The sequence below is a fragment of the Marivirga sp. genome, from assembly GCF_051117495.1.
Taxonomy (GTDB): Bacteria; Bacteroidota; Bacteroidia; order Cytophagales; family Cyclobacteriaceae; genus Marivirga.
The window spans coordinates 32,004-89,674 of sequence record NZ_JBNPEF010000028.1; the positions used below are offsets into that span (position 1 = coordinate 32,004).

The following is a 57,671-nucleotide window of genomic DNA, read 5'->3' on the forward strand; positions in this document are numbered from 1 at the left end:
CAATATTGCTAGTCATATCGGTTAGACGGTTCCAGCCGTCAAACCGTATATGGTCAATGAAAAAGCTTAACTCCCCAGTTTTGGTGTTTTCACCAAAACAACTGCTGATTAGATTATTCCTCTTATGTATTATTTCAGGTGAAAACACCTGAAATCGGGGTTGATGCTGGATTGAAGTGTAATGTCCGACATTGCAAATGTATGACATGAAGCACAGATTTTAAAGTACCACATGTCGGACATTTTTATGTCAGACATTGATTATCCATGAAAAGCTATCCGCCCTTGTTGTGATGTTTTCACCTCAAAAATTGCTACTTAGCCTCTTTTATCCCACGGATCCTTTCAGGTGAAAACACCTGAAAGCGGGATTGATATTGAATTGAAGTGTAATGTCCTTTGAAAAGCTTCGATATCAATATTGCTAGTCATATCGGTTAGACGGTTCCAGCCGTCAAACCGTATATGGTCAATGAAAAAGCTTAACTCCCCAGTTTTGGTGTTTTCACCAAAACAACTGCTGATTAGATTATTCCTCTTATGCATTATTTCAGGTGAAAACACCTGAAAGCGGGCTTGTAATTAGATTTAATTGTAATGTCCGACATTGCAAATGTCTGACAAATAGCACAGATTTTAAAGTACCACATGTCGGACATTTTTATGTCAGACATTGATTGCCCATGAAAAGCTATCCGCCCTTGTTGTGGTGTTTTCACCTCAACAATTGCTACTTAGCCTCTTTTATCTCACGGATCCTTTCAGGTGAAAACACCTGAAAGCGGGATTGATATTGGATTGAAGTGTAATGTCCTTTGAAAAGCTTCGATATCAATATTTCTAGTCATATCGGTTAGATGGTTCCAGCCGTCAAACCGTATATGGTCAATGAAAAAGCTTAACTCCCCAGTTTTGGTGTTTTCACCAAAACAACTGCTGATTAGATTATTCCTCTTATGCATTATTTCAGGTGAAAACACCTGAAATTGGGCTTGATGCTGGATTGAAGTGTAATGTCCGACATTTTTAATGTCTGACATGAAGCACAGATTTTAAAGCCCCACATGTCGGACATTTTTATGTCAGACATTGATTGCCCATGAAAAGCTATACGCCCTTGTTGTGATGTTTTCACCTCAACAATTGCTACTTAGCCTCTTTTATCCCACGGATCCTTTCAGGTGAAAACACCTGAAAGCGGGATTGATATTGGATTGAAGTGTTATGTCCGACATTGCAAATGTCTGACATGAAGCACAGATTTTAAAGCCCCACATGTCGGACATTTTTATGTCAGACATTGATTGCCCATGAAAAGCTATACGCCCTTGTTGTGGTGTTTTCACCTCAACAATTGCTACTTAGCCTCTTTTATCCCACGGATCCTTTCAGGTGAAAACACCTGAAAGCGGGATTGATATTGGATTGAAGTGTTATGTCCTTTGAAAAGCTTCGATATCAATATTTCTAGTCATATCGGTTAGACGGTTCTAACCGTCAAACCTTGAATATTCATTGAAAAAGCTTAACTCCCCAGTTTTGGTGTTTTCACCAAAACAACTGCTGATTAGGTTATTCCTCTTATGCATTATTTCAGGTGAAAACACCTGAAATCGGGGTTGATGCTGGATTGAAGTGTAATGTCCGACATTTTTAATGTCTGACATTGTGCAAAGATTGAAAATTTGAAATTTAAAGGATTAAATTCAAAAGATATGCCATTTTCAAACTTGTGGTGGTTATTTTTGTATCTGATTTTGAACATTATAGATTAATAGTTTGGATACGCCACTAAAACGAATCAATAAATATTTAAGCGAAGCAGGTTATTGCTCTAGGCGCGAGGCTGATAAGCTGATCGAAGAAGGTGCAGTGACCATCAATGGGAAAATACCTGAAATGGGGACTAAAGTAGCAGCTAGTGATGAGGTCAGGGTAAAAGGAAAACTCATTTCGGAACCAAAATCCAACTTTGTTTATTTAGCTTTCCATAAACCCAGGGGCATTGTATGCACCACTGATACGAGGAGAGAGAAAGACAATATCATTGATTTCATCAATTACCCGGAAAGAATTTTTCCTATTGGGAGACTTGATAAATATAGCGAAGGCTTGATTTTTTTGACCAATGATGGGGATATTGTTAATAAAATACTAAGAGCCAGAAACAATCACGAGAAAGAATATATCGTTCGCCTGAATAAGCCCATTAAAGGTGATTTCATTCAAAAAATGGGCAGTGGCGTTCCAATTTTAGATACGGTTACCAAAAAATGTCATGTAGAGCAACTGGGGAAAGATACTTTCAAAATTATACTGACCCAAGGCTTGAACAGACAAATTAGACGTATGTGTGAACATTTTGACTATAAGGTAGCCAGTTTAAAGCGCATAAGGATCATGAACGTTCAATTGGATGTCGAAAAAGGAAAATGGAGACATTTAAGCGAGAAAGAACTAAATGAAATTAATCGGTTGGTTAGTAACTCTTCCAAAACTTATGATGATTAAGGGTATCATAATTTCATTAATACTCAGTCTGAGCATACTTCACCTAAATTTCTCCCAGAAACAAGCCACCCTATACCTATTTCCCGGTCAAGGCTCTGATGAGCGATTATTCGATAGTTTAACATTCGAAGCAACATTCAAAATTGTCCATATTAAATATCCAATTCCTGAGAAAGGCATTACAATGTCTGAATATGCCAAAATAATATCTAATCAGATTGATACTACTGAAAATTATTCTTTCATAGGCGTTTCTTTAGGGGGCATGATTATTTCTGAATTGACTGAGTTTCTAAATCCCCAACAATCCATCATTATTTCCAGTGCGAAGTCACGTCATGAGCTCCCCTTTAGATACCGCTTTCAAAGCATAATTCCTATATATAAAATAATACCCCCTAAATTAATGTTGGGCGGGGCTAAATTCTTGCAGCCCATAGTAGAACCCGATAGAAATACCAATAAGGACACCTTCAAAAATATGTTGTCGGCAAAAGATCCAATCTATATGAAGCGCACAGTGTCCATGATTATCAATTGGGAAAGGGAGAATCCACAAGATAACTTAATCCACATCCATGGAACGAAAGATCATACGATTCCAATTAGAAATGTAGAAGCCAATCATATAATCAAAAATGGTTCACACATGATGACTTTAACGCAGCCTGCTCCTATTAATGAAATTATATCTGGTTATTTGAACCTATAATTACTCGGCACTCCCATAAAAATGATTTATTTTTGGGCTTTGAAAATAAAAATTGCATCGATGAAGTACCTTATAGTAGGTTTGGGCAATATTGGCCCTGAATATGAAATCACGCGCCATAATATAGGTTTTTTAACTTTGGATAGATTGGCTGACCAGCAAAAAGTGGAATTTGAAACCTTAAAATTGGCCATGAAAAGCGAGTTCAAATATAAAGGCAGGCAAATCCATTTGATTAAGCCTACAACCTATATGAACCTTTCAGGAAAGGCCGTGAACTATTGGATGCAGGAACTCAAAATCCCTAAAGAAAATGTACTGGTCATCACGGATGATATCGCACTTCCTTTTGGAAAATTAAGGTTGAGAGCTAAAGGATCATCAGCCGGTCATAACGGATTGAAGAATATTGAAGATCTGACCGGTGGACAAAATTATGCTCGTCTAAAATTTGGTATAGGAGATAATTTTCACAAAGGTCAGCAAGTGGATTATGTTTTAAGTCCATTCACTCAGCAAGAGTTTGATGAATTGCCTTTTATAATGGACAAAGCCTGCGATATGGTATTAGGATTTTCTACTATTGGAGTTAATAGAACGATGAGCGAATTTAATGATTGATTCTATGGTCACCTACAATTAGAGCCTTTATCAAATTTAGTGAGTTACACTTTGTCATTTTAAGAAATGAGCCCAAACCTGTCAGGTTTCTAGAAATTATAGAACAAAAATAGAAGCGAACTTCACCTTTGATATCAAATACACACCTGACAGCTTTCTTTCCGCTATTTAATTCCAGTAAATTCAAAACCCTAGAGATTAAAGAATTTTCCCTTTTAATTTCTCGAATTTTGAGTGTTCAGTTTCAATTTCTTTTACCTGCTCCAAAATGGTTTGATCTGTTTCTAGTTTAAGCCTGATTTCCTTGATAGTGATATCCAGAATTTTTACTTCGCTTTTTAATTTATGAATGATAATTTCTTTCTCCTCCAATTCATTAGTATAATCCAATAGGTTACATAATCCCAACATGCTGGCAACTGGGGCTCTTAACTGATGACCATTGATAAAAGTGTATTCGGCCAATTTTTCATTTTTAAGTTGAAGTTCTTGGGTACGCTCCATCACTTTATCTTCCAAGTGATTGTTCAAGGTCTTCAAAGATTCATTTAAGGATTGTAATTCCTCAGACTGTGTAATGATTTCCTTTTGTTGCAAAATTACTTTCCTATTGACCAATTGAACACTTTTTGAGAATCGATAACTTATATACGCAATCGTAATAAAATGAACTAATCCATAGGCTAAAGATAAGTGAAGCATTAAATCTGGTAAGCTTGATTTTATTTGAATACCATAAATAGGCAAAGTCATAAGATAGCCTATTGGAACTAGTAGTATTCTATAAAATTTATGAAACCCCCTAGAGGCCACATAGTTGCTGACCAAACCTAAAATAAAAATGAAAGTTGGGATATAGAGCAATTGAATGAGTCCCACAAACCAGCCAACCACCATGAAGTCGATCATATTTTGTCGAATTCCTACTCCTTTATCATTATCATGTTGAACGTAATATATAAAAATGGCATAGGGTAAAGTAAAGGCGAGAAGAAATGAAAAATAATGCCAAACATCCAATTGGATTTGGTAAATATCCAAAAATATCAATAAGTAAATAGAATTGAATATATAAGCGGCATACCGGAATAATAGGGACGCCCGTCCAAAAAAATCACTTTTCTGCCAATGATATCTGATATTTAAAAAATGCACAACCCAAAGTATAAAGTGAAAGTAAATAGCACAATTAAAATTTGTAATTTTTTGAAAAAAATTTAGCTAAAAAGTACCTATTAATTTTAAAATATAATTTTCCCAATATTTTACGAATTTCTACTTGAACAATTTAGACTATACATAAGTTATTGCAGCTATATTAATTTAAAATAAATTCTTAACTTATTTAATACTTTTAATTAACAAAGGTAGGACTAGATTAAAATCAATGCCTAAAATAGATAAAGAACAAAAGTTTTTCGACTTCTCAGATTACGGAAGAGGCCCGGCAATTTACCTCTCTAACTTATTAAAAAACACTAGCATTTCTCCTATACAAGTTACCTATGGCTTTGGAATAGTTGGATTATTATCTGCCTATGCAATCATATCAGAATACTACTGGATTGCTGGATTGGGTTTGATACTAAAATCCATAATTGATGCAATGGACGGTGAATTGGCCAGGATTAAAGATAGCCCCTCCTACTCTGGCAGATATTTAGATTCCATCTTTGACAGTCTTTTGAATTTGATTTTAATCATGACCATAAGTTATAAAGGCAATAATCCGTATTGGTTGGGCTTTATTTCCTATCTGTGCATTCAATTGCAAGGAACTTTGTATAATTACTATTACGTAATTCTAAGACATAGAACAAACGGTGGAGACACTACCAGCAAGATATCTGAAAATAAGGCTCCTACTGCATTTCCAATTGAAAGACAAGCCACTGTAAATGTATTGTACCACACATTTAGAGTTTTGTATTTACCATTCGACTGGATTATATATAAACTGGATCAAGAGGCATTTAAAATCCGTCAAATCCCTAATTGGTTTATGACCTTAATTTCTACTTATGGATTAGGTTTTCAATTAATGATCATGGCCATTATGCTTTCAATGGGATTCATAAAGTTTATAGTACCATTTTTTATAGCATATACAGTCTTAGGCTTCCTTTTTATTTTAATAAGAAAATTGAATGTGAAAAATTAAGCATTAAAAAAGCCTCACAGCAATTAGCTATGAGGCTTGTATATCAATGGTAAAAAGTATTTTATTTCACTGAATCTACCACGCTTTTGAAAGCTTCTGGATGATTCATAGCTAAATCAGCTAATACTTTTCTGTTCAATTCTATTCCTTTTTTGTTTACAGCACCCATAAATTGAGAATAAGACATCCCATGCTCTCTGGCACCTGCATTAATTCTTTGAATCCACAATTTTCTGAATTCTCTTTTCTTTTGTTTCCTATCTCTGTAGGCGTACAACCAACCTTTTTCAACGGCATTTTTAGCTACCGTCCAAACGTTTTTCTTTCTACCCCAGTAGCCTTTCGCATACTTAAGGATTTTTTTTCTTCTAGCTCTTGAAGCTACATGATTTACTGATCTTGGCATAAATTTTAATTTTTTGGAAATTGGTGACCAATCTTAAGACTGATACTTGACAAACCATATATCCCGGTTAAACATTGAACCTTCGTTCGTTTTAAATTTGCGAATTATTAAAGATTAAGCATGTCTTTCACTCTTCCCATATCGGTCTTGTGAACAAGTCCCATATCGGTTAAGCGTCTTTTTTGCTTGGTTTCTTTTTTGGTCAAAATATGACTTTTATAAGCGTGCTTTCTTTTAATCTTACCGCTTCCAGTCAATTTAAACCTTTTTTTCGCGCCTGATTTTGTTTTTACTTTAGGCATTTATCTATTTATTTAAATTGGTTACTTATTTAGCTTGTTTAGGAGTTATGAAAAGCGTCATTCTCTTGCCTTCCAATTTAGGCATTTGTTCTACTTTCCCATATTCTTCCAATTCAGAAGCAAAACGCAATAATAAAAGTTCTCCTCTATCTTTGAATACAATAGTTCTTCCCACAAAATGTACATAAGCTTTCACTTTTGCACCATCTTTTAAGAATTTCTTACCGTGGTTTAATTTGAATTCAAAGTCATGATCATCAGTATTGGGCCCAAACCGTATTTCTTTGATAACGGTTTTTTGAGCTTTGGCTTTAATCTCTTTTTGCTTCTTCTTCTGTTCGTATTTAAACTTAGAGTAATCAATAATTTTACAAACAGGAGGATCTGCTTTAGGAGAAATTTCAACCAAATCAAGATTTTGCTCTTCAGCCATCCTGAGTGCTTCACCAATGGTATAAACGTCAACTTTTACATTTTCACCAACTACACGGACCTCTCTAGCTCTAATTTTACTATTTACCTTGTAAGGTTCTTCTTCCCTACCCCTAGGTCGGTAGCTGCCTTTTTTTCGCATTTTACTAATATTAACCTCCTTTTTTTGTTTAACAATGTGCAAATATCGTGATAAATATTGGATTACAAAACTACAATCCAAAATCTAATATTCAATATTATTTATTTTCTATACTATCTGTTACTTTTTGATTGAAAAATGATTTAAAATCTTCCAAGCTCATGCTTCCTACATCCCCTTCTCCATGTTTTCTTATGGATACTTTGCCTTCCGCTTGCTCTTGTTCTCCAACAATTAGCATATAAGGGATTTTCTTTATTTCCGCATCTCTAATCTTTCGGCCTATTTTCTCATCTCTGTGGTCTATAAAGCCTGTAATATCCTCAGCTTCTAATTCACTATAAACCTTATTGGCAAATTCTGCATATTTTTCAGATATAGGCAGAACTGCAACTTGTTCTGGCGATAACCATAATGGGAAATTACCGGCACAATGCTCAATTAGCACGGCCACAAATCGCTCCATGCTACCAAATGGTGCTCTGTGAATCATTACTGGCCTGTGCTTACTGTTGTCAGCTCCAACGTATTCCAGTTTAAAGCGTTCAGGTAAATTGTAATCTACTTGAATAGTCCCTAATTGCCAGCTTCTTCCAAGGGCATCCTTTACCATGAAATCCAGTTTTGGACCATAGAAAGCCGCTTCTCCCAGTTCAATTACGGTTTTTAAACCTTTCTCCTCTGCCGCTTCTATAATCGCTTTTTCGGCCTTGTCCCAAACTTCATCTCCACCAATGTATTTCTCCTTATTCTCAGGATCTCTTAGAGATACTTGTGTTACGAAATCTTCAAAACCCAATGAGTTAAAAACAAATAGAACAAGGTCAATTACCTTGATAAATTCCTCTTTTACTTGGTCGGGGCGACAGAAAATGTGAGCATCATCTTGTGTGAAACTTCTTACCCTAGTTAGGCCATGCAACTCACCACTTTGCTCATATCTATAAACGGTACCAAATTCTGCCAACCTGAGTGGAAGATCTTTATAGCTTCTAGGCTTGGTTTTATATATTTCACAGTGATGAGGGCAGTTCATTGGTTTTAATAAATACTCTTCATCACTTTTCGAATCATCATCAGATGGTGCAGCTATGGGTTGAAAAGAATCCTTTCCGTATTTCTCATAATGACCAGAAGTAATATACAATTCCTTATTTCCAATATGAGGAGTAATAACCGCTTGATACCCAGCTTTGACCTGAGCTTTTTTCAAGAAAGTTTCCAAGCGATCTCTCAACATAGTGCCCTTTGGCAACCACAATGGCAATCCTAGTCCCACTTTTTCAGAGAAAGCAAATAATTCCATTTCCTTACCCAGCTTCCTATGATCACGTTTTTTGGCTTCTTCTAAAAGCTCTAAATATTCCTTTAACTCTTTCTGCTTAGGAAAAGTAATGCCATAAATCCTAGTTAGCTGTTTACGTTTTTCATCTCCTCTCCAGTAAGCACCGGCAATATTCAAAAGTTTTACAGCTTTGATATAACCAGTATGTGGAATATGAGGGCCTCTACATAAATCAGTGAAATTACCTTGCTGATAAAAAGTAATTTCCCCATCATTTAATCCGTCAATTAATTCCAGCTTGTATTCATCCCCTTTTTTCTGATAATAATCTAGGGCATCCTTTTTAGAAATTTCAGAACGCTTGAACTCATTTTTGTTTCGAGCCAAATCGAGCATTTTCTGTTCGATTTTCTCCAATTCCTCTCCTTGCAATTCCCTTTCCCCAAAATCAACATCATAGTAGAATCCGTTTTCAATGGGTGGTCCAATACCGAACTTAACGCCCGGATAAAGCGCTTCCAAAGCCTCCGCTAACAAGTGGGCAGAAGAATGCCAAAATGTATTTTGACCTTCCGGATCATTCCAAGTAAGTAATTGAACATGAGCATCATCATTGATTGGCCTAGTAGAATCCCAGACTTGACCATTCACTTTAGTGGATAATACGTTTCTAGCCAATCCTTCACTTATGCTCATGGCTATATCATGACCAGTTACGCCCTTTTCAAATTCTTTTACAGTACCATCAGGTAAAGTGATATTGATTTTATTACTCATATTGTTATGTAATTCTTACTTAAAATGCCGTATTTATTACTGAAAATGCTTTCAGACCACAAATATGCAATTTTTGCTTTAATAAGTGTAATAGGAAAGCAGGTAAAATATTAATTACCTATTATTTCACCTTGAGAATTTAGAGTCTTAAGTACATTGCCATCTTGATCATAGATGAAAAATATGCCTGCCTCAACTTTTGCATCACCTAAAGTGGCTTCATTTTCATATTCCAAAGACCAAAGTTCTTCCAAGTTTGGCGTAAAATATTTTAAATATCGATTTTGTTCAGCATTGTCAACTGGTTCTAAATTGACCAAAAGATTTTTATTAAGTAAAATCATATTGTTGATGGTATAAGCGCTATCCAATATTGTAGTAAATGATTTTACTTGCATATTGAATCCAGCCGATGCAAGAAAAGGTTGAGTTCCCATCTGACCACTTACTAATAGCATGGAATCAAGCTCTATGGTCTTCAATACAAAGTTTTTACTTTCATGAGTGGCGGCAATAAGCGGTGTGAGGAAGATAGAATCCTTTTCATGACTAAAATACTCAATTTGCCTTGCCATCATTGTAGATTTTTGGCTTACTGAATCTAATTTTTGCTTAACTATAGTTCTTTCAGTTTTGATGTAGGCCTCTATTGAAGGCTTAAATCCATCCAAAAAATATTGAAAATCTTCTTTTGTCCTTTCGGAAATACTTGAAGCTATGGTCTCAATTAAATCCAACTGATCCGATAAATTGGCTTCATATTCTTCCACTAAATTTGCTCTTTGATAAATATTGGAAGAATCTGCTAATACGGGATGTAGGTTCACATTTGTCAGCAATGCAGTTTGACTCTTTTGTTTTTTATATTTTAATAAATTTAGAATAACCTCATCCTGATTATATTTTTTAAGCCCCTCATTCAATTCTTCTGGAATGTTCATTTTTTGAATTTCCGAAGAATCATTAACCTTTAAATTATTGGAAATAGCCTGATTGAATTCAGAATCAGTTTTATAAAGTAGGCCCTTCAGAGGTTTTACTTCCTTTTCAATTTTTTCATTAAGTTTATTGAGATAATCCTCATAATCCTGTATGGTAATTGAGAAATCCGAAAAGTCTGATTTAAGTAACTTTAAACCATTCCAATTTACAATATGAATGGTTTTTAATTCAGGCTTATAGGAAGGATGATTTAAAGATTTAAGTTTATCAGTAAAGTCTTTATAGATTTCAATAAACTTTTTGTAATTGACTATTATATTTTTGGAAGCTTCAAGGTCATCAGAATTCGACCTTAAAAGATAAGCTGACTCATCAGAAAAGCGTGATTGAAAGTCTTCGACTAATTGAGCAAAACTTTCATATTCCTGAATTGATTGGTCTTTTAATTCATGTAATTCCGTTATTAATTCTTTCTTTTTTACGACTTCTTTAATTTTATTCTCATAGTCCAAATGAATATCTGATTTTTTAATGGTAAACTTCCCTGTTCTCAGATCTCTCCTATTGTAGGCCGCATAGTAATCATCATTTTTCCTTACTTCTCTATCATCAACCAGTTCAATTGATTTTTTATAGGCTTCAATGGCTTTATTGGCCATAGAGTCAAATTTTACGGTAGAAGGAAATATTTCAATAGAATCTAGTTTGGAAACGATTATCTCACCCAAATAAAAATAGGCATTAGCTTCATCGTCATTTTCTTCCAGGAATTTCAGAAGTTGGGGTTCGGCAGTCTTATAATCTTTACTTTGAAGAATGGGAAAAAGATTTTTATATCTGATACGTTGTGCATCTGAATTTTGAGCAAATCCAATGATCAATAAAAACACAATTATAAAAACCCTCATTATTCAATCCTTTAAAGTTTTCGCAATATTGAAATAACTACAAAAGTAAATCATTCTAGGTAAACACCAAAACCTTCTTCCGACCAATTAAAATTAATGTGTTCTTGTATAGTAGTAGCGATTTCTATCCCAGTATAGTTAGCCGCAATAGGAAATGAACGATGAGCACGGTTTACCAAAAAAGCCGTTTCTATTTTTTTAAGGTTAAGGTCCAATAATGACCTCAGGGTATAGAAAATTGTTTTACCTGAGTTCAAAACATCATCTACAATAAGAATTACCGAATTTTCAGCAATTTTAACATCTACATTCAATAATACTTTAGAATTGGCAGGTGAAGATTTATCAATATCTACAGTTAAGTAAATGGGTTTTAAATCACTAATGCTTTTTAATTCTTCACTTATTTTTTTGGCTAAAATAGCTCCACCTCCTTGAATTCCTATGATGTATAGATTTTCCTCTTGATAGTTATTCTCTAAAATTTGAAAAGCTATCCTTTTGATTTTACTCAGGATAGCTTCTCTGTCTAAAATTTGGTTGCTCTTATTAAGCATAATTTTATTTATTTTCAGGTATTGGCATTTTTTTGCTATCCTTAAATGTAGATAAAATCACCATTGATTGCATGCTATCCACTACCTCAATCTCGCTAACCTTCTCCAACATTAGCTTTTGATAGGAAGGAATATCCTTTGCAATTACTTTTAAAATAAAATCACTTGAACCCGTAACATGGTTACATTCAATGATTTCATCCACATCATCGATGGCCGCAATGAATTTATCAATATTTGATTTATTATGTCCTTTCAGGGATACCATTACATAAGTACTAACCCCTAAATTTATCTTTTCGGTGTCAAGCTTTGCATGATAACTTTTGATAATTCCTGCATTCTCGAGTTTTTTAACCCGCTCTAAAGTTGGAGCAGGAGATAATCCGATATCTTTCGATAATTGTGCATTGGTAATCCTGCCATCTACTTGCAGAATATCCAATATTTTTTTGTCAATTTTATCCAGTTTGAATGGTAACATTATTATTATTTGGAGTTTTCAATTAGAAAGCAAAATTAGTATATATTATTGAGTAAATCCGCATAAAATTGCAATTTCACCAAATTTATTTTTGCTAATTAGATAAAAATATAACAATAATATTGAAATTTTAATATTGAACTTCTTTTTTTACAATATCGACTCAAATAAGTATTAAATTTACATCTTCAATTTAATTAATTTTTAATGCCCTCATCAATTCCTCAAGACATTTGGATTCATTACGAAGGTGAAAAATACAAGACGAATGACTTCATTTTTCATTTTCAACAAAATAAAAACGAACACATCCAGGCAATAATTGAATTTATAGAAAATTGGAACTCAAATTCTGATTATATAATACAAAAAACCTCTGGTTCTACCGGTAAACCCAAGAAAATCAAAATTCAAAAAAATCAAATCAAAGCAAGTGCCTTAGCGACTTTAAAAACGCTCAATATTGAAAAAGGTGATCATGCCTTATTATCCATTAATCCTGTCTTTATTGGAGGAAAAATGATGATTGCAAGGGCGATATTAGGTGGATTGGATTTGCATATTGCCCCGATAATAGCCAATCCGATTAAATACTTCAAAACCGAAACAGCAATTGATTTTTTCTCTTTTGTGCCGTATCAGATGGAAAAAATTATAGATGAAAGCCCTGAAAAAATCAATTTTCTTGAACAATCAAAAGTCATAATTTTAGGGGGCGCGCCAGTCTCAGAGGTTTTGGCTCAAAAAATTAAATCACATTTCAATCAGACCAAAGTCTATAGTACTTACGGCATGACGGAAACGGTCTCTCATGTAGCTTTGAAATTAATCAATTCAAAAAAGAAAGAATATTTTAATGCCCTTAGTGGAGTAAGCTTTTCAGTGGATAAAAGAAATTGCCTTAGTATTAATGCTCCAAAAATAAGTGGGCAAACATCACTGATAACAAATGATGTGGTGGAATTAATCTCCTCTACTCAATTTAATTGGCTAGGCAGATATGACTTTGTGATTAATTCGGGGGGCATCAAAATTCATCCAGAAATTATCGAAAAAGAAATCAGTACCCTATTTGCTGAATTCAATATTAAAAATCGATTTTTTGTTTTTGGTCTGCCTCATGAAAAATTTGGGGAATCTTTGAATTTAATGTTGGAAGGAGAAGGAGATATCAAAAAAATTAAGGAACTTTTAAAACTGAATTTAAAAGCTTTTTATGTACCCAAAAAAATATTTTTAAATCAACAATTTATAGAAACTGAAAACGGAAAAATTAATAGGGTTAAAACAATTGAAAGCATTTAAAATCCTTAACTTCATGTATGAAAAAATTGCTTAAATTTTTAGGAATCAGCATATTAGGTACAATAGGCATCATACTGATTCTATTGATCATTTTTTATAAATCTGATATTCCGATTGAAGAAAATCAGGAAAAATACTTCACAGAAGAATCCCAATATATTGAAATCAATAGCAATAAACTGCATATAAGACAAATGGGCGAAGGTTTTCCACTTTTGTTAATCCATGGTAGTTTTTCTTCATTGCATACTTGGCAAAGTTGGCAAAAAAATTTAGCTCAAGATTTTAGGACCATCTCTGTTGACTTACCGGGTCATGGGCTCACTGGCCCAAATCCTGAGGCACAATACAATACCGATTATTATGCCCACTTACTTTGGAAATTAATGAAAAAACTCAACTATGACAGTATTGCCATAGCAGGTAATTCCATGGGTGGACAGGTAGCCTATAAAATGGCTCTTTTGGAGCCTGAAAAAGTCAAAAAACTGATCCTTTTGAATTCATCCGGAGCAAGAATAGCCAATGATACAGCGAAATTTAAAGACCAAAACAATTTCTCGGTCTTTTCTTTAATCAATCATCCAGTATTCTCGAAACTCATGACCAGTATTACACCAAAATTCCTCTTTAAAATGAGCTTAGAGCAAGTTTATTATGATAAATCTAAAATTACAGAAGATAAAATTCAAATGTATTATGATTTAATGCTCCATGAAGGTAATCGAACCGCTACATTAAAAAGATTTAGCCAAAGGGCACCCTCTGAATTTGAGAAATTAGCAAAAATTAAAATTCCCTCATTGATTATGTGGGGCGAGTACGACAGTTGGATTCCAGTTGAACATGCGTACAGATTTGATAGTATCTTACCCAATAGCACCTTAAAAATTTACCCCAACGCAGGGCATGTCCCCATGGAGGAAATCCCAGAGGAAACTGCAAAAGATGCTGTGGAGTTTTTGAAAGCAACTGAAAACTAATCCAAATGCAATAAACTCCTAGCTCCCCACTGTGGTGTTTTCACCACAACTTTCTTATACTTCTAACTGATACAGTTCAAATATTTTAAGTAAAAACACCTAAAAGTGGGAGAAAAAGATGCTTTTGAATTCTTGAAAAATTCAGACTAATTATGAAAACCTTTCCCTTTTAAATCTTCAAAGACAGCATGAGCCGCATATCTTCCAGAGGCCATGGCAGCATTGATAGAACCATTCAATAAATAATCACCTGCCAGATAAATACCTTGCTGAATCTTGGATTGAGATGGTTTTATTTTGTTTTGAAAATCATCAATTTGAGGCAAAGCATTATCAATATAAAAAGTTTTGAGATGTTCTATTACTGCTTCAGATAGTTGAGGGAATACCTCAATCAGTTCTTTTAAAACTCTTTGTTTTAATTGCTTATCATTTTCTTCATAGTTTTGAGTAACCGAAACTGATAATAAATAACTCCCTTCAGGCGCATAAGAAGCGGAGGTATTATTCATAACCGTGATATTATTGATTAATTTATCCTCATCCGGAACAAGGGCAATTAAAGGTTTTCCAATCGGGTCGATATCAGAGCTGAAATATAAATTCGTTACAAATTGATCCTCAGAAAACTGGCCTTCAAGTTGAGGGAGTAATTGTTCAGCCTTGGTGGCAATGATCATTACATCAGCTTCTATCTCTTGTCCATTATCTAAAACCACCTTTTTTAAGCCAACTTTTTCCACTCTTTGATTGAATTTGATTTCAGTCTGGGATAAATGGCCGGCCAGCATTTCAGGTATTGCTTTCATTCCGGATTTAGGAATTGCCGCAAATCCTTCTCCAAACATTTTAAAGACGAATTCCAACATACGGGAAGAAGTGTTCAATTCATTTTCCAAAAAAATACCACCAAAAAAAGGTTTGAAGAATTGTTGGATTATGGTTTCACTAAATCCCTTTTTTCTCAAAAACTCTATGGAGGAAATTTCAGGCTTAGCAAAAATCTCGTCTATAGACAATTTTCTTAAAGCCCTATTCCATTGAAAAATTTTCAGTTTGTCCGAGAAACTCCCAACAGGAGAAAATAACATGCTAAAAAGTGAACTGGGTTGTCTTAAAGGATCCGATATAACATAATTTCCACTTTTAGGATCCAAAATTAAAGCTCCAGGACCAAACTTTTTCAAGTTAAGCTTTTCATAATCTAAATAGTGTTGGGCTTCAGGATAGGCCGTTAATAAAACTTGAAAGCCATGGTCCAATAAATAACCACCCATATTATCAGTTTTCACCCTCCCTCCTATGCTGTCGGATGCTTCTAATATAGTGGGTTTAAATCCCGCTTTTTCTAATTCTATAGCGGCTGTCAACCCGGCTATGCCCGCTCCTATTATGATAACTTTTTCTTCTTGCATGTAATTAATAATGCTTTTTCAATTGTTATAAATATTACTCAAAGATGAATAAATAAATGAATTCTAGGAAACGGAAAAGAAGGAAGTTTTGATATGGTTTTTCAATTTTAAATAACAAAGGTATTTTACAAATCATATTCTAAAACGAGACTTCCTATTATAATATAAGAATCTTTGCATTTTAAATAATTTTAGTCGATATTAAATAAGATTATTCAAATAAATATATGATTATGGAAAGATATTTAAAAATCGCTCTTTTTTCGCTTTTCTGTGGGTTAATCAGTATAAAGCTACAAGCTCAAGATACCATGGAAAATCGTTTGGAAAATTCACCCCGTCATCATGAATGGGTAGAGATTTCTGCAGGTGATAAAACTTTAAAGGGATTTTTAGTATATCCTGAAACATCTGAAAAAGCCAAAACAGTAATAGTAATTCATGAAAACAGAGGCCTCACCACTTGGGTTCGAAATTTTGCGGACCAATTAGCTGAAAAAGGATTTATCGCTTTTGCACCTGATTTACTATCAGATTTTAGTGAAGAATATGAGCAAACTTTGGATTTCCCAAGCTCTGACGATGCGAGAAACGCCATCTATAAATTAGATGAAAAGTTAGTAACCTCTTATTTAAATAATTCATTTAATTATTTAGAAAAACTACCCGCAGGAAATGGAGAAGTAGCCGTTGTAGGTTTCTGCTGGGGAGGTTCGCAATCTTTTCGATATGCAACCAATAATCAGGATTTAAGTGAGGCACTGGTGTTTTATGGAACTGGTCCTAAAGAGGCTATAGACTATGCCAAAATTGAAGTTCCAGTATATGGCTTTTATGGAGGTAATGATCAAAGAGTAAATGCTACTATTGAAGCTTCTAAGGAAGCCATGAAAGAATACCAGTTAATTTATGACGTACAAATTTATGAAGGCGCAGGTCATGCCTATATGCGTGCCGGAGACGATCCAAATGGTGATAAAACCAATATTGAAGCTCGTAATAAATCATGGGATAGGTTAGTGAGGATTTTAGAGAAGTAGAATGGAGTGTTTTTGGTTTCTTATGAAAGGCAATTGAAATTTTGTTTTAATAGGACAAGATTCCTCTGTCCCTTGGAATAATTCCAAGAACATATAAAATGCGATAATTACTAAAAATATAACACAGGGAACTCATGTAAAATACCTCTTAATCTGCAAACCAAATAAAATTTTGATCGAAGAATGCGGGGAGGAGGACAAACCTGCCTGCCGGCAGGCAGGAATGCGGGCCAGACGAGGACATGGGATGTCCACCGGGTAGCGGATTGTCTTGAATTTTTGTTTCTTTTTGCTACTATAAACAAGATTGACCGCAGGCGTCTAAAGACGCTAAAAAAGCTCGCAGAGTCGCGGAGACGCAGAGTTTTCGCAGAGAATAATTTTGTTATATTTCTGGATGTTCAGTTTCAAGACTGCGATGACTTGAACAAAATGAAAAAGTAGAAACTACAAAATATAATCTGGCATATACTTTAATAAATACCATATAAAACCCCAAATATTGTCAATGCCCCTTGATTTTAGGTATTTGCACATGATTATAATCCGTAAAAACACTTTTTAAATTTGTTTAAAACCAATTTTAGAGATGTTATTTATTAATCAAGAGTAGCCTAACAAAAAAAGACTGGAATCAATATCCCAGCCTTTTAAACTTTAAAATGAATTAAATATTTACATCGCTTCAATTTTGTTGTCAACCGGATTTCCATCCTCATCTACTTTAACAACTTCTTTGATGTTTAAGGCCTTTACTCCTTCTAATTGAGTCTCAGCATCACCTACAATGATATAGTTCATTTCATTTACATTTATGTAGGTATCCATGATTTTCTTCATGTCTTCAACGGTATATCCTTTTAGTTCTTCTTGATTTTGTTTGATGAAATCTTTTGGTAAACCGTAAGAAGAAATTTGTTGCAAAACATTCAGTTTTTGGCCAAGGGTTTCGTAATCCCTAGCCTCTTTTCTGATTAAAGCAGTTCTCGCTTTTTCCAGTTCCTCTTCATTATAATTCGCTTTGTACTCCTCGATTACTTCCTTAAAGGTAGCGACTGATTGTGGAGTTGTATTCGTTTTTACACTAGAATACGCCGCAAATGGAGCCTTTTGAGTGCTTGAGCTAATATTGGAATAAGCGCCATAAGTATAACCCTTTTCTTCTCTTAATACTTGGAATAACTTTCCTCCGGAATTTCCGCCTAATCCATAATTAGCTACTGAAAGAGGGTAATAATCAGGATGATTTCTTTCCACAGCCAATCTTTGCATTCTGATTACAGACTGCTTAGCATTTGGGAAATTGGCAAAGTAAATTTTACCTTCTTCATCTACACCCTTCATTTCATAATCAGGAAATACCACTTCTTTTGATTCCCATTTTTCATTCAAGCCTGATAAAGCCTTTTCAACTTGATTCTCCGATACACTTCCTGCAATCTGCAAGCTAGCAACACTAGGCGAGAAATATTTTTCATAATATCCCTTTAAATCATCAAGACTGATGGATTCTACAGACTCTAAAGTACCGCTTAAAGGTTTTGCAAAAATATGATCTTCACCATAGGTGATTTTGTTGGCTACAGAACTTGCAATCGCATTAGGATTAGCATTTCTTTGTTTGATATTGTTGATTTGCGCATTCTTAAGCCTATCAAACTCTTCTGTATCCCAACGAGGCTCCAAAATCATTTCCTCTACAATGGCCATTGTTTCCTCGAAATAACGAGCAAGACAGTTACCGTAGATGACAATTTCCTCATTACCTGTGTACATGCCAATGTTGGCTCCTAGCTGGCCAATTGCATCCTCCAATTCTTCAGGAGTTTTGTTTTTAGTACCTTCTTGCATGATATCGGTTACTAAATTAGCAATACCTGGCTTGTTAGGATCATCCAATAACCCACCACCTTTTAGCCTAATACTGAAATTAACCAATGGCAATTCATCATTTTGAATACCCAATACTTCAATTCCATTAGCCAATTTTGTCTCGTAAATAGTAGGAGGAGTAATTAATGGCATTTCACCCAACTCAGGTTGTTTACTTCTATCGATTTCACTCGGAGTTTTTTCATATTCAGCATCTTGATCTAAATCAGCCATGGTGGACTCATCCATAGGCTTTACTTCTTCGATTTTAACAGTTGCTTTTTCTGAACCTTCTACTATTAATTCCAACTGCCCTTGAGGCACAAAACTAGTGATAACAGCAGGCTTCCCTTTGATGTATTGATTATAAACGCGCATTACGTCTTCTTTCTCTACAGCTAAAATATTATCGATAGCTTCTGTAATATAACCCGGGTCTCCTTTAAATTCATTATAAGTGCTTAACTGAAATGCTTTTCCTAAAATACTGGAAATACCGTTGTAGAAATTTGTTTCCTGACTTGCTTTAATTCTTTGCAAATCTTTTTCAGAAAAGCCTTCTTTTTCGAATTCATCCATAGCTGCTTGAACTGCCGCATACACAGAATCTAAATCAATACCATCTTTTGCACGGATTCCAATATTAAATTCACCCGCTAATTCACTTGAATTATTGTAAGCGAAAACACTTGGCGCATACTCAGTTTCTTCCACTAATTTTTTATACAAAACTGCTCTTTTACCTTGGCTTAAGATTTCTGCTAATGCTGATAAGGCCCAAGAATCTGGGTGATATTGCTCTACGGTAGGAAATACTATTCTTAAATCAGGGACTTTAGCATAATCATCTTCATGAAATAGCTTTTTAGTTTCCTCTAAGGTTACAGGCTTAGGAGACATTACTTCGTCATTTCCTCTTGATTCAATTTCACCAAAGTATTTTTCGATCCACGCCTTTACTTGCTCTTTATCATAATCACCAGCCACAACTAGCGTTGCGTTATTGGGACCATACCAATTGTTGTAAAACTCTTTTACATCACCCAAGGTAGCGGCTTGTAAATCCTCCAATTCACCAATTACCTCCCAATTATAAGGGTGCCCTTCGGGATATAAAGCATTTTTAATCACATAACTTCTATGTCCATAAGGCTGATTATCTACTCTTTGTCTTTTTTCATTTTGAACAACTGGCTTTTCACCTTCCAAATCCCCTTTTGTGATAGCATTAATGAAAAATCCCATTCTATCAGATTCCATCCAAAGGATTCTTTCCAATGCATCCTTAGGAACAACCTCATAATATACTGTTCTATCAGAGGTAGTAAAACCATTGAAGGTACCTCCTAAATCATTGATGTTTTTGAAAAATGCTCCTTCTTCAACATTCTCTGATTTTTGAAATAACATATGTTCAAAGAAGTGGGCAAAACCTGTTCTTCCTGGCTTTTCACGGCTGGAACCCACATGCATTTGGATGGCTACTGCTGCAATGGGATCAGATTTATCCTCGTGAAGCACCACCTCCAATCCATTTGGAAGTACATATTTTTCATAATCAATGGACAATTCTGCTTTATTGTCCGAATTTTCGCTTGGTTGACAAGCGGCCATTATACCCATAAACAGGACTAATGACCATGCTGATAATTTTCTCATATTTGTTTAGTTTTAACCTAGATAGTAAATAGGATATTTTAACGCAGGAAAGCGAATATTAAGTATATCAACGGAAAAGAAAACGGTTAAATGGTACACGCATTTACTTTTGTTAATATTCACTATAGATCATATTAATTTAATGATAGATATGAAAAAAAAGCAGATGAGCTATAAATATTTAAAACTAATCTTAACACCGCCAATAGTTTAAGGCTTAGCTATTTTTTTAATTTCAATTAATGGATGGTCTTCGGCTAAATTAGAAAAAATCTTTTCCGCACATTCATAACCAATCTTATATATCTCTTGGGCTTTTGAAAGAGAGAATACCTTATAAGGAGAAAGCGCTTGAGGTTCAATAAATATATCACACAATTTTGCCTGCTCTTTAGTTTGATAATTAATAATCATCAACATTGTGCGTTCCAAAACTTCCTTCATATTTCCATTTTGGTTTGAATGCCCAACGGGATTAACATTTACTCCTATGGTAAAATCAACATGAGATTTTAAAACATTGACTGGTAAATTATTCGTGATTCCGCCATCCACATAAGACTCATTACCTATAATTATTGGTTTGAAAATAACGGGGATGCTGGCAGAGGCCAAAAGTGGTTTAATCAATTCTCCTGAATCAAAATTCACATTTTCACCTTTATTAAAGTTGGTGGTGGCAATTACCAAAGGAATTTTAAAGTCTTCAAAGGAGTTTTCAGGGAAATATTCTTTAAGAATATCTGATATTTTCTCCAAATTCACCAAGCCAGACCAAGACATAGCTGGCCTAAAGAATTTCAGGAAATTTATATCTGAAATGATTTCCATGGTTCTTTTGGGCTCGTAACCTGCCGCTAAAAATGCTCCCGCTATGGCACCGGCACTAGTCCCGGATATCATATAGGGACGAATATTTTGCTCATATAAGTATTGGGCAATACCCAAATGGGCAAATCCTCTTGCCCCGCCCCCGGAAAGTGCCAATCCTATTTTCATTTTATAATACTTCAGATAACTTAAATGTTTGATCTAAGCGCACCCCTTTTTCAGTATGCTTCACAGTACAACATTCGTTTTGTGCATCATGTTCTAAAAAGATGATATAATTATGATCTGCCGCCTCATTTAAGAATTTTTCTTTTTCATCTAAAGTTATCAGTGGCCTAACATCATAGCCCATAACGTAGGGCAAAGGAATATGACCAACAGAAGGCAATAAATCTGCCGCAAAAACGATGGTTTTATCTTTATATTTAATCTTAGGAACCATTTGTTTATCGGTGTGGCCATCGGCATACAAAATATCGAATTGAGAAAAAGGAGAAGGCTTTCCTTTATCTGCAAAATTCAAATGACCACTTTCTTGCATCGGCATAATATTTTCCTTCAAAAAACTTGCCTTTTCCCTTGCATTAGGTTCAGTAGCCCACATCCAATGATCTTGGTTACTCCAATACTTGGCATTTTTAAACTCAATATCCAATTTAGTATGCTCATCATCTTGCCATTTCACACCACCACCGCAATGGTCAAAATGTAAATGGGTTAAAAACATATCCGTTACATCATCTTTTGAAAAGCCTGCTTTTTTCAAGGATCCATCCAAGCTTGCATCTCCATGTAAGTAGAAGTGACTGAAGAATTTTTCACTTTGCTTATCTCCTATTCCGTTGTCGATGAGAATCAATTGATTTCCATCTTCTATGGCTAGGCATCTCATTGCCCAGGTACACATATTATTTTCGTCAGCCGGAGTAGTTCTTGACCATAAAGATTTAGGAACTACACCAAACATAGCCCCGCCATCCAACTTAAAAAAACCAGTTTCTATTATATGTAAATTCATAATTTGTTTATTTATAATTTCATTTTAAAAATGACTTATAATATCCAATTTAAAGCCTATTTCAATAAATTGTGAACTAGGCTAGCAAAAGTCACCTTCTTTGACTGAGTTGTGGAGACACAGGTCATAGCTGTATTTCATTAAAGTTTGAAGATATAAAAAAAATGGCTTTTAAAAATGCGAAAAGCTACATTCTTAAAAGCCATTTTTTCATTGGAAAAGGAAAAATTATTTTACAACTCCCATTCCATTGAACTTATCAATTCTCTCTTCAATTCGTTTTTCAACTGATTTTTTATCGAGTGCCTTGAAGTTTTTTAAGATCGTCTTTTTTACTTCATCAGCCACAGCTTTCAAATTGGTATGCGCACCACCTAAAGGTTCTGGAATGATGCCATCAATCAATTTATTTTTTAACATATCAGGAGCCGTTAATTTTAAGGCTTCCGCTGCTTGTTCTTTGTAATCCCAGCTTCTCCATAAAATAGAAGAACATGATTCTGGAGAGATTACGCTGTACCAGGTGTTTTCTAACATCAAGACTTTGTCTCCTATTGCAATACCTAAAGCACCACCAGAAGCACCTTCACCAATAATGATACAAATCACCGGAACCTTCAGCATGAACATCTCTTTCAAGTTTCTGGCAATGGCTTCCCCTTGACCTCTTTCTTCGGCCTCCAATCCAGGAAAAGCACCGGGAGTATCAATGAAAGTCACGATGGGCTTATTAAACTTCTCTGCCATTTTCATCAACCTCAAAGCTTTTCTATAGCCTTCAGGATTCGCCATTCCGAAATTACGGATTTGGCGCTGTTTGGTATTTCTACCCTTTTGCTGACCGATAAACATAAAGGTTTGTCCATCAACATTGCCAAAGCCACCTACCATGGCTTTATCATCTTTTACTGTTCTATCACCATGTAACTCTACAAAGTCGTCAGTGATTTCATAAATATAATCCAATGTATAAGGTCTGTCGGGATGACGGGACAGCTGCACTCTTTGCCATCGGGTTAGATTTTGAAAAGTCTCTTTCTTTAAGGACACAATTTTATCTTCAAGTTTTTTGATGGCATCTGATATATCAACATCGCTTTCTTCAGCAAGTGATTTCATTCCCGCCAATTTATTTTCTAATTCAACTATAGGTTGTTCGAATTCCAAAAGCATTATTTTAGTGTTTAATCAAATGTAAAATTAATATTTATTCTGGAAGCTTCATGAAATTTAATCAATTTCCCTTCATCTTTCCAAAAGAACAAAGATAATAACAAAGAAGGAATACCAACTGAAAAGAATGTAAACAAAAAAAGCCCACTTAAAAAGTGAGTTTTTAGCTCAGAGATTAACAATGCTAAATTTTAACCACGACTTGTCCAGTATTTTATGGAATAGAAAAAGGAGAAAACAAAAAAATTAAATTTAATAAAAGTAAGATTATTGTTATCAAGTATAAAAGTATTTAAATATGTAAAGCGAACGATTGAAAGCGCCATCTATAAATCTAAGCTAACTTTTTCATACTTTTTACTCGCTCAAAATGTTTTCCTCTATATAATAATTTAATAAATTGTAATGATGATCATTCAATATCAATGAAGGACAATATCGTGGGTCTTCTTCAGCACTTTGTTGAAAGCTATGAACATTGATTCCGGTATGCATCTGTTTTACGGTAATTTTCCAATTATTAGCTTCGAACCTATCAATCAATTTCTCTAGTTTCCTAGTGGAAGAATGAAAACCTGTGCAATATTCCGCAACAAGTGTTACATTGAATTGGCTAGCAACATCTTTAATTTCTTGAAGAATTTTCTCGTAAACAGCAGATGATTTTTCATTATTATTCAAATCATCATAATTTCCATATAATTCAAAAAATTTCTCTCCGTAATCAATAATGTAGTAGCGCTTTTTGTCAGAAAAATTTTCTCTAACGTATGTAGTTTTACCTGTGAAAGGCAAACCTAATATAAAGTGAATTTTATTTTTGGTTAATTTATTCATTACATTGTTTTTATAAAGGTTAATGCTCGAGCATCTCATATTAAAGAACTAGCCCGATCATTTGGACATTTCTTTGTGTCCTAAGTTTGTAACAGCGATTAAATTCACTGCATGATGAATTTTCAGCTAATACCATGGAATTGTGTTAGAAATTATATTTGGGTAGTGATTGCGTAATCAAATCATTACAAAATCAATCGAATTTTCAATTCAATGCACCTATTAATTCTGAAAATTGCGTGCAAAAGAATTTAAATATTTAAAGGAAATAATGGATAGGCGGTGGATTATCCACTTTGGAATAACCGATAGCTAAGCTACTTTGGTAATTGTCAAAAATTGCTTCTAATTCGGAAAGTAATTTTATTGAATTTAATACTAATTTAGGACTAGGGAAAAATAAATCTAGGGTAATATTATTTTGACTCTTATGATCTTCAGGATCATGATCATCAAATTCTTGAATTGCATTTTCAAATCCTAGGACTTTCTCTACCAAAATTTCTACAATGCTCTCCTGTTCATTATAGGATAAATCTTCAGGAATATGGTTAGCCTTTGGGTCATCAGCATCTATGCTAATATTAAGCATATAAAAGCCTAACAATCCCCAAAAGATTTGAATATATATACTATTTCGTATTGAGCTTAACACAATTCAAAATTAATAGACTTTTATGGTTTATGTTATATTCCGGGCAATAATTTGATATTTTTAATCACATCAGAGCGAATCATGGCTCAACAGAAAAGCACTTTAATCATTTTTAGATTAATTTTATAAAAGATGTAATCAAAATGCCAATCAAGACTCTCGCTTTCAGGTACTTTCTTTCTGATCATTCAATACCATCAATCCAACGAACTCCAAATTTGTAAAATCTATCCTTATCCCGGATAATCATATAGATATTTTGAAATATGCTATTGATACTGGTATCAACATAAATGATACCATTTGCTTTATCAACTTCACATTTCATTATTTCCTTTTCTTTTTGACGAAGTTCTATCACCGACTGAAAATCAATATCAGCTATTTTAGCCTCATTTATTTCTTTAATATCTGTCGTTCTAATAAATACCTCGCTACTATCCTCTAGATAAATAAAAGTCTCAGGTTGACTAAAAGAATTGATCGTTTTTGTGCTATTGCTTAAGTTTAACTGAATAAACACTTCTTTGGGTCTATCACATTTTTGAGCATAGGATGCAATGGTTAAAAAATTGAATAGAAGGATTAAGCAATATTTCATGGTAATGGATTGTAGGTCTATTCTACAATGTAAAACAATTATAAACAAGAAACTAGGAAATTAATTGAAGGGCTTAAAAATGGTTTGGACAGCCTGTCCCGGCAATCGGGAGTACTTGGACTCGCGACCTTCCCGAGAAAGTCGGGACAGGCATTCCCCCAAAGGGATCCCTATGGGATAACCAACTGAACTACCTTTATTTTTAACTAGCCATTAAAAAGCGTACATAAAAAAAGCCCTTAGAATCTAATCTAAGGGCTTTAAAGCGGTCTGGACGAGACTCGAACTCGCGACCTCCTGCGTGACAGGCAGGCATTCTAACCAACTGAACTACCAGACCAAAATTTCAAATGTGTCTCGTTTTTATTTATGTCTGGACGAGACTCCAACTGGCGACCTTCCCGATGAAGTCGGGACTTTCTAACCAACTGAACTACCAGACCAAAATGTGTTTTACTTACCGTCTTTCCGATAAGGTGATGCAAATGTAGGCGCATAATTTTTAATTGCAAAACCTTCGGGTAAAATAATTTAAAAATATTTACAAAAAATCAGGCTATAAACAAAGATAAGGTTGAATATCAGTTCTTTAGTTGGTGGAAAATAATTTGAAAAAAATCTTATATCCTGATCTAAACTATCAGTACACTCTGGCGTAATGCCGAGGTATAAAGCCATCTTAAGTCAAATGTAGAAAACCTTTGATTGCTTTACCCTAAAGCTGTTCTGCATGAATGACGCAAGAATATTTCGCCCCTTCAGGGCTTGGTTATCTTGCTTTGACTTTTCCGTAGGGCTTCACCCTACGTTATAATATGAAAGCCCTTCAGGCTTAAAGCAATCTGCAAGATTGTAGAGATATCGTTCTACCATTGGATAGTAGTTGTCTTTGGATTTCTTAAGTATAATTGTCCGCTATACCGCTATAACGGGACCTCCCGCTTAGATTAGTCCTGAAAGGACGTCATATCCAAACACAGGGTGAAGCCCTGTGTGCAGCCAAACTCCTCCACAGCCCTGAAAGGGCGAAATATCTGCTGCTATTATTCCATAATTACAATACGGAATAATCTTCCCTTACTTAGGAATCGTGACTATTTCAAATATCCAATTTTTTTCAGTCTTATACTTCTTATGAAAATTAGGCTTTTGTAATCCAGCATAAATCAATCCTAGTGCAGGTATAGTTAAATAAAAGGCATTCGGATCCACCAATACACCTAAGGCCACCCCCATAGTAGCGGTAACAAAACCACCATATACAAATACAAAAGTGGTAAGGATGGAAGAAAAAGCTGGATGACGTTTCAAATATTTGATGTCTGCTAATGGTATAAATACATCCTTAATTATTATTGCATCCTGCGCTACAGTATAACGGCCTGAAAACTTAACATCATCCACTGTTTTAATGATAATTCTCTTATTTTCTTTAATCAACACTTCTTTTTGACTATCCTGTTTCGTAATTCTAATGGCTTTTTGCTCTTGGGCGTATAAAACATTCACAAAGAATATACTGATCAATAGAATGATTGCTGTTTTCATAATTTAATTGGGTTCATTAGTTTTAAAGTTGGCAATTCTTTGATAGAAACAAGCAAGAACATTATCTCGGAGCACTCTTAATTCATCGGCTTTGCTATTATTACACTTATGAAAAGTAATTCCGGGCTTATGTCAGACTTTGCCAAAGTCGGACATTAATCAGCAAGAAGAAACAACAATGTCTGACTTGAAAAATGTCCGACATTTCTGTAAGGAAAAAAGGAATAATCTTCCCTTACTCAGGAATTGTGACGATCTCAAACATCCAATTTTTTTCTACCCTATACTTTTTATGAAAATTAGGTTTTTGTAATCCAGCATAAATCAATCCCAAAGCAGGTATAGTCAAATAAAAAGCATTCGGATCCACAAATACACCTAAGGCCACCCCCATAGTAGCGGTAACAAAACCACCATATACAAATACAAAAGTGGTAAGGATGGAAGAAAAAGCTGGATGACGTTTCAAATATTTAATGTCTGTTACTGGAATTAATACATCATTTATTACAATTTCATTCTGCAATACGCTATATCGGCCCGAAAACTTAACATCATCCACTGTTTCAATAATTATTCTCTTATTTTCTTTAATAAGGATTTCTCTTTGAGAATCCTCTTTAGTAATTCTAATGGCTTTTTGCTCTTGAGCAGATAAAATATTGGCAAATAATATACCGAGAAGGAGGATGATTGCTTTTTTCATAATTTAATTTGGTTCATTAATTTTAAAAGTAGGGAATTTTTGATAGAATAGCCTACTATTCTAGTTCGAAGTATTATTGCAAGTGCAGAGAAGTAATCTCAAGCTATTACCTTGCTCTTAAAACCTTCCCTATCGCTAAACCTATTGGTTTAAATTCCTCTGCCGTAAATTCATCTGTTTTGGCGTTGTTGCACCAATTCAAAAGGTAAATCCCGTGCTTATGTCAGACTTTGCAAAAGTCGGACATTAATTAGCTAGAAAAAACGGCAATGTCTGACATAAAAATGTCCATAATTGATTTATTGTAGTTTTGTATATTTAGATTCTGATTTAGAACCAAAGAATTCTATGAAGTTTGAAACAATTATTAAAAATTTAAAAGAGAATGCAGCCCCGATCATAAAAGCTAAATCTTTTAAGCCCTCCCCTGGAGTTTACGCCTTCTTTTTCAAAGGAACTAAGTTTCCTATTTCTAACTACTCTCCAAGCAAAACAGAAATAATCTATCTAGGTAAAACTCAAAGTTCAGGGATAAGCCGAGTATTAAATACACATTTTGGAACAGGGAAAACAGGTAGCTCTACTGTAAGAAGAACTTTAGGTGCATTATTAAGAGAAGAACTTAATTTGATTCCAATTCCTAGAAATAATTCCGACAAAATTAAAAACAGGCTCTCTTTTAAATTCGATGATTCATCTGAACAGAAATTAACTGAATGGATGGAGAAACACCTTTTAATTTCTTTTCATCCACTGGAAATTAGTGATGTACCTAAAATTGAAAAAGACTTAATCAATCAACTTAAGCCTGTTTTAAATATTGAGGGAAATAGTTACGGCCAATTTTACATTTACTTGAAAAGTATAAGAAAAGATTGCAGTTATATAGCTCTAAATAATATTAGTAAGGTAAAAAAAATAGAAACAGAAAAAATTCCAACTTTTTTATACTCAATAAATGAAAATGAAAGTAGTGAATTTTTTGGCTGTATTGTAACTGCTTTTAAATGGTTTTTAATATTATCAGTTTTGTTAGCCATACTAATAACATTGATTGACAATTGACAAAAAACTAATTTAATGTAATAAAAACTGTTAATTGATTTGATTGGTTTAAATCCTAGATATTAAATCCTTACCTATCGGTTTAATTTCCTCTGCTGTGAATTCATCGGTTTTGACGTTTTTGTGCCAGTATTAGGCATATATACAATAACTATTTATAAATTATATCTTTAGCCTCTTTTTCAGACATTTGACCAGAATTCACTAGATGACTTATTACATCTATTTTTCTTGCATGTGCTTCTTTTGGTAAAATCAGAAAACGATAGCCCTTCGAAAAATCTGCTCCAACTGTTTTTATGTTAAGACCAACTCTAGGAGCTGATATTATCTCTTCCTTATGGTGCTTATAAAATTCTAATCCAAAGTACAGATTGCTAAGATTTATACTTCCAAAATTTTCAAAAATATGGGTAATTACATTTAATGGACCAGCTATAAATTGATTTGGTAGATGTAATTGTTGGATCGCCTGAATTAAAATACCACCATACTCATTTTCCTTTCCAAAAGTGATGTCCAATCCACTTCCATGAAAATACCATTCTCCTATAGTTAATTGTCTTTTGTGTTTATGTGCAGCTTTATCATTATTCATTTCATTTTGATAATAAAACTCTACAGAACATATTCGATAAGTTTTTTCATTTACACGTAGAATAGATTGGTTCAGGAATAGATTAGCAATTCTTTCAAAGTCTACTAATGGATTCTCTGGATTTTCAATATATAGATTTTCAATAATATTCATGGTTTTAACAATGAAGTAATTAGGTAAATGTAAATTGATCCCCTAATAAATCGATTGGCTCTGATAGTCTCCAGGACGAATAAACATCATACACCCTATGATAATAATGGCTTCCATTCACTTGCTTATAATAGATGCGAATATCTTTTGATAGCTTATCTGTTCCTACTTCAAAAGGCCCAATCACGTCATTTTCTAAATAGTGATCATCATTAGTAGAAGTTCCATTTTTATCAACAAAAGAGTAATTTTCTGATGTTCTAATTTCTTGAAAATATATCTCACCAAGAAGGACTTTTAAATCAAAGCGAATGAGAATATCTGACCTTTCAAAATTGATTATTTCCAGTTGAGGAATTACTTTTTCTCGGTTTATAATTTTAGTTAAACTTACCAATTCATTATGTGCCTTGGCACTTGATTCTAATTGTTTTCGATTCTCACGCAATTCTTCCCTTTGCAATCGTAATTCTTGAGTTTGGAGAAGAGAAGTGTATATCAATAAAGAGAAAGCTAAGGCTGAGAACAGTGCATTAACCATTCCAAAGCTATCACCAATCTCTCCTGGCCTCTCCATATAGAATAAAACGATAAATGTTATTGCCCACACAGCTATAACTCCGATCAAAGTAATTACTAAGATTAGACCTGTCTTTAATTCACCTTTTTCATTTCTAAATAAACTCATTATTACTTTAATTATTCCATTCAAAGAGCCATTGCAACTTTTGATCGTCATCAAATTCTCCGAATTCTTTTTCACTTTTTGAATAACCCTTAAAACGCTTTACCTCCTCAATCTTTTTTAGAAAATAAGACTTTGGATCAGGCCCTAACTGCTCGGTTAAGTTGAAAGGCAAGTTCTTAAGAATAGCATAATCCAATAAGTAACTTTGTTCTCCTTTTGATTTACTATCTTTCCACCATTTATCTTCCTCTATCCAAATTATATTAAAAAACATTATCGCTTGTTCATGATTTGATAATTGACCTCTCAACATTTTAAGGTAACCATACTTTTGCCGCCATTCTAACCAATCTGTTCGAACTACAAATTTGATCATATGATAAAGATGTCTGTAAAGATGACCTAATTTAGAAACATGACCATCAAAAGGATAATAATCAGGTTCAAAAGTTTTGGTATGTTTACCATTATGATTATAGGTGTATTTTTCAACTATCCTCTTCTTACACTTTAGAAATTTCTTTTGATATCTGGTTAATTTGCTGCTTAATATTTCAGACACTTTAAAGTATTGATTTCCCATTTCATTATTGCATTGCTTACTCTCATAATCAATCCCGAAAAACATATGGTGGTAGGCAATTTTGATATACTTCTCATGCTTTTTCTTTTCTTTATCCTTTATTTGATCAACGAGCTTATATTTCTTATCAATTTTTTTGAGTACACTATATATAAATCTTAATTCTTCAAACATCTTTACAAAGGCTTTCCTGCCTTTGTGTTTATTAGCAATTTCAATAGAATTAACGTTATCTATATGGATTCTCAGCATCTCATAAAACTTATTTTCAAAACGTTCAATTTTTGTATCATTTCTAATTTGCTGATTGGCTTTAAATTGCACCCAAAAAGCCATAAATGTTATAAATGCAGCTAATAGTGCTACAAATGGTCCCATTATAACACCAAACGTGTCCCCCATTTGAGCTGTCCATTTATTTATTAATATTGGATAGTAGCTTTCTTCCGTTAGCCATTTAGGTAAAAAAAGTATAAAGATTGAAAGTGAAATAAAAATTAAAAATGACTTCCAAGGTCTTTCTTTCAACCAACCTGAAATTTCAAAAAATATTTTTTTCATAACTTTATAATAAATTTAAGCCCTCATCCCCTCCACAAAAACCTGCACAAACTCTTTCATTTTAGCGATGATTCTCTCTCCTATGCTTCGGGCTTGCAGTACGCTGGGTCTGTTGTCCAAGCATTCAAATACTTCGTCTCGCAAGGGTTCTCTTTCATTAAAAATATAGGCATCCACTAAATTTTGGAATTGCTTTCTATCGAGCTTTTCTTCCTCACATAATTGGTTCAATGCCTGAATTTTTTCCTTTTCCCAGAAATCATAAAATTCATCCGCTATTTTATCGGTATCTGCTATTTTGGGGAGGTGCTCATCAATAAATTTTTCTATAAGTTCTCGTTTTGAACGTAACTCTACTTCCCCTGCCAACATATCAATGATTTGTTTCTTTTGAGCTAGGGCATCTTTCTCTTTCCCTTGCTTCATTTGAGCAATCAGCTTCAAAATGTAATCCACATTGATTTCATCACGATGGATCAACTCCAATTCAAAATCAACATCTTGAAGAATGGAGCTTTTTTCCTTTTGACTATTGAAGCGCACCTGATCGTAAAGGTCCAGGTATTTACTTTTATATTTCTCAAAATTCTGCTCGCTAAGTGGTAGATCATCCCATTCAAAATCGGTATAGGAAGTCAATACATTCTTTACCCTTAAAAGCTTTCTAAAGGCTTGCATAAACTCCATTTGCTTACTTTCAGAAGTCAATCCATCCACACTACTGATAGTTGGAGCTGCTTTTAATAAATCTGCAAAAGCATTGGAAAATTGTTGTAAGATCTCTTCATAAGGCGGTAAAATAATCTCTTCCTTGGCTTCTTTATTGGAAAATAAGGTGATCGCCTCATCTGTAGCCTTTTTTAGGTTTCTGAAGACTAAAATATTACCCTGTGATTTTGTTTCATTAATGATTCGATTGGTTCTTGAATAAGCCTGAATCAATCCATGATACTGCAAATTCTTATCGACATATAGGGTATTGACCATCTTGGCATCAAAACCCGTCAAAAACATATTGACCACTAAAAGAATATCTAATCGATCTTTTTGTTGAAAGCCTTTCTTCTCTCTTTTCTTTAAGCGATTGCTAATATCCTTAAAATAGTTTTCGAATTTTTTACTATCCTTAGTCGTATAATTGGTCTGATAAAGCTGATTATAATCCTGAATAAATGATTCTAATTTATCTCTGGTATGGCTAGATTGATACGCTATATCTGGTTCAGCTGCTATGCTTAGTCCATCAGTGGGTTCCTCTGCTGGAAGCATGCCATCCGCCTCCTCCGATTCTTCATTTTGACCGTAAGTGAAAATAGTCGCTATCCGTAAATCATGCTTTCCCTCCTCTTTCTTTTTGCGAAAGAATTCATAATACTTGATGAGATTTTCAATACTACTCGTTGCAAAAATTGCAGAAAAAGCTCGGTTATGCGTTTTTACATCATGGTAGTCAATAATGTAATCGACTATTTTCTCCAGCCTTTCAGGAGCATTGATCACTTCTGTTTTATCAATATCCTCTACCTCTATATCAATTAAGGTATTCCCTTTTTGCTTATAACGACCAATATATTCAATGCTAAATTTCAATACGTTCTGGTCGCTAATCGCATTGGTAATCACATATTTATGCAAGCACTCATCAAATAAGTCTTTGGTGGTTCGTTTGCCCAATTCATTTTTGGCAGCATTATCTGCAAAAATAGGTGTTCCGGTGAAGCCAAATAATTGGCTATTACTAAAATACTCTGTTATCCGGCCATGGGTTTCTCCAAACTGACTTCTATGGCATTCATCAAATATGAAAACAATTTTCTCATTTTTCAGTGAGCGCAACTTTTGCTCATACTTTTTATTCTTGATGGCGTTATTCAGCTTTTGAATAGTGGTTACTACCAACTTATCTTCTTTCACCAATTGATTGACTAAGGTGCTGGTACTGCTAGATTGGTCAACACTCTTCGCTTTGAAGTTATTAAACTCCTTCATGGTTTGGTCGTCCAAATCTTTTCTGTCCACCACAAATACCACCTTATAGACTTCCGGCATATCCATAATAATCTGGCTTGCCTTAAAAGAGGTTAAGGTTTTACCTGAACCGGTGGTATGCCAGATATAGCCGTTCTTTACACTATTTTTGACGTGTTGAATGATGGCCTCAGTAGCATAATATTGATAAGGCCTCAGCACCATGATGACCCTATCCGTACTCAATACTATATATTGAGCAATCATTTTCCCTAATTGATGAGGGTTCAGAAAGCCATTGGCGAATTGCTCTAATTTGTGGATGTTAACATTTCGCTCATCGGCCCAAAAGAAGGTTTGCTTGAAGGATTGAAGCTCATTATTCGCCAGGTATTTGGTATTGACGCCATTACTGATGATAAATAATTGAACATATTGAAAAAGGCCGTTATTACTCCAAAAAGATTGTTTTTGATACCGATTGATTTGATTGAAGGCTTCCTTCATTTCAAGCCCTATTCTTTTCAATTCAATTTGGACTAAGGGTAGCCCATTGACTAGTAGCGTTACATCATAGCGGTTTTTATAAGTCCCTGCTTGACTTACTTGATTGGTAACCTGATATAAATTTCTAGACCAATTTTCACTATCAAAAAACTGGATGTATTCCGTACTGCCATCTTCTTTGGTGAGTTGAAAGCGATCTCTTAGGGTTTTGGCTTTTTCAAAAACGGTTCCTTTGGCCAGATGATTGAGAATACTGGCAAACTCCTTCAGTGAAAGCTGACAATCATTAAATGCTTCTAATTGCTTCTTTAAGTTGGATTCTAATTGAATTCCATCTGATACCCTAACACGCTCATAACCAAGCGAGGCAAGCTGTTGGATTAGATTTTCTTCTAGTTGTGCTTCTGGTTGAGTAGGCATAGTACGGTTTGAATATAGAGGAAATTTTAAAGAATTATATCGTCCTTTAGGGTTTTTCGATGAATGGACGGGTTTTTTGCTACATTTAGGATGCATTAGGCAATTACATTGTTTTTCATCTTTAGAATTGCTTCGTCCTCGCAGTTACAATCTTAACCTACACAAACATCTTTTGCAATAAACCTTTTTTAAAGCGTTGGGCTTGCTCAATTTGCTGCTCGACTTTAGTCACTTTCTCATCCAAAGCAGATAAGAAATTAGCGATTTTTTGTTGTTCTAATTCTGTAGGGATAAAGAATTTAATCCTTTTCAATTCATTATAAGACAGCACCGTTTGAGAAGTTCCAACACTATGCCTTCCAACATGATTCTGTGAAAAATTAAGTAGGCTTACAATGAAATAAGAGTTTCCTGAAATTGACTTAAATACAGGGTAATAAGTGCTAATTATTCCTGTTTTACCAGTGGAATTTAGATTAAAAGTAAACTTTCTATTATCACTTCTTGACCTATAGGTGATATATTCTTGGGGAATAATATTGAATCCTAAATTACTTCTATATGTCAATCTATTTTCACCGTAATATTCACTTTGCAGCAATAATCCAGCATTAGAGGATGTTAAAACTGGAAATTGATTTTCCTTGTCTGACTTCTTTTTAAATTCAGTAATTTCATCCCCTAACTTCTTCTCCTCCCATTCCGGAAAGTCATTACCCTGCTCATCTTTAAAGCGAATTTCCGGAGCTTGTCCGACTCCTGGCGGAAAAAGCCTTTGCATCATGCCCTTTTTGTATTGGGCCAAAAGCTCCTTTTTGCGCTGCAGCTGCTGTATTTTCTGATCTACCGCACTTAAGAAATCGGCTATCTTTTGTTGTTCGGGGAGGGAAGGAATAGAAAAAGTAGATGTTGAAATGTACTCCCAGTCAGCTCTCGGCATTTTTGAGCCAGATGTCACAAGTGTGGACTTATAAAATCTATATGTCTGTATTAGATAATAAACAAATTCGTTAGTAGAATTCTTTCCATTTAATACCCAAATCTCAGATGAACAAACACCGTCAAAATTTGCAATGAGATATTTCTTCAATTTTGGTCTAAGTTTTCCTAATAGCACATCCCCTTTATAAAATTTGTTCTTGATGCTACTTTGATCTTCAGAATTAAAAACTTCTAAAAGAATACCCTTTTCTTTTTGAATGCTTTCCAATTCAATACATGGTAAAGCCTCTGTTGTTTTTTTAGGATCAAACTTCTCTTTTCGTTTTTTAACCATTGAATTAAAATCACGAACTGCCCATTGTTCCTCAAACTCCTTAAACCTTAATTCAGGCACCATTTTTTCCTCTTTATTCATCACTTCACTCATCTTAAAAAGGGCTTTCAATGCCTAATTCTTTACAATAGTTGGCTATGCTTTGGTCGGTGCTTTGCATCTCTTTTTCTAAGCTTTTCAGCTCTTGGGCTACCGCTTGTATGTCCACCGGCTCTTCCTCTTCAAAGGTATCTACATAGCGCGGTATGTTCAGGTTATAGTCGTTCTCGGCTATTTCTTCCAGTGGGGCTACATGGCTGTATTTGTCTTCGGCTGTGCGCTCACGGTAGGTGGTGATCAGCTTTGCAATGTCTTCTTCTCTTAAATAATTCTGGGTTTTAATCTTTTCAAAATGCTGGCTCGCATCTATAAATAAGACATTGTCTTGGTCTTTGCGCTGTTTCTTCAACACTAAAATACAAGTCGGAATACTGGTACCGTAAAAGATATTAGCCGGCAAGCCTATTACGGCATCTAAATAATTTTTTTCTCTGATCAGGTATTCCCTGATATGACCTTCAGCTGCACCTCTGAACAAAACGCCATGCGGCAATACACACGCCATAGTGCCATCATCCGCTAATTGGTGCACCATGTGTTGCACAAAGGCGAAGTCGGCCTTGCTACTGGGCGCCAACTTCCCATAAGCTGCAAAGCGGTCGTCACTCATAAATAAGTTACTGGCACTCCACTGTGCCGAAAAAGGCGGATTGGCCACGATGGCTTCAAAGCGATCGTCTATATGCTGTGGTTGCTCAAGGGTATTTTCATTTTTAATGTCGAACCTGCGGTAATGCACATCATGCATGATCATATTCATGCGGCAAAGGTTAAAAGTGGTAGGGTTCATCTCCTGTCCGTAAAACTTATTCACTTCTTTTACTTCCTTGGCTACGCGCAACAATAAAGAACCCGAACCACAAGTAGGGTCATAAACCGATTTCAGCTTTTCTTTGCCGGTAGTCACGATGCTGGCCAGTACTTTACTCACTTGCTGAGGCGTATAAAATTCACCTGCCTTCTTCCCTGCCCCGCTGGCAAATTTCCCAATCAGGTATTCATAAGCATCGCCCAGCATATCACTTTCGCTGTCTTCTATGTTGAAGTCTATCTCATCAAGGTGTGCCATCACTTTCACAATGAGTTCATTTTTTGCATTTTCTGATTTACCCAATTTAGAGCTGGTCAGGTCTAAATCTTCGAAGAGGTTCCCGAATTCCTCCTCACTTTCCGAGCCCATGGTACTTTGTTCTATGTTTACCAATACTTTGGAAAGATCAGCTAAAATAAACTTGCTTTTACCTTCCGCATTGCCACGCTTAGCCAAGCGACTAAAAAGCTCAGAAGGTTTTAGGAAATAACCCAATGCTTCTAATGCTTCTGCTTTAATGGCTTCCAAATATTCTTGGCCCTGGCTACTTTCCTCATCAATGTCATCATAGCTCAAACCATCGGGTTTTAGGATCGCATTGGCATAGAGGTCCATCTTTTTACTGAGGTATTTGTAGAAGATAAAACCGAGGATGTAATCCCGAAAATCATCGGCATCCATTTTTCCTCTTAAAGTATTGGCAATATTCCAGAGTTGCTGTTCTAAGCGATGTTTTTCTTCGGTCATGGTCTTTGATTAAGCTAAGGATGGTGAAATATCCAATTGCAGGCTCTAATTTAAGGGAAAATGCTTGTTGAAAAAGCTAAAGGAGGATAAAAGTTTGGTAGTAAATATTTCAGCATTATTTAAGGCTCCGTTCAGCTCACTTTTTGTCAATTAGCGCTTTCTTAAATTTTCGCAAAATTGTAAGGAGGATAATCAATCTTTATCATCATTCTTTTGAATTTAAAGAGATATGCAATTACTTCACATAGTCTTGAACAGGATTTAAAAGGATTATAGGATGGACAGGATTTTTAGAAATTGAATTTGATTTACTAATGCTTTAAACCAAATTGAAAAGCTTATTGTCTTAAACAGGATTAAAAGGGATTAGAAGATGGACAAGATTTATAAAAGTAGAATAGATTTACTTATACATAAAGCTAAATTGAAAAGCCTTTACTCTTGAATAGGGGTTAAAAAGATTAAAAGATGGACAGGAATTATAAGAATGAAATAGATTTATTGACCCATAAAATTATTGGATGTGCAATGGAGGTACATAAATCCCTCGGAAACGGTTTTCAAGAAGTGATTTACCAAAGAGCACTTGCAATAGAGTTTTCATTACAGAAAATAGAGTTTCAGAGGGAACTTGAGATGTTATTACATTACAAAGGGGAAAATATCGGGACAAGACGTGTTGATTTTTTTGTAGAAAATCAAGTTATGGTTGAGATTAAAGCGCTAGAAAAATTAGAAGCATTGCAAAAAGCACAAGCAATTAATTACTGTGAAGCATATAATATCGCTGATGGCTTATTAATTAATTTTGGTAGTCAATCCTTACAATTTCATCGGGTTTATAATAGGAAATTAAAATGATAACCGCTCACCTAAAAATCTTGTACATCCCAAAATCAAATAAATCCTGTTTAAGACAATTACCGATTCATGAAAAATAGTTGGATGCTGAGGTTTGAGTACATTTTTTATTAAATTATCTTCTGAATTTAGCTATTTGTAGTTATGCAAAAATTCATCCATTCTGAAATATTACCTAAAGAAATAATCAAGCCTATCAGAAATGAAGCTGATTATGATGCTGCATTAAGCAAAATTGAGAAGCTTATGGATGCAGTTCCCGGAACACCTGAATATGATTTATTAGAAGTCTTAAGTCTTTTGGTAGAAAAATATGAGGATGATCATTATGTTTTCGATTTACCTACCCCAATCGAAGCTATTAAATATGTAATGGAAGAAGAGAATCTTTCACCCACCGATTTAGGAAAAATAGTTGGCGGTAAATCTATGGCTTCCCTTATTTTGAACAAAAAGAGAAAATTAAGCCTAAATATGATCAGAAAATTAAGTCATGAGCTGAAAATTCCTGAGAAGGTATTGGTTCAGGATTATGAGCTTGCTTAAACCTTCAAGTCTAATTGCTTGAAATAGTAAGCATTTTTTCGCATTTAACTTTAGACCCAACATAATTATATGTTTTGAGTCAAATAAACTAAATCACCATTATAAAATTCCATTCATGGCTTCTTCAAATATCGATTAAACTGATTCATTATAAATAAGTGCCCAATGGCCTGAGTATATTTGTAAATTAACCACGGCAATGCAGGAACAAAACGGTGAATAGCAGATATAATATGTTGATTATTCATAACCGATCGGAATTCCAGCCAGCCCATATCACTTCTTTTGCAAAGCACTCCGCCCGTGATGAAAAATAGTCTGCGGTTTTCATCACTGCGGTTTGGCATATAAGTTAATTCTAGAAGAACCATATTGAATAGATGAAAGCGCACAATATCATCTTCCTGCTTTGCAGTTAGTATAAATTTAAAATATCGATCTAACCACTTAGAATAAAGGTCAGCTATAACCTGAGCAGACTTATTATGTGGATTATTGAGTCGCTGAACACTTCTAACGGTATTCCGTTCCTCTTCTTCTTCATAACTTCGCTGTATTTTAGGGTGATCATTATATAAAGCTGTTTCAATGCTATCTTCAATTTTTACTTTTCCTCTCCAGTGGAAAGCTTGAGTTTCGTCTGCTCGCATATCGTGACGCAGACTGTCAATTAATGGAGAAACAAATGTATAGCTTGTGACCGAGAAAAGAGCTACCCACAATTTGGAGAAACCAAGTGTAAAAAAAGGAATTGAGAAAATCATTCTCTTTTTATGAAGCTTTTGGGAGGTAATCTTAAGCATTTTCATGTAAGATGTTTCCTCTGGACCTGCTACCTCTATGGCTTGTCCATACACCTCTTGATTGCCTAAGGACCTTTCGATAAAATTCAATATATCTTTAATATCTACAGGTTCAGATGGGGATTTACACCACTGAGGACAGGCCATCACAGGTAATCTTTTCACCAATTGCTCCACCACCTGAAAGGATGAACCTCCTGGCCCCACCACTATACCCGCTCTGATGGTGGTAAGAGGAATTTTCCTGGAGGCCAATGTTCTTTCGGTTTCGTACCTACTTTTTAAATGCTTGGAATACTGATTGGTTTCTTTTGGTAGAATTCCGCCAATAAAAACGATTTGAATCAAGCCACAAGCTTCAGCTGATCTGGCAAAGTTATCAGCCAATAATAAATCTGTATTTTCGAATGAACTTTGATTCATTCTTGTGCTGGGATTCATGCTATGAACGAGGTATAAGGCATAATCGGCACCGCTAAGTGCCTTAGTGGTACTAGAAAGGGAATATAAATCAGCTTTTCTCCATTCCACAGAAGGATATTGTGTATCCTTCACTTCGCCCCTGCTTAAAGCTATAATATCATATTTCTCATGATACTTGTCTATGAACCACCTGCCAATGAAACCTGTAGCTCCTGCTATAGCAACTCTTTTTTTCATGTATTATTAAGTCATATGAATCGAAATTGTTAGATGATTTTAAAATTATTGTCAATAATAAAGCTAGGGAATTAGAATAAGCATTATTTCATCTTAGCATAAGATTTTGATTGAATGAATGTATTTATCAAGAGCGAATATTTCAATCCCTTAAATCTTTCTCTATTTTTGACGTTAAGCTTTTAAACCTATTACTTCATGAAAAAAGTCATTATTGCAGTCGTTATTTTCATCTTGCTCATCGCTTCAGCTTACTTCTATTTTTTTCATATTCAACCGGTCAAAAAGAACAATCCATTAATGGCGGTACCGGAAGATGCCAGCATGATCTTTCAATTGGAAAACCCTTTTGCCGAGTGGGAAAAACTTGCGGACAACCAAATATGGCATTACTTAAAAACTAATCCTTATTTTAAAGAACTTGGACAAGAATTGGACAGTCTTACGCTTGACATGAAGCGCAATCAAAGTATTTATGAAATGGTAATGGGAAGACCCATGGTGATGTCTGTACATAAAACCAGAGCTGATGATTATGATTTTCTTTACGTAATTGATTTACAGCGTGCCACCCAATTCAATTTTGTCAAAAACTACATTCAGGATTTGGATGAGAATATTCAAAATGTGTATTCAAGAGACTATAACCAACAGGAAATTATAGAATTTAGCTTTGCTGACTCCCCTACTACATATTATCTCTATACTTATGAAAATTTATTAAGTATTTCTTCCACGCACACCATTATTGAACAATCAATAGATCAACTCAAAAAGCCCATTTTAATTCGTGATCTTGATTTTGTGGATGTTAGCAATGAACTGGGCAATAATGATATCAATATGTATATCAATTATGAAGCTTTTGCCGATTACTTAACCATCTGGATGGATCAGGAAAGTACGGATGCTCTTACCTCCTTAAAATATAGTGGGATGTCGCTGGAAGCCAGCGATCATGTTTTTTCAGTTAAAGGTTATTCCAGATTGAAAAAGGATAAACCCAACCTTCTTTCAGCATTAATGAAATCAGGAAAAGGAGAAGTAAAGGTCGGTACAATAGTACCGGGAAACGCCTCTTATTTTATGAGTTTAGGTTTCGACAATGCGAAGGATTTTTATGCTGAAATGGAAAATGTACTAAAATCAGCTAAGGATGGAGAGTCTTATTTGGAAAGCAAAGAGAAGATAGAAAACTATCTTAAAATCTCCATTGAAGATGATTTCTTAAGCTGGATTGATAATGAAATCTCATTGATTCAACTCAATTCTAATAGCGATCAAAACAAAGTGGAATTAGCAGTGGCCATCAGACATGATGACCTGGAGGACACAAAAGAGCGTCTCAACTTTGTTGCGCAGCAAATTAAAAAGAAGACGCCAGTAAAATTTAAGGGAATTGAATACAAAGGCTATGACATCCAGTTTCTATCTATAAAAGGATTCTTCAAGTTGATGTTTGGAAATGCTTTCGAAGGAATTGACAAACCCTATTATACCATTATGGAAGACTATGTAGTATTTAGCAATTCACCCCGCACCCTCGGTAAAATCATTACGGCAGTACAGGAAAAAACGAATCTGGATTATACCGAAGCCTATGCTTTGTTTATGGAAAATTTCGACTATGCATCAAACCTATTTGTTTACGTTAGTTCAGAGGAATTGGTAAGCGATGCCAAGCGATTCTTAGATGCAAAATCTTGGCAGGAATTGAAACCTCATACCCCCTATTTTCAAAGTTTCCCCATGATGGGCATGCAATTTACAGCTGATGGTGACTTAGTCAGCCATCAAATACAAATGAACTATTTGAACCATGAACAGATAACTAGTTGGAAGGCCTTGGTGAAAGAAAGTAGCACTGCAACAGAGGAAGTTCCGGACACAACTCAAACGGTTGATGAAGAAGTTATAGCAGTGGAGGAAATCCTACCCGAAGATCTCAACAGTAAGACTTTCATAGAATATTATGAAAATGATGAAGTGAAATTTGAAGTCTCCTTAAAAGATGGATTGAAACACGGCCGTTATTTTCAATATGACAGTCTGGGAAATATGATCATCAAAGGACGATATAGAGATGATGAGAAGTCTGGTACCTGGCGATATTATGATGAAAATGGGGATTTGATAAAAAAAGAGCGTTTTTAGTTTATGTAAAAAAAAAGGCCTGAATCAGGCCTTTTCAATTTTTATTCAATGATTTATGATTAATATAAGTAATCCAACGCTACTTGATCATCTGAATTGAATGGTCTGTTGCTTCCATCCGTGCAAGATAACATCCAAGAAGCATCTGCTAAAGAAGCTCCAGTTGGTGTACCTGGAATATGGTTAGCACCAACACCAGCATCGCCTTCATTGGCAGTAGAACCACCACAGCTAATACTTCTATCAAAATAATCTGTATGACGGAAACCAATGCAGTGCCCCATTTCATGAGCAATTATAGTAGCAATTCCATCTACACTTAAACCATATTGAGATTCTAAAATACCACTCATTTTAATTTCATTGTATGGATCACAAGAAGAAGTAGGGAATCCTGCAGAACCTAAAACCCCTCTTCTTTCGTCACCTTTTTTCAAACGAGTCATGACGATGTCAGCCTCACTTTGATTAAATACCCTTTGAAAAGTCAAAGTAAGATTTTGGGCATTGAATCGAGCAATTGCTTCTTCCATTCCGTCAATCATAGCAGGACTATATCCTTGTCTGCCACCTTCCTGTGCGTACATCGTAATTGTTCTTGGTCCACAAACCAAGTTATCAGTACTATACTGTTCAGAATTTGGCAAAAAGCTCGGCTTCTCCATCTGAGCAATAGTCTCATCTGTCAAATAGATATCACCCTCAACCAAATATCCATCCTCAAAATGAATGGGTGCCTGGTCATTTACATTAAAGCCTAAATCTTCCAATTTCTGAATTACTGTGGGGTCCACGGAAAGCTCATCTATTTGAAATGATTCTTCCTCCTGACATGAAATGAATAATGTTGCGCATGCAAATAGCGCAGTTGCGAATAATTTTGAATTTTTTAACATGATTTATAAGATTTTGATTAAAACTTTGACAATCTTATTAAATTTTATAATTAAACGCAATATAATTTGGAAATAAATTATATATGCAATTTATATATTATGTATAATTCAATTATAACTTCTATAATTTTAAATATATTAATTGTTGTATGTTAATATTCCGGACATGATTAGCACTTTCATTGTTATTTAATCTTTATTTATCCAACAAAAATAAATCGTGGATAAAAAACTAAAATGCTAGAGGATAGCTATAAGGAGGATTTGATGTTAGGTTTTCATTAAAAATTAAGCAGCTCAATATGGTCTAGTGATATAGGTGCTATTATGGATATAAAAAAAGCCATCCGCAATACTGCGAATGGCTTCAATTTTTGAGCCTCCTGTCGGGCTCGAACCAACGACCTACTCATTACAAGTGAGTTGCTCTACCAGCTGAGCTAAGGAGGCAATACATCATTTAGAAAGACTTCTAAATGTGCGAATCAGTTGTTAACCTTTTGTTATCCCTGAATGCGGATGCAAATATAAAGGCTGTTTTTATTAATCCAAACCCCTTTACTAAAAATTATTAAAGAATTTTTTAATCAATAGAACGTACTATACGTAACTGCTTCTTTAACAGGGAGATTTCTTTTTCCGCTTCTTCAATTTTTATTTCAAATTCTTTCTTCACTTTATCAGCTGTCTTGGATGAGGCGAAAAACTCCATATTGTTTTTCCATGTTACAATATCGTTCTGTAAATCCCCAATCTTCTTCCTAATAGAGTTTTCTTTTTGATTGAGTTTACGATCAGAGTTAGGACCAGACATGATTTTGGTAATCTGCGCCATCAACTTCACTTTTTCTTTCTGCTCATCAGTCAGTACATCCTCAGACTTGTCAATAAAGTTTTGAACTGCCTTGGAGAAATCTTCTTTTACTTTTTGTATGGCATCCTTAGGAACAAATCCAATCTTTCCATAAGCTTGCTCGTAGGCTTCCAATTGATCTAAGTCACCAGGCTCTAATTGGTTTATTTGTGAAATGATATCCTCTTTTGCTTTCAGGTTTTCCTCAAACTCTTTTTGGGCATCCTTGGAACCGGCTCTTTTATTTTCGAAAAACTTATCACAAGCAGCCTTAAATTCTTTGTAAATACTTTCTCTAAACTTCTCAGGAACTGGCCCTACTTCCTTCCACTGTCTTTGTAGGCCTTTTAACTGATCTGCTGTTTTATTCCAATCAGTGCTTTCGGAAAGCTCTTTGGCCTTTTCTACAAACTCCTGTTTTTTCTTCAAGTTTTCTTCACGCATGCTGTCCAAACGCTTGAAGAACTCATGTTTATTGGCAAAAAACTGTTTGAAATTACCCCAGAAGCTTTTATTGATTTCTTTGGCATTTTCTTTTGGAACTTGCCCGGTAGCTTCCCATTCCTTTTGAATGGCTAATATTTCCTTGGTTTTAGCATTCCATTCTTTAATTCTATCTGAATCAAATTCAAGGTATGGTTTTAATTTTTCAATGATCTGCTCTTTTTTCTCAAGATTTTCAGTTTGAATTTCTTTTAAATTCTTGACAAACTCTTTACGCTTTTCATAAATAGCATCTGAAGCGGCCTTAAATCTTTGCCAAAGCGGCTCTTGCTCTTCCTTAGGAACCGGACCAATATGCTTATACTCTTCATGTAAATCATTAAGATGCTTAATCGCATAAGGCACATCCTCAGACTGAGCCAATTCCTCTGCTTTCACACAAAGTTCTAATTTAGCTTGTAAGTTCTTCTTTCTGTCAAGCTCCTTTAATTCAAAGAGAATGCTTCTCTGATCGTAATATCGATCCAAAAGTGCGTTATAATTCGCCCAAAGTGTTTTGGATTGGTTGCCAGGTACAGGCCCCACTGATTTCCATTCCTTTTGAAGGTCTTTAATCACGTTCAAGCTGGTAATGGTTTCTTCACCGTCCACCAATTCACGTAATCTGTCTAATATCTCTTGTTTGGTCTTTAGGTTCTCGTCTTTTTGATGTTCGAGTTCCTTATAATGTTTCTTTCTTCTGTCTCTATATAATTGATAATTGGCCTCAAATCGATCGTTCAGCTCATCATGCTTCATGGCAAAATCCGCCTCTTCTCCCCCCTCTGCTAAAAATTTATCAAGCGCTTCCTTTCTCTCCGATTCGTATATTTCATCGAAAATTGGCTTTATCTCATTGATAATGCGGTCTGCCTTTTTGAAATTATCGCTTTTGGAAACTTCTTTAATGGCTTCTACCAATTGTTCCTTATTGAATTCAGCATAATCAGGTAATTCTTCATGATCATCGTGATCGTGATCGTGATCATCATCCTCTTCTTTTTCATCTGCTGATGGCTGGGATTCATTTTCCTGATCAGAAACTTCTTCTTTTGCTTCACTGGCTTCGGAAGAAACTTCGGCTTTGGTTTCATCTGTATCGGATGAAGGTTCTTCCTTTATCTGATTTTCTTCTGCCGGAATTTCACTTTTAGTTGTTTCCTCTTTTTCCACTGGAGCAGATTGTTCCTGCTGATTTTCTGATGTGGCATCCACATGCTCCTTCTCTTGATCCAATTCAGAATTATTCTCTTTTGGATTTTCAGAAGTACCTTTTTCGTCTATCATAATAGTTTAACTTTCTGTATTATATTATAAGATACAATATTAATTAAAAATTGTGAAAACTTTCAATCAATTAAGGTTGGGATCGGAAGGGTAATTGGCATAAATCTTAAATCTACCTCCCATTTTCTCCAAAATGCTCTTCCAGAGTGTTTCAGGCGGACTATTAAATATATAAGATGGGTGAACACCACGGGCAATTATCCAGCTGTTATGATCTATTTCTTCTTGTAATTGATTTTCTGACCATCCACTATAGCCCACAAAAAAACGGGATTTTTCATTACTGAGTGCTCCTTTTTGCATCAAATCTTGTAAGACGCTAAAATCACCTCCCCAAAAAAGGCCGTCTCGGATTTTTTGTCCGCCTTCTTTTAATTCCTCTATATTGTGTATAAAGTGCAATGTATTCTGCTGAACAGGCCCGCCTACATATAAATCTGCCTCAAAAGTTCCGATTTCTTGTAAAACTTCATCTACTTTTAAGATCGATAATTTATTGAGCACAAAGCCAAAAGAACCTTCTTCATTGTGCTCGCACAATAAAATCACGGTCCTGTCAAAATTATTATCAGGCAGAAAAGGCTCAGAGAGTAATAAATCTCCCTTTTGCGGTTGTTCGATATTTTTAAATTCAAAAAACTCCATTTAATGAAGTGCTGCTTTTAAAGGTAATGCTTTGAGAATTTCAGCTTCTGCTTCGCTCATGGCATCTAATCTATTATATACTTCTTCTTTATCAAAATAATGAAGTGCCATATCGACAAAAATTTCTCCGTGCTTAGCTTCTGAAGCCCACAATCTATGATAAAATTTCCGTAAATCACCTTCAGGCAAAGCTTCATAAACCATTCTGAAACGTTCTGCTCCCCTTGTTTCCACTAAAGAGGCCAATAATAAACGATCCATAAATCTTTCTTCCCTACCCGATCGACAAGTTTTGATTAAATCATCAACATAATAATCTTTCTCGATTTTATGGGTAAGTTGAATGCCCTTTGATTGCATAATGGCATAAACATCTCTGAAATGTTCCAATTCTTCAACGGCAGTATCAATCAGTTCAGGAATTATCTCCAATCTATCCGGAAATTTGGCCACAAAACTCATGGCCATACCGGAAGCTTTTCGTTCACAATTGGCATGATCTTGCAAAAAACTATCAAAATCATTCATGACCGTATCAATCCATTCTTGACTACTATCCGTTTTTAAATCAATCCTTAGTTTCATTAAGAAAATAATTTTACTATTTATCTAACAATAATTGGAAACAATTCGAAACAATAATAATTTTAAATTTATTAAGCCGCTAATAAATCAAAGAGAAATCTCAAAAAAATAATGAAGCAATCCATAGCTGATATCCGAAAAGAATATTCCTCTCTCAGTTTAAAAGCATCCGAAGTGGATGCTAATCCTGTTGATCAGTTTTTAAGCTGGTTCAATATGGCCTTAAATGCCGATATAATGGAGCCTAACGCCATGACCTTATCAACTGTAGAAGAAAATAAGCCTTCCTCCAGGATTGTGTTGTTAAAAGGAGTGGAAAACGAAGAATTTGTCTTTTATACTAATTATAACAGCTCAAAAGGTCGGCAAATGGCTCTAAATCCAAATGTCACCTTAAATTTCTTCTGGCCTGAACTAGAAAGACAAGTGAGGATTGATGGCACCGTACAAAAAGTAGATGAAGCCACCAGTGATGCCTATTTTCAAAGTCGCCCCAGAGGCAGTCAAATTGGCGCTTGGGTTTCTCCTCAAAGTGAAGTAATTGAGAAAAGAGCGTTTTTAAATGAGAGATTAGAAGAAATTGAACTTAGGTTTCAAAATAAAGAAATTGAAAGACCTCCGCATTGGGGCGGCTATAGCGTTAAGCCTTATATGATTGAATTTTGGCAGGGAAGACCAAGCAGATTGCACGACCGGATTCGTTATACTTTCTCTGAATCTGGGAATTGGAAGATTGAAAGATTGGCGCCTTAAATGTCTGATTTGTATTTTCAGCGGTATGCTTATCCTGAACGATTTATAACTTCCCCTATAGAAAAGGGTACTTTTATTTGTGTAGTTATTCCTGTCTTTAAAGAAGATAATCTTCAAGCAACATTGGATGCTCTAATTCAATGTGAGAAAACGCAATTCCCTGTTGAAGTCATTTTTGTACTCAACCATCCTGAAAATGCAGAGCATAAGATTAAAGAGCAAAGTATAAAAGCAGCCAATCAAATAGAAGAATATATTGGAAATCATGACACTGAATTATCATTTCACATAATCAAAGCCTTTGATCTCCCTTCTAAAAAAGCGGGAGTTGGGTTAGCCCGAAAAATCGGAATGGATGAGGCGGCATACAGATTAAATTCTATCAATCAAGATGGGGTGATTCTTTGTTTTGATGCAGATAGCGAATGTGACATTAATTATTTAAAAGAAATTGAAGACCATTTCTTAGAAAATCCAAAATGCACTGGAGTTTCCATTCATTACGAACATCCTTTACATTTTGAAGATGGGCAGATAAATGAAGCCATTATATTATATGAATTACACTTAAGGTATTATATCCAAGCCTTAAAATATACAACTTACCCATTTGCCTTTCATACTATTGGTTCCAGCATGGCCGTCCGTTCCTCTATATATCAAAAACAAGGCGGAATGAACCAAAGAAAAGCTGGAGAGGATTTCTATTTTTTGCATAAAATCATTCCATTAGGAGATTTTCATAATATCTCCACAACCAAAGTGATCCCATCTGCCAGAATATCGGATCGAGTACCATTTGGAACCGGGAGAGCGATGAAGGAACACCAAGATCAAAACAAAAACTTAGCATTAAGCTATGATTTTGAAAGCTTTAGGCTGATCAAATCGTTTTTGGAAGAAATTGAAAGAGAAACCACCGAAGATCTTTCCAATACCGTGATCGAATTTCTCAGGGAGAATAACTTTCTTTCAGAATTAGAAAAAATACAATCGCAATCCAGAAATGAGATTCATTTCAAAGAACGTTTTTTTGAATGGTTCAATGGATTTAAAATGCTGAAATTGGTTCATTTTCTAAGAGACAATTATTTCCCTGAAAAACCACTTATATTTGAAGCCAATCAGTTATTAAAAGAAATTGACATTGTACATCAAAAGGAATTATCAGCCTTAGAATTACTTGAGATTTACAGGGATTTGGATAAAAAAGTTCATTAAGATCCTTTCAAAATACGCAGTAAGTCAACCTCGGAATAATTAATAGATTTTAAGGTTTTATTATCTGATTTTCTGTACACCAAATAATAATCTTCCTTCTTTTCAAAATAAGCATCCTGATTTTGAGTGACATAGTGGTTTACAGTTGCTTGAGCTTCTTCTTCTGATCGACAAACTTTACTCATATTCGATCTTTGTACTTCAGCAAAAAGTTCGGCAAATTTTTCGCCCATTCCGAACTCTAAAACAGCACCTGCCAAAACATACTGTAAATCACATAAAGCATCAGCAGCTTCGACCATATCTTGATTTTCAACGGCTTCTTCCAATTCCTTAAGTTCTTCCCTAAGGAGATTTAATCTCAGCTCAGCTCGGTTTTTAGCTAGGATTTGAGGCTCGGGTAAAATTGGGTGATTAAAAGTTTTGTGGAACTCCGATACTGAATTGAGTGCTTCTGCTTCTTTCATGGATTGACAATTAAATTTTCAATTGATTGTTAAAAATTGAAAGATAAAAACTACTCTTAAAGAAATAAAAAATGTATATGAATTTTTTCAATGAATAAATTAATCCTACTTTGTCGTATTCCTCAATCATAGCTAAGAGAAGTGTCTTCACAGCTCTTAACAGCTACAAGTTCGATTTGTGTGGACCTGTCCAGGCACAAATCGATAGCATCAGTGCCAACTCGACAAAGTAGGATTAAAACAAATTACTTAATTGTTTCGATAATAGATATATGAATCAACAAAAATTCAAACTCAGTAAAATCAAAAAGGAAATTGATGTTTCTACTGCCCGAAGCGGTGGCTCTGGCGGTCAGCATGTAAACAAAGTAGAAACAAAGGTAATATTGAGATTTAATATTCCAGACTCTCAATTATTATCTGATTTTGAAAAAGAAACTATTACGAAATCCTTAGCAGGAAAGCTGACAAAATCAGGGGATCTCATCATTACTGCGGAAAATCACGCATCCCAAATAAAAAATAAAGAATTAGCTTTCAAAAAAATGGAGCGGACTTTAGCCAAAGCTTTTGTAAAACCTAAGCTTAGAAAAAAAACAAAGCCCACAAAAGCCTCTCAGAAAAAGCGATTGCAGAGCAAAAAATTGCATGGGGAGAAGAAGAAAATGAGGAAAAACCCTTTAAAAGAATAATTTACCATCCCCAAGTTCCTTTGGCTCCTTTAAATGGGCCTACAATTTTGGAAGTGATCCAACCGCCATAAAAGTCCCCTTCTTGGGCTTGAACTTTTTCATCCCCTACATAACAAGCGTCCATTTTATGCGCATAAACAGCTATATGGTCCTGCAATACTTTAAATTTTCCCTTTGGTGTAGGATAACCCCAAGCTGCATTTAATGCAAGCTTGTCTCCCACTTTGATATCATAGTAAAATGAAACCCCCTTAAATTCACAGGCAGTGCTAAGAGAACTATCAAAAAGCGTTTCTTTTCTGAAGGCAGATTTAGGCAAATAATAGGTAGGCGGATGACTTGTTTCCAAGACTCTATAGGATTGATTCGTATCCGCAATCAATTCCCCATTAAAAATAATCCTTAAATGTTGCGTAATAGGTTCTATTGCTGGAGGTCGAGGATAATCCCAAACTGATTCTTGACCATTTTTAGGCTTAATTTTTTTCATTTGGATATAAATTATGGTACTAAAAATGAAGCACTTTTATTCTTAAAATCAATTAATGCCCTAATATGTCCCTCGGAATTCAATTGAAGGATTTCTGCTTGAAACACTTCCATTTTAATTACAGCGAAATATTGATCATCCACTTCACTCTTCATTTCACCAGCCTCTTTTAAAGATCCCATCTTTTTTCCGGGGCTGAATTTCGTATTATATGATTCCTTTCCACCATGAAGCAAATTCCAATGTACATTTGCAATTTCATCCTGGTGATGAATGTAGGCATGAGCTTTTAATTTAATCTGACATCTTTTTTGTTTATCGTATGCCAAAACAGAAACAGAATTATTCTTTTCTATTTCATTTATTTTATTTGACCTATAATCAGTATAAACAAAAAGTTCATGACTTTCAGTTTTAAATTGTCTAAGCACCACATATCTTGAATTGGGAAAACCATTTGATATAGTGTTCATTATAATAAAACGAAATGCAGAATGCTTATCATTTCCAGCTCTATTGAGCACTTGAAGAATAGCTGACTTAATATCATTTAGACTGTGAGAGGAATCTATCAAACTCATTTAAGCAATTTTTTGATGCCACTATTCATTTTCTTACCGAATCTATTCCAAAATATTTTTTGGCTCCATGCCCAGATGCTATAAAATGATTTCGAAACAAAACTGCTGAGCTGCACCTTTACAATTCTTTTGTCCCCTTTATTTTCGGACCAAAATTCAAGACGGAAAGGCCTTACTAAACGAAATGAAAGCGCATAACTACCATAGAAATATTCTAAATCTCGGTAATGAGGGGTTATTTCGCCAATTTTTCCAGCTAGCGACAATCCCGGTCCGTGATGATTATTCAAAACACCAGTTTCAAAATCTTTTGTTTGGTATTCGTTTCTGAGAAATTCCACTCTGAAAGGCCAAACTTGCGATTTGATAAAAGTATCAGCATTATTCAACCATTTCCAAATTTCTTCCTCTGAATAAAGTGTTTCATATTCTTTAGTGAAAATATGGGTTTTGAAATTTCGGGGTTTGACTTGATGAGCTTTCTGAGTTTCCATGCCTAATTTTTAATTCATAACAAGCTAACTACTTATTTGTTGTTGTTTTTTTATAAAGACATATAAAAATATAATTTTTCCATTATTAAGCCTGTTCAAATACATATAAAACTAATTTAGATTGCACTATTTTTCGCAATCGAAACCGCAATCGTTTTCGGAATTATTATTCGTAAATTACTTTTATTTTAGATTTATATTAAAGTAATTAGACTTTCAACCAAATAATATACTTTATGAAACGATTAATTGCACAACGAATTTTTGGATTATTGTTAATAGCAATAATTGTATCTTGTTCAGATGATACTAAGCTCGAAGAACAGCATAGGCACTCGAACAAAAAAGCCACCGATCCATTTACGGATGTAACTCGAACGGATGAAAACGCCAATCAAAGAAATCCAGGACCTGGGGGCGGCATCATTATGCAGGCATTTTATTGGAATGTACCTGCAGGTGGCACATGGTATGAAAATATTGAAAGTAAAATCCCTGAATGGGATGCGGCTGGTGTAAGTGCCATTTGGCTCCCTCCTGTTTCCAAGGCTATGAATGGGGCATATTCTATGGGCTATGATCCTTTTGATTACTTTGATTTTGGTGATTACAATCAGCAAGGATCTATTGAGACAAGGTTTGGGTCTAGATCTGAATTGGAAAGCTTAATCAATACTGCCCACCAATATGATATAGATGTTTATGCAGACATTGTATTGAACCATAATAGTGGAGGTGATTTAGAATCAAACCCTTACACAGGAACCGACACCTATACAGATTTTAATCCAGCATCTGGAAAATTTTACAGATCTGCCAGCGATTTTCATCCTAATGCAGTTGTCGGCAGCGATGAGGGCGTTTTTGGTGGTTTTCCGGATTTAAGCCATTCAGTTACCTATGTTCAAGATTGGTTATGGAACCGAAGTGATGGTGTAGGAAAATACTATAGAGATGAATTAGGTTTCGATGGCTGGAGATTTGACTACGTAAAAGGCTTTGGTGGCTGGGTAGTCCGTGAATGGATGAATAATGTAGGTGGTTTTGCCGTAGGTGAATACTGGGATGGAAACGCACAACTTCTCCAAGATTGGGTGAACAGTACCAATAGAACGTCTTCTGCATTTGATTTCGCATGTTACTACAGAATGGAAGAGGCTTTTGATGGCAATGACTTAACAAAATTGCAAGGTGATATGCTATGGAAAAGGGATGCTGCAAAAGCTGTGACATTCGTGACCAATCATGATACGGATGAGATTTGGGATAAAATGCATGCTTATGCCTATATTTTTACTCATGAAGGTTATCCTACTCTTTTTTATCAAGATTATGAAGAATGGTTAGATCAGGATAAGTTAGAAAACTTAATGTGGATTCACAGAAACCTAGCCACGGGTGGAACAGATATTCTTTATGCAGATAATGATGAATATGTTGCCAGAAGAAATGGGAACCCAGGTATAGTGGTATATCTTAATGATTCTAATCAGTGGTTAGAAAGATGGGTACCTACTAACTGGGGAAATTCGGTCATCAAAGATTACACAGGTAATTCCAATTGGGAACCTACCACACAAAATGACCAATGGGTAAAAATTCAATGTCCGCCAAATAGTTATACAGTATGGTCACTGAAATAATTTTATTTTAGTCGTTCCGAAGTCACCCAAATAAATTGGGTGGCTTTTTTAACTATTCATCATCTTGAATTTTCTAAATTGATGTAATGATTGTTTAAGATATATAAATCCAATAAGGCTTTTGGACGAGCAAAAAATTCTCGGATGGTTACTTTTGTGGAAGAATAAACAGGGACTTCCGCAGCTGGATAGGCTATGGCGTCCATTTCATAATACTGACTTATATAAAGCGCTCTAAAAGCATGAAATTCTTGGGTGATGATGGTTACATCCTCATGATGGAATAATTCTTTACACCTATATACACTCTCAATTGTACGTAAACCGGCAGTATCAATGGATATGACCTTTTCCGGGACCCCTTTTTTCATTAAGGCCTTTTTCATATCACTAGGCTCATTATAATATTTGGTTCTATTATCTCCACTCAGCAATAAACCTTTTACTTTTCCCTTATGATAAAGTTGCGCGGCCGCATCAATTCTATTGTCAAAAAAACTATTGGACTCCCCATTGATATTTCTCTTGCTGGTTCCCAGTACCAATGCTATTTCCTTAACGGGAATGGAATTTATGTCCTCATATATATAATCATTCGTTTTTGAAATAATAAAAACATTGGAAAATATGGCAAATACAATTGCGGATATTATAAGGAATAAGCCAAGGCGGATAGAAAATCTTATCATTACAATTTATCAGGTTCAAAAGCCTTAACGAAAAATTTTTCATAATCGTCAGGTCTGGCCATACATTTTTTATACCACTGCAAACGATAATCATCTTTAGTTCGCTCATCGAATTGCCAATTTTCTACGAATGACCTTATTTTAGAGATTAAACTGTAAAATGTGATGCCTGCAGCAACGGATACATTATAGCTTTCTGTAAAACCATGCATAGGAAGACGAACAAATTCATCAGCCATGGTTTTTGCTTCCTCACTAATCCCATCTCGTTCATTTCCCAATACAATTGCTATTGGTTGGTCTAAAGACAAGTCTTCTGGGGAACAAGCTTCTTTATTTGGACTTGTGGCAACAATTTTAAACCCTTTTGATTTTAAATCTTGAAAAACATCTTTTGTGGGAGTATTACTATCAGGATATTGATGAACATCTACCCATTTTATAGCACCTCTACTTACACCTCTTCCCAATTTGAAAACATTTTCATTCTCAATAATATGATAATGTTGAATACCTAGACATTCTCCAGATCTAATGATTGCATTGGCATTATGAGGGTCTCTGATATCTTCCAAAACCACTCTCAAAAAATCAGTTCTGTTTTCAAGAACAGACTCTATAAATTGCTTTCGTTCTTCAGAAAGAAATTCTGCAAATTTTTGAGTGAGAAAATGATTTAATTCAGCTTTCATTTTATTTTAGAATAAGCCTAACTGCTCTTTATCATCATCTACATCAAATTCAACAGAATCCCCAGTTTTATATTCCTTAGCTTTCTCCTCTTTTTTGCTTTCTAATAATTTTACTTTTGTGACATCATATTGAGAAAGTTTATTACCTATTGCTTTCCATCCCTTAACATCAATTAGCATATCAAAATCATAGATTGCAGATTCTTTTTCCCTGCCTTTTCCCTTACGGAATTCAATCTCTACTTGCGGATCCTTATCGGTGGTCACTAATGTAAGTGTAGATTTTTTATGCTCAGAGATAAAGACAAATGACTTATTTAATGTGCGAGTTTCAATTTGGAAACGCTTCACATAATAATTTTTGGATGCCCCATCATAATAAACACAAGAAATCACTTTATCCGGATCAAATTTCTCAATTAACAAGACTTTATCACCATCAAAGCGATTAGTCAACTCGTAATTACTCAATTCGTAAGAACCGTCCTTATTGATCACCAAAATGTTATCATCGCCATGAAATGAGCCAATTAATTGTCCTCTTTCATCAGTATTAAGTTTACCCACCGATTGGTCATAATAGATTTTCAAGCCACCAAAACTACTTTCACCCAGTAATTTGAATTCAATTTTCTTCACGGGATATTTGGTCAATATATTACCGCCAGCACCCCTGCCTTTTATTTCCAATTCTGCAAAATCAAAATCAAAAACCTTCACTCTCGCTCTACATGAGTTAGATAATTTCACATTAATCACTTCCGATTCTCCATTCGGACGAGCTTCCAAATACAATACTTTAGAACCTTTTGCTCCTTTGGTAAGGTCATATTCACGATCTCTAGTGACAGATAATACTTGGAATCTTTTCACCATGGTTCGGCCAGTCTTTCCATCCAAATATGCTGCATTATAAACCCTGCGTTCATCATTTTTTCTGAAGATATCCACATGAATAATATCTTTGCCGACAAATACCTTCTCTTCAATTCTCACAACTTTATAAGTTCCGTCTCTTTTGAAGGCAATCACATCGTCCAGATCCGAGCAGTCTGTTACAAACTCATCTTTTTTCATGCCATAACCAATAAATCCTTCAGACCTATTGACATAAAGTTTCTGGTTATTAGCGGCCACTGTATGCGCTTGGATATTATCAAAACTTTTAATTTCGGTTTTACGCTCTTTGCCTTTTCCGTACTTCTCTAATAGTCCTTTATAATAAGCTATAGCATATTCAGTCAAATGTTGTAGATTATGCTCCACTTCTTTCAACTCTTCTTCCAATTTGCGCATTAACTCATCGGCTTTGAACTTATCAAATTTAGAAATTCTCTTAATTTTGATTTCCGTCAAGCGGATGATATCGTCTTGGGTAATCTCCCTGTAAAACTGTGGTTTAAATGGTTCTAAACCTTTGTCTATCGTTTCTAGAACGGCTTCCCAAGTTTCGCATTCCTCAATATTTCGATAAATCCTATTTTCGATAAAAATCTTTTCTAAAGACGAGAACAAGATTTTCTCCATCAATTCTCCTCTTCTAATCTCAAGTTCACGTTCCAATAAATTGAGCGTATCCTCAACATTCTTTTTTAGAATTTCATTTACTGGCAGGAAATGAGGTTTATCTTCAATAATAACACAGGCATTGGGTGAAATAGAAACCTCGCAGTCAGTGAAAGCATAGAGTGCATCAATGGTGATATCAGGTGATTGTCCTGCCGCTAATTGCACTTCTATCTCAACATCTTTGGCAGTATTATCAACTACTTTCTTGACCTTTATTTTTCCTTTGTCATTGGCTTTTATGATAGATTCTATCAAACCAGTGGTAGTGGTACCAAAAGGAATATTTTTAATTAAAAGCGTACGCTTCTCTCCTTCTTCAATTTTAGCCCTTACTCTGATTCTACTACCTCTTAATCCTTGATTGTATTCAGCGAAATCAGCCATCCCTCCTGTTGGGAAATCAGGATAGATTTCTACCTTTTTGTTTTTCAACACATCTATACAGGCATTGATCAACTCTATGAAATTATGCGGAAGGATTTTGGTGGATAAGCCTACAGCAATCCCCTCAACTCCCTGAGCTAATAATAATGGGAATTTTACGGGTAAAGTAACGGGTTCCTTTTTCCTTCCATCGTAGGAAAGTTGCCATTCAGTAGTTTGCGGATTAAAAACCACATCCAAAGCAAATTTTGATAGCCTGGCCTCAATATATCTTGGTGCTGCCGAACTATCCCCTGTTCTAATATCTCCCCAGTTTCCTTGGGTTTCAATTAGAATATCTTTTTGGCCCATGTTCACTATCGCATCCCCAATGGAAGCATCACCATGGGGGTGGTATTGCATAGTCTGTCCAATGATGTTGGCTACCTTATTGAATCGCCCATCATCCATTTCCTTCATGGCATGCATGATCCGTCTCTGAACAGGCTTAAAACCATCTTCATTGGCAGGTACTGCCCTTTCAAGGATTACATAAGAAGCATAATCCAAAAACCAGTTTTCGTACATGCCCGAAACTGCAATCACATTATGTAATTTGTCCTTATCTTCTCCGTTTTGGTTGTTGTTTGGTTCTATATTTTCGTTATTTTCTTCCATCTTATTCTGTTAAAAGAATATTTTGTTCAATCAATAATGTATATAATATGGCTAAAGAAACTGAGACTAAATTTCCAATAAAATAATAATCGTTGGAAATTTTAGACTCATCTTTAATTCTTGTTGCAATTTTTAAAGCTGCAAATAAAGTTAAAACATGGGGGTAACCCACTAAAAGTGAAAAACAAATAAAAGCTCTTTCTAATA

General features: G+C 34.8%; 56 protein-coding genes and 2 tRNA genes (1 of these 58 only partly in view). 15 read left to right on the forward strand and 43 right to left on the reverse strand.

The window, feature by feature from the left end; genetic code table 11:
- The 4 genes from ACFE0M_RS14685 to ACFE0M_RS14700 all read right to left on the reverse strand — a co-directional run.
- Positions 1-208: hypothetical protein (locus ACFE0M_RS14685; RefSeq protein WP_434546536.1), on the reverse strand; the 208-nt coding region annotated here is incomplete at its 3' end.
- A 137-nt stretch (positions 209-345) separates the two neighbouring features.
- A complete protein-coding gene (locus ACFE0M_RS14690) occupies positions 346-546 on the reverse strand; it encodes a hypothetical protein (protein ID WP_434546537.1) in 201 nt (66 codons plus the stop codon).
- A gap of 215 nt (positions 547-761) precedes the next feature.
- Positions 762-1,040 carry a hypothetical protein gene (locus ACFE0M_RS14695; RefSeq protein WP_434546538.1) on the reverse strand — a complete coding sequence of 93 codons (279 nt, stop codon included), beginning with the start codon at positions 1,038-1,040 and terminating at the stop codon, positions 762-764.
- 450 nt (positions 1,041-1,490) lie between these two features.
- Complete coding sequence (locus ACFE0M_RS14700) at positions 1,491-1,667, reverse strand: hypothetical protein (RefSeq protein WP_434546539.1); 177 nt, start codon at positions 1,665-1,667, stop codon at positions 1,491-1,493.
- 112 nt (positions 1,668-1,779) lie between these two features.
- On the opposite strand from ACFE0M_RS14700, the gene rluF reads away from it, so the two are divergent.
- The 3 genes from rluF to pth are packed head-to-tail and all read left to right on the forward strand — an operon-like array spanning position 1,780 to position 3,844.
- Positions 1,780-2,511, forward strand: a complete 732-nt coding sequence (gene rluF / locus ACFE0M_RS14705) for a 23S rRNA pseudouridine(2604) synthase RluF (protein ID WP_434546540.1) — start codon at positions 1,780-1,782, stop codon at positions 2,509-2,511.
- Positions 2,501-3,223 (forward strand): alpha/beta fold hydrolase, encoded by a 723-nt coding sequence (locus ACFE0M_RS14710; RefSeq protein ID WP_434546541.1) that lies wholly within the window; start codon positions 2,501-2,503, stop codon positions 3,221-3,223. The genes rluF and ACFE0M_RS14710 overlap by 11 nt, the downstream gene beginning before the upstream one ends.
- A gap of 60 nt (positions 3,224-3,283) precedes the next feature.
- The gene (gene pth, locus ACFE0M_RS14715) at positions 3,284-3,844 is read left to right on the forward strand and encodes an aminoacyl-tRNA hydrolase (protein ID WP_434546542.1); all 561 of its coding nucleotides are present in this window, start codon (positions 3,284-3,286) and stop codon (positions 3,842-3,844) included.
- Between the two features lie 198 nt (positions 3,845-4,042).
- On the opposite strand, the gene ACFE0M_RS14720 is transcribed toward pth, so the two are convergent.
- Positions 4,043-4,999: a hypothetical protein gene (locus tag ACFE0M_RS14720; protein ID WP_434546543.1), complete on the reverse strand. Its 957-nt coding sequence runs from the start codon at positions 4,997-4,999 to the stop codon at positions 4,043-4,045.
- A 232-nt stretch (positions 5,000-5,231) separates the two neighbouring features.
- Here ACFE0M_RS14720 and ACFE0M_RS14725 point away from each other — a divergent pair, with 232 nt between their 5' ends.
- Positions 5,232-6,005 (forward strand): CDP-alcohol phosphatidyltransferase family protein, encoded by a 774-nt coding sequence (locus tag ACFE0M_RS14725; RefSeq protein WP_434546544.1) that lies wholly within the window; start codon positions 5,232-5,234, stop codon positions 6,003-6,005.
- Positions 6,006-6,066: 61 nt separating this feature from the next.
- Here the strand turns inward: ACFE0M_RS14725 and rplT are convergent, their stop codons facing one another.
- The 7 genes from rplT to ACFE0M_RS14760 form a co-directional block, all read right to left on the reverse strand.
- Positions 6,067-6,411, reverse strand: coding sequence for a 50S ribosomal protein L20 (gene rplT, locus ACFE0M_RS14730; protein WP_013452662.1), 345 nt, complete (start codon positions 6,409-6,411; stop codon positions 6,067-6,069).
- Positions 6,412-6,518: 107 nt separating this feature from the next.
- Complete coding sequence (gene rpmI / locus ACFE0M_RS14735; RefSeq protein ID WP_188467378.1) at positions 6,519-6,713, reverse strand: 50S ribosomal protein L35; 195 nt, start codon at positions 6,711-6,713, stop codon at positions 6,519-6,521.
- A gap of 25 nt (positions 6,714-6,738) precedes the next feature.
- Positions 6,739-7,287 carry a translation initiation factor IF-3 gene (gene infC / locus ACFE0M_RS14740; RefSeq protein WP_303269252.1) on the reverse strand — a complete coding sequence of 183 codons (549 nt, stop codon included), beginning with the start codon at positions 7,285-7,287 and terminating at the stop codon, positions 6,739-6,741.
- Between the two features lie 97 nt (positions 7,288-7,384).
- The gene (thrS, locus tag ACFE0M_RS14745) at positions 7,385-9,349 is read right to left on the reverse strand and encodes a threonine--tRNA ligase (RefSeq protein ID WP_434546545.1); all 1,965 of its coding nucleotides are present in this window, start codon (positions 9,347-9,349) and stop codon (positions 7,385-7,387) included.
- 110 nt (positions 9,350-9,459) lie between these two features.
- A complete protein-coding gene (locus tag ACFE0M_RS14750) occupies positions 9,460-11,199 on the reverse strand; it encodes a hypothetical protein (RefSeq protein WP_434546546.1) in 1,740 nt (579 codons plus the stop codon).
- A 50-nt stretch (positions 11,200-11,249) separates the two neighbouring features.
- The gene (locus ACFE0M_RS14755; RefSeq protein WP_434546547.1) at positions 11,250-11,756 is read right to left on the reverse strand and encodes a phosphoribosyltransferase family protein; all 507 of its coding nucleotides are present in this window, start codon (positions 11,754-11,756) and stop codon (positions 11,250-11,252) included.
- Between the two features lie 4 nt (positions 11,757-11,760).
- Positions 11,761-12,240: an Lrp/AsnC family transcriptional regulator gene (locus ACFE0M_RS14760; RefSeq protein WP_434546548.1), complete on the reverse strand. Its 480-nt coding sequence runs from the start codon at positions 12,238-12,240 to the stop codon at positions 11,761-11,763.
- Positions 12,241-12,447: 207 nt separating this feature from the next.
- Between ACFE0M_RS14760 and ACFE0M_RS14765 the strand changes: the two genes are divergently transcribed.
- Both ACFE0M_RS14765 and ACFE0M_RS14770 read left to right on the forward strand, forming a co-directional pair.
- On the forward strand, positions 12,448-13,545 hold the full coding sequence (locus ACFE0M_RS14765; RefSeq protein WP_434546549.1) for an AMP-binding protein: 1,098 nt from the start codon (positions 12,448-12,450) through the stop codon (positions 13,543-13,545).
- Positions 13,546-13,562: 17 nt separating this feature from the next.
- A complete protein-coding gene (locus ACFE0M_RS14770) occupies positions 13,563-14,528 on the forward strand; it encodes an alpha/beta fold hydrolase (RefSeq protein WP_434546550.1) in 966 nt (321 codons plus the stop codon).
- A 146-nt stretch (positions 14,529-14,674) separates the two neighbouring features.
- On the opposite strand, the gene ACFE0M_RS14775 is transcribed toward ACFE0M_RS14770, so the two are convergent.
- Positions 14,675-15,943, reverse strand: a complete 1,269-nt coding sequence (locus tag ACFE0M_RS14775) for a protoporphyrinogen/coproporphyrinogen oxidase (RefSeq protein ID WP_434546551.1) — start codon at positions 15,941-15,943, stop codon at positions 14,675-14,677.
- A 233-nt stretch (positions 15,944-16,176) separates the two neighbouring features.
- On the opposite strand from ACFE0M_RS14775, the gene ACFE0M_RS14780 reads away from it, so the two are divergent.
- Positions 16,177-16,983 (forward strand): dienelactone hydrolase family protein, encoded by an 807-nt coding sequence (locus tag ACFE0M_RS14780; protein WP_434546552.1) that lies wholly within the window; start codon positions 16,177-16,179, stop codon positions 16,981-16,983.
- Between the two features lie 675 nt (positions 16,984-17,658).
- On the opposite strand, the gene ACFE0M_RS14785 is transcribed toward ACFE0M_RS14780, so the two are convergent.
- The 10 genes from ACFE0M_RS14785 to ACFE0M_RS14830 all read right to left on the reverse strand — a co-directional run bounded on the left by ACFE0M_RS14785 (position 17,659) and on the right by ACFE0M_RS14830 (position 27,883).
- Positions 17,659-20,514 carry a M16 family metallopeptidase gene (locus ACFE0M_RS14785; RefSeq protein ID WP_434546553.1) on the reverse strand — a complete coding sequence of 952 codons (2,856 nt, stop codon included), beginning with the start codon at positions 20,512-20,514 and terminating at the stop codon, positions 17,659-17,661.
- A gap of 210 nt (positions 20,515-20,724) precedes the next feature.
- Positions 20,725-21,513, reverse strand: a complete 789-nt coding sequence (locus tag ACFE0M_RS14790; protein WP_434546554.1) for a patatin-like phospholipase family protein — start codon at positions 21,511-21,513, stop codon at positions 20,725-20,727.
- Position 21,514: 1 nt separating this feature from the next.
- Positions 21,515-22,363, reverse strand: a complete 849-nt coding sequence (locus ACFE0M_RS14795; protein WP_434546555.1) for an MBL fold metallo-hydrolase — start codon at positions 22,361-22,363, stop codon at positions 21,515-21,517.
- A gap of 228 nt (positions 22,364-22,591) precedes the next feature.
- Complete coding sequence (locus ACFE0M_RS14800) at positions 22,592-23,536, reverse strand: acetyl-CoA carboxylase carboxyltransferase subunit alpha (protein ID WP_434546556.1); 945 nt, start codon at positions 23,534-23,536, stop codon at positions 22,592-22,594.
- A gap of 357 nt (positions 23,537-23,893) precedes the next feature.
- Complete coding sequence (locus tag ACFE0M_RS14805; protein WP_434546557.1) at positions 23,894-24,373, reverse strand: hypothetical protein; 480 nt, start codon at positions 24,371-24,373, stop codon at positions 23,894-23,896.
- Between the two features lie 259 nt (positions 24,374-24,632).
- Positions 24,633-24,965 carry a hypothetical protein gene (locus ACFE0M_RS14810; protein ID WP_434546558.1) on the reverse strand — a complete coding sequence of 111 codons (333 nt, stop codon included), beginning with the start codon at positions 24,963-24,965 and terminating at the stop codon, positions 24,633-24,635.
- 247 nt (positions 24,966-25,212) lie between these two features.
- Positions 25,213-25,629 carry a hypothetical protein gene (locus ACFE0M_RS14815; RefSeq protein ID WP_434546559.1) on the reverse strand — a complete coding sequence of 139 codons (417 nt, stop codon included), beginning with the start codon at positions 25,627-25,629 and terminating at the stop codon, positions 25,213-25,215.
- A gap of 266 nt (positions 25,630-25,895) precedes the next feature.
- Positions 25,896-25,969: transfer RNA gene (locus ACFE0M_RS14820), tRNA-Asp, on the reverse strand.
- Between the two features lie 737 nt (positions 25,970-26,706).
- On the reverse strand, positions 26,707-27,177 hold the full coding sequence (locus ACFE0M_RS14825) for a hypothetical protein (protein WP_434546560.1): 471 nt from the start codon (positions 27,175-27,177) through the stop codon (positions 26,707-26,709).
- Between the two features lie 235 nt (positions 27,178-27,412).
- Entirely contained in the window at positions 27,413-27,883 is a 471-nt protein-coding gene (locus ACFE0M_RS14830; protein ID WP_434546561.1) for a hypothetical protein, read from the reverse strand.
- A 348-nt stretch (positions 27,884-28,231) separates the two neighbouring features.
- Between ACFE0M_RS14830 and ACFE0M_RS14835 the strand changes: the two genes are divergently transcribed.
- Positions 28,232-28,948 (forward strand): GIY-YIG nuclease family protein, encoded by a 717-nt coding sequence (locus ACFE0M_RS14835; RefSeq protein WP_434546562.1) that lies wholly within the window; start codon positions 28,232-28,234, stop codon positions 28,946-28,948.
- Positions 28,949-29,099: 151 nt separating this feature from the next.
- Here ACFE0M_RS14835 and ACFE0M_RS14840 read toward each other — a convergent pair whose 3' ends face one another.
- The 6 genes from ACFE0M_RS14840 to ACFE0M_RS14865 all read right to left on the reverse strand — a co-directional run bounded on the left by ACFE0M_RS14840 (position 29,100) and on the right by ACFE0M_RS14865 (position 37,359).
- Positions 29,100-29,699: a hypothetical protein gene (locus ACFE0M_RS14840; RefSeq protein WP_434546563.1), complete on the reverse strand. Its 600-nt coding sequence runs from the start codon at positions 29,697-29,699 to the stop codon at positions 29,100-29,102.
- Between the two features lie 19 nt (positions 29,700-29,718).
- On the reverse strand, positions 29,719-30,387 hold the full coding sequence (locus ACFE0M_RS14845) for a hypothetical protein (RefSeq protein WP_434546564.1): 669 nt from the start codon (positions 30,385-30,387) through the stop codon (positions 29,719-29,721).
- Positions 30,388-30,394: 7 nt separating this feature from the next.
- Positions 30,395-31,531, reverse strand: a complete 1,137-nt coding sequence (locus tag ACFE0M_RS14850; RefSeq protein ID WP_434546565.1) for a putative phage abortive infection protein — start codon at positions 31,529-31,531, stop codon at positions 30,395-30,397.
- A gap of 15 nt (positions 31,532-31,546) precedes the next feature.
- Positions 31,547-34,426 (reverse strand): type I restriction endonuclease subunit R, encoded by a 2,880-nt coding sequence (locus ACFE0M_RS14855; RefSeq protein ID WP_434546566.1) that lies wholly within the window; start codon positions 34,424-34,426, stop codon positions 31,547-31,549.
- A gap of 157 nt (positions 34,427-34,583) precedes the next feature.
- Positions 34,584-35,813, reverse strand: a complete 1,230-nt coding sequence (locus tag ACFE0M_RS14860; protein WP_434546567.1) for a restriction endonuclease subunit S — start codon at positions 35,811-35,813, stop codon at positions 34,584-34,586.
- A complete protein-coding gene (locus tag ACFE0M_RS14865; RefSeq protein WP_434546568.1) occupies positions 35,797-37,359 on the reverse strand; it encodes a type I restriction-modification system subunit M in 1,563 nt (520 codons plus the stop codon). Before ACFE0M_RS14865 ends, ACFE0M_RS14860 begins: the two co-directional genes overlap by 17 nt.
- Positions 37,360-37,827: 468 nt before the next feature.
- On the opposite strand from ACFE0M_RS14865, the gene ACFE0M_RS14870 reads away from it, so the two are divergent.
- Entirely contained in the window at positions 37,828-38,220 is a 393-nt protein-coding gene (locus ACFE0M_RS14870; protein WP_434546569.1) for a GxxExxY protein, read from the forward strand.
- 144 nt (positions 38,221-38,364) lie between these two features.
- The gene (locus ACFE0M_RS14875; protein WP_434546570.1) at positions 38,365-38,766 is read left to right on the forward strand and encodes a helix-turn-helix domain-containing protein; all 402 of its coding nucleotides are present in this window, start codon (positions 38,365-38,367) and stop codon (positions 38,764-38,766) included.
- Between the two features lie 113 nt (positions 38,767-38,879).
- On the opposite strand, the gene ACFE0M_RS14880 is transcribed toward ACFE0M_RS14875, so the two are convergent.
- Positions 38,880-40,229: an NmrA family NAD(P)-binding protein gene (locus ACFE0M_RS14880; protein ID WP_434546571.1), complete on the reverse strand. Its 1,350-nt coding sequence runs from the start codon at positions 40,227-40,229 to the stop codon at positions 38,880-38,882.
- Positions 40,230-40,427: 198 nt separating this feature from the next.
- Here ACFE0M_RS14880 and ACFE0M_RS14885 point away from each other — a divergent pair, with 198 nt between their 5' ends.
- On the forward strand, positions 40,428-42,383 hold the full coding sequence (locus tag ACFE0M_RS14885) for a DUF3352 domain-containing protein (RefSeq protein ID WP_434546572.1): 1,956 nt from the start codon (positions 40,428-40,430) through the stop codon (positions 42,381-42,383).
- A gap of 59 nt (positions 42,384-42,442) precedes the next feature.
- On the opposite strand, the gene ACFE0M_RS14890 is transcribed toward ACFE0M_RS14885, so the two are convergent.
- From ACFE0M_RS14890 to ACFE0M_RS14910, 5 genes are all read right to left on the reverse strand, one after another.
- The gene (locus ACFE0M_RS14890) at positions 42,443-43,279 is read right to left on the reverse strand and encodes a M57 family metalloprotease (RefSeq protein ID WP_434546573.1); all 837 of its coding nucleotides are present in this window, start codon (positions 43,277-43,279) and stop codon (positions 42,443-42,445) included.
- Between the two features lie 377 nt (positions 43,280-43,656).
- Positions 43,657-43,729: transfer RNA gene (locus ACFE0M_RS14895), tRNA-Thr, on the reverse strand.
- A 133-nt stretch (positions 43,730-43,862) separates the two neighbouring features.
- Positions 43,863-45,902, reverse strand: a complete 2,040-nt coding sequence (locus ACFE0M_RS14900; protein ID WP_434546574.1) for a DUF349 domain-containing protein — start codon at positions 45,900-45,902, stop codon at positions 43,863-43,865.
- A 66-nt stretch (positions 45,903-45,968) separates the two neighbouring features.
- Positions 45,969-46,547 carry a YqgE/AlgH family protein gene (locus ACFE0M_RS14905; protein WP_434546575.1) on the reverse strand — a complete coding sequence of 193 codons (579 nt, stop codon included), beginning with the start codon at positions 46,545-46,547 and terminating at the stop codon, positions 45,969-45,971.
- Positions 46,548-47,132, reverse strand: a complete 585-nt coding sequence (locus ACFE0M_RS14910) for a tRNA-(ms[2]io[6]A)-hydroxylase (protein WP_434546576.1) — start codon at positions 47,130-47,132, stop codon at positions 46,548-46,550.
- Between the two features lie 111 nt (positions 47,133-47,243).
- On the opposite strand from ACFE0M_RS14910, the gene pdxH reads away from it, so the two are divergent.
- Positions 47,244-47,885: a pyridoxamine 5'-phosphate oxidase gene (pdxH, locus tag ACFE0M_RS14915; protein WP_434546577.1), complete on the forward strand. Its 642-nt coding sequence runs from the start codon at positions 47,244-47,246 to the stop codon at positions 47,883-47,885.
- Positions 47,886-49,106, forward strand: coding sequence for a glycosyltransferase (locus ACFE0M_RS14920; protein ID WP_434546578.1), 1,221 nt, complete (start codon positions 47,886-47,888; stop codon positions 49,104-49,106).
- On the opposite strand, the gene ACFE0M_RS14925 is transcribed toward ACFE0M_RS14920, so the two are convergent.
- Positions 49,103-49,573: a hypothetical protein gene (locus tag ACFE0M_RS14925; RefSeq protein WP_434546579.1), complete on the reverse strand. Its 471-nt coding sequence runs from the start codon at positions 49,571-49,573 to the stop codon at positions 49,103-49,105. The genes ACFE0M_RS14920 and ACFE0M_RS14925 overlap by 4 nt on opposite strands.
- A gap of 272 nt (positions 49,574-49,845) precedes the next feature.
- Between ACFE0M_RS14925 and arfB the strand changes: the two genes are divergently transcribed.
- On the forward strand, positions 49,846-50,265 hold the full coding sequence (gene arfB / locus ACFE0M_RS14930) for an alternative ribosome rescue aminoacyl-tRNA hydrolase ArfB (protein ID WP_434546580.1): 420 nt from the start codon (positions 49,846-49,848) through the stop codon (positions 50,263-50,265).
- A 1-nt stretch (position 50,266) separates the two neighbouring features.
- On the opposite strand, the gene ACFE0M_RS14935 is transcribed toward arfB, so the two are convergent.
- From ACFE0M_RS14935 to ACFE0M_RS14945, 3 genes are read right to left on the reverse strand one after another with little or no spacing between them, the layout of a single operon-like run.
- Positions 50,267-50,755 carry a DUF427 domain-containing protein gene (locus ACFE0M_RS14935; RefSeq protein ID WP_434546581.1) on the reverse strand — a complete coding sequence of 163 codons (489 nt, stop codon included), beginning with the start codon at positions 50,753-50,755 and terminating at the stop codon, positions 50,267-50,269.
- An 11-nt stretch (positions 50,756-50,766) separates the two neighbouring features.
- Entirely contained in the window at positions 50,767-51,336 is a 570-nt protein-coding gene (locus tag ACFE0M_RS14940; protein ID WP_434546582.1) for a hypothetical protein, read from the reverse strand.
- Entirely contained in the window at positions 51,333-51,830 is a 498-nt protein-coding gene (locus ACFE0M_RS14945) for a hypothetical protein (RefSeq protein ID WP_434546583.1), read from the reverse strand. Before ACFE0M_RS14945 ends, ACFE0M_RS14940 begins: the two co-directional genes overlap by 4 nt.
- Before the next feature lie 236 nt (positions 51,831-52,066).
- Between ACFE0M_RS14945 and ACFE0M_RS14950 the strand changes: the two genes are divergently transcribed.
- On the forward strand, positions 52,067-53,473 hold the full coding sequence (locus ACFE0M_RS14950; RefSeq protein WP_434546584.1) for an alpha-amylase: 1,407 nt from the start codon (positions 52,067-52,069) through the stop codon (positions 53,471-53,473).
- Between the two features lie 59 nt (positions 53,474-53,532).
- Here ACFE0M_RS14950 and ACFE0M_RS14955 read toward each other — a convergent pair whose 3' ends face one another.
- The 4 genes in view from ACFE0M_RS14955 to ACFE0M_RS14970 are tightly spaced (at most 6 nt apart) and all read right to left on the reverse strand, a layout consistent with a single transcriptional unit that may run on beyond the window.
- Positions 53,533-54,162: a SanA/YdcF family protein gene (locus ACFE0M_RS14955; RefSeq protein ID WP_434546585.1), complete on the reverse strand. Its 630-nt coding sequence runs from the start codon at positions 54,160-54,162 to the stop codon at positions 53,533-53,535.
- On the reverse strand, positions 54,162-54,854 hold the full coding sequence (locus ACFE0M_RS14960; RefSeq protein WP_434546586.1) for a TrmH family RNA methyltransferase: 693 nt from the start codon (positions 54,852-54,854) through the stop codon (positions 54,162-54,164). The genes ACFE0M_RS14955 and ACFE0M_RS14960 overlap by 1 nt, the downstream gene beginning before the upstream one ends.
- A gap of 6 nt (positions 54,855-54,860) precedes the next feature.
- Positions 54,861-57,464 carry a DNA gyrase/topoisomerase IV subunit A gene (locus tag ACFE0M_RS14965; protein ID WP_434546587.1) on the reverse strand — a complete coding sequence of 868 codons (2,604 nt, stop codon included), beginning with the start codon at positions 57,462-57,464 and terminating at the stop codon, positions 54,861-54,863.
- Between the two features lies 1 nt (position 57,465).
- A protein-coding gene (locus ACFE0M_RS14970) for a hypothetical protein (RefSeq protein ID WP_434546588.1) crosses the window boundary here: on the reverse strand, positions 57,466-57,671 show its 3' portion. The gene runs 124 nt beyond the window's last position; only the last 206 of its 330 coding nucleotides appear in the window; its start codon lies beyond the right edge, outside the window; its stop codon occupies positions 57,466-57,468.

Coding starts and splice junctions, on each gene's coding strand:
- ACFE0M_RS14815 (WP_434546559.1), bottom strand. CDS start 25,629: ATGAAATATTGCTTAATCCTTCTATTCAATTTTTTAACCATTGCATCC.
- ACFE0M_RS14810 (WP_434546558.1), bottom strand. CDS start 24,965: ATGCTTAATATTAGCATAGATGCTGATGACCCAAAGGCTAACCATATT.
- ACFE0M_RS14690 (WP_434546537.1), bottom strand. CDS start 546: ATGCATAAGAGGAATAATCTAATCAGCAGTTGTTTTGGTGAAAACACC.
- ACFE0M_RS14865 (WP_434546568.1), bottom strand. CDS start 37,359: ATGACCGAAGAAAAACATCGCTTAGAACAGCAACTCTGGAATATTGCC.
- ACFE0M_RS14900 (WP_434546574.1), bottom strand. CDS start 45,902: ATGATAGACGAAAAAGGTACTTCTGAAAATCCAAAAGAGAATAATTCT.
- ACFE0M_RS14880 (WP_434546571.1), bottom strand. CDS start 40,229: ATGAAAAAAAGAGTTGCTATAGCAGGAGCTACAGGTTTCATTGGCAGG.
- ACFE0M_RS14940 (WP_434546582.1), bottom strand. CDS start 51,336: ATGAGTTTGATAGATTCCTCTCACAGTCTAAATGATATTAAGTCAGCT.
- ACFE0M_RS14840 (WP_434546563.1), bottom strand. CDS start 29,699: ATGAATATTATTGAAAATCTATATATTGAAAATCCAGAGAATCCATTA.
- ACFE0M_RS14875 (WP_434546570.1), top strand. CDS start 38,365: ATGCAAAAATTCATCCATTCTGAAATATTACCTAAAGAAATAATCAAG.
- ACFE0M_RS14775 (WP_434546551.1), bottom strand. CDS start 15,943: ATGCAAGAAGAAAAAGTTATCATAATAGGAGCGGGCATAGCCGGGTTG.
- arfB (WP_434546580.1), top strand. CDS start 49,846: ATGAATCAACAAAAATTCAAACTCAGTAAAATCAAAAAGGAAATTGAT.
- ACFE0M_RS14920 (WP_434546578.1), top strand. CDS start 47,886: ATGTCTGATTTGTATTTTCAGCGGTATGCTTATCCTGAACGATTTATA.
- ACFE0M_RS14780 (WP_434546552.1), top strand. CDS start 16,177: ATGGAAAGATATTTAAAAATCGCTCTTTTTTCGCTTTTCTGTGGGTTA.
- ACFE0M_RS14750 (WP_434546546.1), bottom strand. CDS start 11,199: ATGAGGGTTTTTATAATTGTGTTTTTATTGATCATTGGATTTGCTCAA.
- ACFE0M_RS14855 (WP_434546566.1), bottom strand. CDS start 34,426: ATGCCTACTCAACCAGAAGCACAACTAGAAGAAAATCTAATCCAACAG.
- ACFE0M_RS14710 (WP_434546541.1), top strand. CDS start 2,501: ATGATGATTAAGGGTATCATAATTTCATTAATACTCAGTCTGAGCATA.
- rpmI (WP_188467378.1), bottom strand. CDS start 6,713: ATGCCTAAAGTAAAAACAAAATCAGGCGCGAAAAAAAGGTTTAAATTG.
- ACFE0M_RS14935 (WP_434546581.1), bottom strand. CDS start 50,755: ATGAAAAAAATTAAGCCTAAAAATGGTCAAGAATCAGTTTGGGATTAT.
- ACFE0M_RS14955 (WP_434546585.1), bottom strand. CDS start 54,162: ATGATAAGATTTTCTATCCGCCTTGGCTTATTCCTTATAATATCCGCA.
- ACFE0M_RS14725 (WP_434546544.1), top strand. CDS start 5,232: ATGCCTAAAATAGATAAAGAACAAAAGTTTTTCGACTTCTCAGATTAC.
- infC (WP_303269252.1), bottom strand. CDS start 7,287: ATGCGAAAAAAAGGCAGCTACCGACCTAGGGGTAGGGAAGAAGAACCT.
- ACFE0M_RS14885 (WP_434546572.1), top strand. CDS start 40,428: ATGAAAAAAGTCATTATTGCAGTCGTTATTTTCATCTTGCTCATCGCT.
- ACFE0M_RS14890 (WP_434546573.1), bottom strand. CDS start 43,279: ATGTTAAAAAATTCAAAATTATTCGCAACTGCGCTATTTGCATGCGCA.
- ACFE0M_RS14800 (WP_434546556.1), bottom strand. CDS start 23,536: ATGCTTTTGGAATTCGAACAACCTATAGTTGAATTAGAAAATAAATTG.
- ACFE0M_RS14700 (WP_434546539.1), bottom strand. CDS start 1,667: ATGTCAGACATTAAAAATGTCGGACATTACACTTCAATCCAGCATCAA.
- ACFE0M_RS14825 (WP_434546560.1), bottom strand. CDS start 27,177: ATGAAAACAGCAATCATTCTATTGATCAGTATATTCTTTGTGAATGTT.
- ACFE0M_RS14835 (WP_434546562.1), top strand. CDS start 28,232: ATGAAGTTTGAAACAATTATTAAAAATTTAAAAGAGAATGCAGCCCCG.
- ACFE0M_RS14960 (WP_434546586.1), bottom strand. CDS start 54,854: ATGAAAGCTGAATTAAATCATTTTCTCACTCAAAAATTTGCAGAATTT.
- ACFE0M_RS14965 (WP_434546587.1), bottom strand. CDS start 57,464: ATGGAAGAAAATAACGAAAATATAGAACCAAACAACAACCAAAACGGA.
- ACFE0M_RS14945 (WP_434546583.1), bottom strand. CDS start 51,830: ATGGAAACTCAGAAAGCTCATCAAGTCAAACCCCGAAATTTCAAAACC.
- pth (WP_434546542.1), top strand. CDS start 3,284: ATGAAGTACCTTATAGTAGGTTTGGGCAATATTGGCCCTGAATATGAA.
- pdxH (WP_434546577.1), top strand. CDS start 47,244: ATGAAGCAATCCATAGCTGATATCCGAAAAGAATATTCCTCTCTCAGT.
- ACFE0M_RS14805 (WP_434546557.1), bottom strand. CDS start 24,373: ATGAATAAATTAACCAAAAATAAAATTCACTTTATATTAGGTTTGCCT.
- ACFE0M_RS14830 (WP_434546561.1), bottom strand. CDS start 27,883: ATGAAAAAAGCAATCATCCTCCTTCTCGGTATATTATTTGCCAATATT.
- ACFE0M_RS14910 (WP_434546576.1), bottom strand. CDS start 47,132: ATGAAACTAAGGATTGATTTAAAAACGGATAGTAGTCAAGAATGGATT.
- ACFE0M_RS14785 (WP_434546553.1), bottom strand. CDS start 20,514: ATGAGAAAATTATCAGCATGGTCATTAGTCCTGTTTATGGGTATAATG.
- ACFE0M_RS14695 (WP_434546538.1), bottom strand. CDS start 1,040: ATGTCAGACATTAAAAATGTCGGACATTACACTTCAATCCAGCATCAA.
- ACFE0M_RS14790 (WP_434546554.1), bottom strand. CDS start 21,513: ATGAAAATAGGATTGGCACTTTCCGGGGGCGGGGCAAGAGGATTTGCC.
- thrS (WP_434546545.1), bottom strand. CDS start 9,349: ATGAGTAATAAAATCAATATCACTTTACCTGATGGTACTGTAAAAGAA.
- ACFE0M_RS14795 (WP_434546555.1), bottom strand. CDS start 22,363: ATGAATTTACATATAATAGAAACTGGTTTTTTTAAGTTGGATGGCGGG.
- ACFE0M_RS14925 (WP_434546579.1), bottom strand. CDS start 49,573: ATGAAAGAAGCAGAAGCACTCAATTCAGTATCGGAGTTCCACAAAACT.
- ACFE0M_RS14755 (WP_434546547.1), bottom strand. CDS start 11,756: ATGCTTAATAAGAGCAACCAAATTTTAGACAGAGAAGCTATCCTGAGT.
- ACFE0M_RS14845 (WP_434546564.1), bottom strand. CDS start 30,387: ATGAGTTTATTTAGAAATGAAAAAGGTGAATTAAAGACAGGTCTAATC.
- rplT (WP_013452662.1), bottom strand. CDS start 6,411: ATGCCAAGATCAGTAAATCATGTAGCTTCAAGAGCTAGAAGAAAAAAA.
- ACFE0M_RS14950 (WP_434546584.1), top strand. CDS start 52,067: ATGAAACGATTAATTGCACAACGAATTTTTGGATTATTGTTAATAGCA.
- ACFE0M_RS14760 (WP_434546548.1), bottom strand. CDS start 12,240: ATGTTACCATTCAAACTGGATAAAATTGACAAAAAAATATTGGATATT.
- ACFE0M_RS14905 (WP_434546575.1), bottom strand. CDS start 46,547: ATGGAGTTTTTTGAATTTAAAAATATCGAACAACCGCAAAAGGGAGAT.
- ACFE0M_RS14765 (WP_434546549.1), top strand. CDS start 12,448: ATGCCCTCATCAATTCCTCAAGACATTTGGATTCATTACGAAGGTGAA.
- ACFE0M_RS14770 (WP_434546550.1), top strand. CDS start 13,563: ATGAAAAAATTGCTTAAATTTTTAGGAATCAGCATATTAGGTACAATA.
- ACFE0M_RS14870 (WP_434546569.1), top strand. CDS start 37,828: ATGGACAGGAATTATAAGAATGAAATAGATTTATTGACCCATAAAATT.
- ACFE0M_RS14850 (WP_434546565.1), bottom strand. CDS start 31,531: ATGAAAAAAATATTTTTTGAAATTTCAGGTTGGTTGAAAGAAAGACCT.